Raw genomic sequence first — 57,671 nt, forward strand, 5'->3', positions numbered from 1 at the left:
AAACCAAATGATTTGATAATTAGAAACTGTGGAATAATGTTGATCACTCCGGGAATCATCATGGTCAGAAGAAACATTCGGAATAGAAACTCTTTGCCCGGAAACGTAAATCTGGCAAACCCGTAGGCGGTTAAACAGCCGAGAAACAAACTTCCTGTCATAGACACGATGGTAACGAGCGAGCTGTTCAGGAAATACCTTGCAAAATTATTTTTGCTCCATACTAGCTGGTAATTATATAGGTTTGGGATGACAGAGAATACTTCCTTAGGCCGCGGCAGCGAGTATGCCCCTTTTATGAAGCTCGTCATAATCATATATACGAAGGGAAATAGAAAAGCCAACGCTCCAAGCACGATAATGCTGTAAACTAGAAGCTGAATATGCCATTTAGTTTTCATTTCTTCTCCCTCCTACAAAAACCGCTGATTGCCGAATTTTTTCATCTGAGAATAGGTGAGTAAAAACACTGCAATCCCCATCATGACGGCTACCGCAGATGCATAACCAAAGTTAAAGTTCTTAAATGCTTGCATGTACATAAGGCTTGGCAGCGTCTGTGTCTGATCCATCGGGCCGCCGCGGGTAATAAAGTACACTTGTGGAAAGAAGTTGAATGCTCCGTTAATTAGGTTAATAAGAACGAATGCGGTGACAGGACCTAACATCGGAACCGTAATGCTCCAGAACTGCTTTGTTCCGTTAGCGCCGTCAATTTGCGCCGCTTCATAATATTCCTTCGAAATGCCCTGCAAGGCCGCCAAATAAATGACTACGCCCCAACCAACCGTTTTCCAAATATGAAACAACCAGATGACAATCATAGCCGTCCAATAATTTGATAAAAAATTAATCGGTTCATGGAATATGCCAAGCTGCTTATAAAAGATATAGTTGATCAAGCCATATTCACCGCCAGCGAACAAGAACCGGAACAAGAACGCGACCACGATCCAAGATGTGATGATGGGCAAATAATAAATCGTGCGGAACACAATCTTATGCCTAACGAAGTGGATATTAATTAAGACCGCAAACACGATGGCAAGAAACCAGTTAATGGGTACCGTTACCGCGACGTTCAGAAACGTATTTCGGATTGCCATTAACACTTTATTGTTCGGATCCGTAAATGCGGATACGTAGTTTGCAAAGCCAATGAATGGATTTTCTGCATTAGGCATAATGCTGTATTCCTGGAAGCTTATAATTATGTTTTTGATCATCGGATAAATAACGAATACGGCCGTTCCTAAAACACCAAGAAAGATATAAGGCATAACCTTTATCCACTGCTGAATGCCCTTTTTCAACTTTACGCCTGCCGGAATTCGCTGCTCTTGTTTCGGCTGCCCCGTCACTGGTATAGACATATTGATGCTCCTTCCCTATCCTTCATCTCACTAGAGCCTTCATCTACCTTTGAAGTTGATGAAGGCTCTAGCATTTCACTTATTTCTTCAAAATAGCTTCAATGTTTTTCGCTGCCTCATCGAGCGCTTCTTTTGGTTTAAGCTCTCCACGGACCGCTTTCTCAAAAGCAAGATTAACGATTCCTTCCATTTCGCCGTATTGTGGAATCGGTGTGCGCGGCAGTGCAGTTTCAAGCTGCTTCACGTATTCTGTAACGAATGGCTGCTCAAGAAATGCCGGATCGTTTGCTGCCGTTTTGTTTGTAGGGATAAGACCAAGCTTGCTCATGATCTTTTGCGGCTCGTCGCCAAGCATCCATTTTGCAAATGTCCACGCCTCTTGCGGATGCTTTGAGTTTGCAAAGATAACAAGATCCTCGCCGCCTACAACAGATCGGCTGCCGCCTGCACCAGCAGGAATCAAGCCGCGAACCGTTTGCTCCAGCGGTTTGAATTTCGATTCTGCTTCGTTCATCAGAATGCTGTAAAACCAAGGGCCGTCATCAATCATCATATAATCATTGTTTTTCATACCGTCCCATGCGCCTGGCTCGCCGCCAAGAATCGTAGGCGTTACGAGTCCGTCTTTATTCCACTGTACAATCGTTTCGAGCGCTTTTACGCTCTCCGGGCTATTCAAGTAGCCATCAACCTTTGTATAGTCCTCGTTCGTCAATGAACCGCCAAGGCTCCAGAAGTAAGGCGATGCTGCCCATACGTTCGCTCCGCCGATGCCAATACCGCCCGGTTTGCCTTTTGCGACCGCAAGCTTGGCTGCTGCAACGAACTCATCCATTGTCGCAGGAGCTTCTTTTACGCCGATTTCATCCAAAACCGCTTTATTGTAGATAGCAATTTTTGTATTTGTGTTTACTGGAACGCCATAGTAGCCGCCGTTATAGGCATTCGTTTCCATAGGCGCTTCGAACGTATTTGCTTTTAATGCATCAAAACCCTCATTCTTGCTTATATCTTGCAGCGCTCCCATCTTGGCAAATTCAGGAACCCAAATAATATCCATTCGCATGAGGTCAGGTGCTGCATCGCCCGCTACTCCGGCAATAACCTGCTCTTTCAAGCCCTCGTATGGCATTCTTGTCAGCTTGAGCTCGATACCCGGGTTTTCTTTCTCAAAGAGCGGCTTAATATTTTCCGTGAGCACCTTCTCTTCTTGATCGCTATAGGTATGCCAGTATTCAATAGTAACTTTTTTGCCACCCGCTGCCGGAGCGTTACCGCTTTCATTTTTCGGAGCATTTCCTCCGCTATTGGCAGGTGCGTTATTTCCGTTTCCACACGCCGTAATCGTAAAAGCCATTACCGCCGCTAGTACCCCGTACGAAATTGTTTTGTACCATTTCATAGGATTGACCCTCCTCATATTTATGCTTCTCCTTCATTATGCTTAGATCATTCTTCGCTAGAAACCGTTTTCATTGCGGAAAAGGTGTCGTATTTCACTCCGTTTTAAATGCCGCTTTTTTAGAAAAATAAAGAAGGTGTCTTATCTTTCTGTCTAAACAGAAAGATAAGACACCTTCACCATTTACTTTCCAATTGGCTCGAGCGGAGCAACACGTCCTAACGATATGCTTGCGCCTTGAACAGGAGCCGCCCATCGTACGCCATTCGCAATGACTCTCAGCACATCTGGATGATGGTAGATCGGGAATGTTTCATGTCCAGGCCGGAAATAAAACAACTTGCCTTTTCCTCTTCGGTAGCAGCAGCCGCTTCGAAATACCTCTCCCCCCTCGAACCAGGAAATAAATACGAGCTCATCCGGTGCGGGTATGTCAAAGCGCTCCCCGTACATTTCTTCCTTCGGAATTTCAATATAATCATTTAAGCCGTCCGCAATCGGATGGCCGTGCTCGATAACCCAAACCCGCTCTTTCTCGCCATCATCGCGCCATTTGAGATCTCCTGTTTTAGTGCCTAACAAACGCTCAAATATTTTGGAGCCATGGCCAGAATGAAGAACGATTAACCCCATGCCCTCCATGACGCGTGCGCGCACCTTCTCGACAATATCATCCCGCACCTCAGCATGAGCGAGATGTCCCCACCAGATGAGCACATCCGTATGATACAGCACATCATCGCTTAGCCCATGTTCAGGCTCATCGAGAACCGCTGTCTTTACTTCAAAGCCATCCACTGTTTTCAAGTAGCCGCCAATTGCGTTATGAATCCCTTCGGGATAGATGCTTGCTACCTGTTCATTTTGCTTCTCATGCCGATATTCATTCCAGACTGTTACTTTTATATTAGCCATTGTTAGAAGCCTCCTGTGTTATCGTAATCCAGCGCTCTTCCTGAGTGGATAGGAGAATAGAATCCAGAGTCAGCTGATTGATATAACCATCCTCGATTGTTGCGTCGAGACCATCTTGCTTGCCGTTCAGCAAATTAAAGAAGGACTGCATTTGATTTGCTGCGAACGAATTTGGAATATCGATTTTACGGAATTGCTTATCCTCTCCAAGCTTGATTTCAAGGCTATCCTCTTCTTCAAGGTTGTAGATGAGCGCTCCTTGCGTACCGTAAATCTCGATCCGTTGGTAATTGCCACGGCCAAAAGCGAAACGAGATATGTTCATCGTAGAGGAGCCGCCATCTTCGAAACGGGCAAGCACATGACAGAAATCATCAACATCCACCTCACCTTTGCCCTCTCCATTTAGGTTGTCCCGCTCTTTTACAATCGTTCCTGCATCAGCAATAACCTTCACGGTTTCTCCGATAAGGAAGCGCTTAAGATCGAGAATATGAGAACCTAAATCACCGAGCGCACCCGATCCTGACAGATCCTTGCGGAATCGCCAGAGCAGTGGAATTTCCTCATTAATACCCCAGCTTTGCAAATACTGGCTGTATACGTGATTGATCTTGCCAAGCGTGCCTTGCTCAAGCAGCTGCTTCGCATATCGAATCGCGGTTTTATAACGATACGTGAAACACACCATATGAGGGATGGGATGATTCGCTAATTCCTGTCTAAGAATCGCTGCTTCCCTTGCATCAAGGGCAATTGGCTTCTCAAGCGCAAATGGCTTGCGATGAATAATGGCGTCATACGCGATCTGAAAATGATTGCTGTTTGGTGTGCCTATGGTCACAGCGTCCAGCTCTGATTGCTTTAACATATCCAAATGATTTACATACTGCCGCTCAAGCGGAATCCCCAGTTCATTGCCTTTGGCCAAAAGCGCTTCCTCATTACAATCACATATCGACCATATTTCAGCATGTTCACTTGCCAAGATGCCTTCAATATGAAAGTTAGCAATGCCGCCAAGCCCAATAACGCCTATTTTCAGCTTCTTCATATGCCTCATCCCGTCCTTATAGTGGCTTCAATTACAAACCCAGTATAGTTTGTGTTAAAATGAACGGGAATGTCCGATCTAGACTCTTTTTGTACAAAAGCGACTTTTACGGAGTGAAGGAGGTCATAACTATTGCTGTCCATGAACATGGATTTAGTGCCTCGCATAAAAATTATGGGGTTTATTGCTTACAAAAGCCCGTGGATTCATTTCAAACGAAATATAAATGAGTATGTGCTCTATTTCATCAGAAGTGGAGAACTCCATATTAAAGAGGAGAAAAATCATTATGTTCTGCGTAAAGGTGACTTGCTTATTCTTGAGCCCAATTTGAATCATGAAGGAACGGCAAAGCATGTTTGCGATTACTATTACATTCACTTTGAGCATTCAGATATTAAAGCTGTGTATAGGGATGATATGCTGGCTTTAGCCAATTACTTTATTGTTGAGCATGACCAGTCTCCGTTTATTGAGCATAAGCCTACCGTTAATGGAATCCATCCAAATCACTGCTACTTCCCCAAATACCATACGATTTCTGATAAAACCAGATTTAATCTCATCCTGAGTGCATTAAATGAAATGCAGAAGCTCTACATGCGCAGGTATTACAATAGAAGCCTAACTGCTTTTCAATTTATGCAATGGCTCGTTGAGCTCTCACGTGAGTATTTTATGGATGAGCTGAAGCGCAAAGACCGAATTCATTCGAAGTCGGTTGTTAAGGTTAACGCGCTGCTCGATTATATCCATCAAAACTATCAGAGCAAAATAACCGGCAAAGACATTGAGCTTACATTTGAAGGCAACTATGATTACTTAAACCGTGCCTTTAAGCTCGTTACCGGCCAATCGATCATTCGGTACATCAATGCGGTTCGAGTAAACCAAGCGAAACAATTGATTGAAACGACGCCGCTCAGCATAGGAGAAATCGGTTATCTAGTCGGGATCAACGATCCCTATCATTTCAGCAAAGTATTCAAAAAATATGTCGGCCTCTCACCTACTCAATATTTTAAGCAAGTATGGAAGAGCGACTAAAAACCCTCCAAACGACCATCGTTAGGAGGGTTTTTTTGGGCTTTAATCCATAGAAGCTATCTATCATTATGGGGCAAATATCTTCAATTGATACTAGCAGATTTTGATAGAGATAGGGATATTGACCAGTACGAACACTCTATCATGTACGTATACTTACACTACATAGATACAAAATAAATAAGAGAAAGGAGGATCTCTAGCTTTGCTAGAATGCTAGTTTTCCAAGTAGCCTAAGGTTCAATCTAGAAAAGGAGTGCTGCACAATAAAGCAAAAAAAAGGGTTCAAAACTGAAAAGAGGTTAAAGCATGCATGACTTAATGATCATTATGACCATTTCCGCGTTCCTTCTAACAATCAGCTTCATCTTCTGGCGACCGCAGGTCAATGAAGCGATACCCGCAACAATCGGAGCTGCAGTCGTTCTTCTTAGCGGAAGCGTCTCGCTTTCCGATCTCGGTCAAATAACCGAAACGATAAGCGGGGCTGCGGTCACCATTATTGCTACCATCGTTATGGCCATTGTTTTAGAAAGCTTCGGTTTTTTCTACTGGGCAGCCGAGCTGCTCACCAAAAAAGCTCGCGGTTCCGGCATTCGTTTGTTTTGGCTAACAAACTTATTTTGTTTTCTCATGACGCTTTTTGTAAACAATGACGGAAGCATCTTAATTACAACGCCCATATTGCTGCTCTTGCTGCAAAATATGGGACTAAAAAAACATCAAAAAATACCTTATCTATTATCTGGCGCATTAATCGCAACGGCATCTAGTGCCCCTATCGGCGTAAGCAATATCGTCAATTTAATTGCGTTAAAAATTGTTCATATGGACCTCTACATGCATACCGCAATGATGTTCGTACCCGCTTCGCTTGGACTTGTCCTCTTGTCGCTCCTGCTGTTTGCCGTCTTCTATCGCACACTTCCAAAAACACTCCCTCCCGCTTCCAGGTGGAATCTTATGCCCGGCGGCCATCCGTTAAAGGAAACCTTGCCTAAAGAGAACCGCAACCGCTTCATGCGCAATATTCTTATTTTTGTATTCTGTGTTCGTATCAGCCTCTTTGTCGCATCCTACATCCACTTCCCCGTCGCTGCAATGGCTGTTATCGGATCTGCTCTTCTGCTAGGCTGGCGTTGGTACCACTTAAAAATTTCACCGGCGGACATGCTCAAAAAAACACCTTGGTATATACTCATATTCGCTTTCAGCATGTATGTGATCATTTATGGCCTTAACAATATCGGTTTAACGGATTGGCTTATTCATCTTATGCAGCCTCTCATCTCAGGAAGCCTGGTTCACGCCAGCGTTCTCATGGGCGGACTTTTAAGCGTACTCTCCAATTTATTCAACAACCATCCCGCACTTATGGTCGGTACGATTACACTAATGAATATGGGCCTTGATCCTCTAACGTTAAAAATTGCTTATCTCGCTAGTGTCATCGGCAGTGACATCGGTTCTCTCCTATTGCCAATTGGTACATTGGCAACGCTTATGTGGATGCATATCGTACGTAAAGGCGGGGTTCCAATTAGCTGGGTTCAGTATTTGAAGGTAACTTCAATCGTCATTCCGATTACCGTTGTATTCACGTTAATTCTATTATCGTATTGGGTATACTGGGTGTTCTAATTTGCAAAGAAAGAGACCTTCCGCAAGGAAGGTCTCTACTATAAATAACAGGATAAACATTTCATCTGGTTAATAGCTTTATTTTATACTCGAAATAATCCATAACCGTTCAAAGGCAAGACAGGCGACCTATCTATCTTGAGTCCCTGTGATTGTCCATGGAAAGCAACATCAACCAGCCACTGTGTAAAGCTGGCAACATCCATTGATTCCAGCTCCTGCAAGGTGAAGAAACCGGCAGCATCAACCTCCACAAAATCCGGGGTAGGCTCTCCGCTCACATATTCCATCTCAAATGCGACGTACAGATTATGTATATTTCTCGGCTGATCACGCAGTGCTACGACGTTTTTTACGATTGCTTGCACGCCGCACTCTTCCATAACCTCTCGCTCAATCGTGTCTTGAATGGCTTCCAGCTGCTCAATATAGCCGCCAGGATTCGTCCATTTACCTTTTCCAGGCTCTTGCGCTCGGCGAACGAGCAAAATTTTCTCATCCTTAACGACCAGTGCCCCGACACCAATGCTATAATTTCCCCAATGAACGAAGCTGCAGCTCGTACAAGCCCGCCTCATCGTACCGTCAACGTCACGGGTTTCGAGCTCATGACCGCATGACATACAAAATTTCGCTTCCATTTGATTCACCTCTGCATCAAGCTTGTTTTCTCATTCGATTATACGAATTATTTCAGCTTATGCATAGGTTGTACCCATTAAGTACGAACCTTTCATTTGATAAGGAACAGGACGTACAGGTATAATGCCAATATGAGCTACAGCATAGGAGGACAAAAATCATGCGTTTTGTAAGCAATAATGGCATCACCGATCCAACGCTTAATTTGGCATTAGAGGAATATATATTGCGTTCATTGCCTGACAACGATGACTACTTGCTTTTCTACATAAATGAGCCATCCATCATCATTGGCAAAAACCAAAATACCGTCGAGGAAGTTAATGCAGATTACGTCGAAAGCAGTGGGCTTCACGTCGTCCGCAGACTATCTGGAGGGGGAGCCGTCTACCACGATCTCGGCAACTTGAATTTCAGCTTTATTATGAAGGATGACGGCAAGTCCTTTCACAATTTCAAGAAGTTCACCGAACCTGTTGTACGTGCGCTTCAAGAGCTGGGAGTAGACGCCGAAATGACCGGCCGAAATGATCTACAGGTTGGCGAGCGAAAAATATCCGGCAATGCGCAATTTTCGACGAAGGGCAAAATGTTCAGCCATGGAACGCTGCTGTTTAATTCTGAAATCGAAAATGTTGTATCTGCGCTGAAGGCAAATGCTGAAAAATATGTATCGAAATCAACGAAGTCGATCCGCAGCCGCGTGGCTAATATTACAGAGTTTTTGAAGGAGCCTATGACAATAGAGCAGTTTAGGCAAAGACTGCTTCAGTCCATCTTTGAGCAATCTGCTGAAATTCCGTTCTACGAGTTATCTGAACAGGACTGGCAAAATGTACACAAGCTGGCGGCAGAGCGCTACCGCAGCTGGGAATGGAACTATGGCCGTTCTCCATCCTTTAATGTGCAGCAGAAGAAACGAATCGAAGGAGTTGGCACCTTTGATGTTCGCCTTCAGGTTGAAGAAGGATTAATTGTGAACGCTGCTATTTACGGAGACTTTTTTGGCCGTGGCGACAGCAATGAAGTTGCTCAGAAACTGATCGGCATTCGTTATGAAGCTTCCGCTCTAAAGCAGCTTACGGCTGATATTGATCTGCCCTTCTATTTCGGTCCGGTAACGAAAGAACAATGGCTTGAGTTAATTTTGTAAGCAGCATGCAAACAGCCCCTTGCGATATGCGAGGGGCTGTTTACGTAATCATTGAAGGAGAGATTATGTTCACCCTTCATCCCCGCTCTCTTTATCCATTGAAACGTCGATATAACCGATTTACTGCTGCTGACATCTTCTCATTTTCCTTCCCCTTGCGCTCCATGCTTTCCTGATCTGCCCTCTCAAGCGAAAGCAGGATTAATCCATAACCAAGGGCTGAAAGCGATGCTGAAAGCTTGGCCAGTTCTTCAGACTTAATCTCTTTTTTATCTGCCATCAACTTTTCTCCTTTATATTGAAATTTTTAGGAAACTTTTATGTGACAAGCTGAATCATCATGGTCAAAGGTTTAAAGCAGCTCTTCCTTTTCCTCTTTTGCTTTTATGACGGCAAACAATCCAAATAAATCGCCAATGACTAATATAACTGCAGCCCATATAGCAAGATCATCAGACGATAATTCGGTTATCTCCGGTTTTGTTGTCGTTTTTGGCATTCGGATTAAGCTCCTTGATTTAATGTGATGATAACAGCCTATGCCAAGGAGCTGATTTGGGTTTGGGCGTATGCCGCTGTGTCCAGAAATAAAAAGGACGACAACAAGAAACCCCAAGCGGTTCGCTCGGGGCTTTCAACCAGTTATTCCATTCTGAACTTAGAGACATGGCTTTGCAAATCACCGGCTGCGGCATGAAGCGTTGTTGCAGATGCTGTTATTTCCTCCATGTACGCTAGCTGCTCTTCGGTTGCTGCAGATACGCTTTGCGTCAATGCTGATGATTCATTAGCCTGCTTCGCGCTGGCTGAAGTGGATGCAGCAATGTTTTGCGAGCCTGAAGATATTTGTATGGATGACGCAGCAATCTCTTGAATTTGGCTTGCTACCTCACTCACTGAACTTCGGATAAGCTGGAATTGGCTGCTTGTCTCGATCAATGAACGCTTTCCCTTTTTCACTTCGTTTTTCCCTTTATCCATCATAGAAACAGCCTGCATTGTATTGTTGCGTACAGTGCCGAGCAGCTTAGACGCTTTTTTTGACGCTTCTTCTGATTGTTTCGCTAAGTTTCTAACCTCTTCCGCTACTATAGCAAACCCTAAGCCATGTTCCCCTGCCCTTGCTGCTTCAATGGTTGCATTTAATGCAAGCAGCCGAGTCTGAGCCGAAATGGATGCAATTAATGCTACGATGTTCTCGATGTGCTGCACGCTTTCCTTCACATTTTCCATCGCATTCGCAGTTTCATCGACGATTTGATCAATGCTGATCATGTCTTGGGTGGCAAGCTCCATGTAAGAATGTCCGCCATCTACGATAAGAATGGCTTGCTCTGACGTTTCCGAAATCACCGTTACCGCGGATGTTATGCTTCTAATTGCTTCGACAATGTCCGCCATCGCTGTTGAAATTGTTTCTGAGCCTTGCAGCTGCTCCTCTGCTGATGCAGCAACCTGCTGTGTTGATTCAACGATGTAATGCGTAGCTGCTGAAGTTTGTTTGGCGCCTTCACGCATCTCCTCCGAGCTTGCTGCCAGCTGCTTCGCAGCCTGATTGACCTGCTCTATCATCTCCTGCAAACCGCTTCTCATACTATCAAACGAGTCTGCTAATGAACCGATTTCATCTTTATTTCGAATGTGAAGAGGCGTGCTGCGCAAATCACCGCTGGCTACGGCCACAGCTAATCCAGACAAACGTCTAATGGGAATGGAAATATTTCTAGAAAGCAGTGTACCCAGCAGCAGCGTCACCGCAATAAGGAGGATACTTCCGATAAGCATAGAAATATTTGACTGATTAACTTCCCTATCGTTTGCCAATACCTTGTCCGCCATAACGTCCTTTTGTTTTTGAGCGAGTTTAATCGCATTGGTGCGAATTAACTTGGCCAGAGGGAAAACCCGTGTGTTGGCATAAGAAGTGGCTTTTAACTGCTCCACATCGTTAATTTCTGCTATCCGTTCCATGTATTGATTGTTCCAGCCCAGAAGGGCGTCAAGCGCTTTATTATCTTCCTCATTTTGTATCAAAGCTTGTGCTGCCTTTGCTTGTCTAACAATATCCGCACTTACCGCATCCATTTCTTTTAACATGTCTTTATTTTTATTCAATAAGTAATCGCTAAAGCTGCTATTGAGCTGAACGGCATTTCTTTGAATAGACTCCATATTCATAAGGACGGCTACATTATTGTTAATAAGCTCATTATAGGATCTATTAAGGTTATTGAGATTATAAAAAATAAAGCATAATAGAAGCATAATAAAAACAATTGCAGCAAAAAAACTGCCGTAAATCTTATTGGCTATCGTTAATTTACGTTTGCTCCCAATATTCAATTTCATCTATGCCGTCCTCCTTACGTTTTCTGTGAGGCAATATGTACTTCATAAAAAAGCTTTAAATAAAAGGGCTGCCGCTGGCAGCCCTTTTATTTATTGCTATAATTTAATTTTTCTTAAGAAGCTTGCTAATGATAACGGCTGCTTGTGCTCTATTAGCTATGCCTTTTGGAGCATAGGAGCCGTCCGTCATGCCGTTGATCACACCTTGCTCTGTCAGAAGGGCAATTGCTTCTTTCGCATACGATGCCATTTTAGCTTGGTCGCTAAATTTACTTAAGGCACCCTCTACGTCACTTGCTGCTGCATCCTTATTGATGAGCTTCAAGGCGTTCGCAGCCATAATAGCCATTTCCTCACGTGTAATTGGTCGGTTAGGATCGAATTTGCCCTCTCCTACACCTTGAGCCAGTCCTGCTTTCACCGCTGCAGCTACTGAAGCGTAGTACCAATCCGACGTTTTCACATCACTGAAGTCTGCCGTGGCACTCTCATCCGCTAGTTGATAAGCGCGAACAAGCATCGTCAAAAACTCAGCTCGCGTTACTTGTTTAAGCGGTGCAAATGATGTGCTGCTAATACCTGTAATAATGCCTTTTCCAGCCAACTCCTTAATTGCGTCTCCAGCCCATGCCTCAACAGCTCCTAAATCTTTAAACTCAGGAACGTCAACTGGCGTTGGCGTCGGTTTAGGAGTCGGTGTTGGCGTTGGTGTTACAACTGGACCTGGTCCGCCGGTGCCTGGGTCCGGTGTCACAACAGGTCCCGTCTCCTCAGCAGATGCCGCAGCGAATATTGCATTGGCTACTACTCTGAATTGCTTTTGCGGATGTGCTCTGTTCAGTAAATCATTCGCAAATAACGTGACATTAATTTTGCCTTTTTTGTAGGTGAAGCCAATTGTTTTACCTTTTACTTTATCATTTCCAGGCCACCAGCCTGCTTTAAAGAAGTCAGCATCCGTACTTGCCGTTGCCAACACCTTCGCATTTGCAGGAGTAGAAGTGATCCATGAACCCGATGCAGTGTAGAAGTATTCTTTTGCATCGTACGCAGCCGTAATCAAATGCGTCTGATCCAGCTCTGTTTTGAACAAGCCTTCATGAGAGCTTCCTGTCGTTGCGAAATCGAATCCTGGCAACAGCGTTGAACCCTTCATCGTGTTCATTGCCGATCTTCCGAATCCAACATAAGGCTTGCCCTCACCGATCAGGTTCGTGCTTGCTTGTCCGCTTGTGTTAATAAGCACATCGCTTGCCGCCATATCCGTTGTCACAGGGAAACCCAAATCTTTTAGAACAAAAGCAGGGACTCCTGTTGCGGATACTGTCGTTAATTTCAGCAGCGGCCCTTCCTTGCTGTTCTTATTGTCAAAAGCGATAACATCGAGCAAATACTTTTTGGAAATAGACTGGAGATCCGCTTTGGAAACGAGGAAATCTCCTAATTCATAACCTGCAGCACCTTTGCTCAGCATCGTTACTGCTTTCTTAGCTGCAAGCAATTCATTTACTGCTTTAATGGCCGCATTGCTTGTATTTCTAATGACATATTGTTCTGCGTCGCCTGGAATGGTCGTCTCTGGGATTACGACTCCAGTAACGCTCGTCGTTTTACCGGAGAAGGCTCCATCCTGACGTACCACATAACGATCAAAACCTCTCATATCAGCAAAGCTTTGAACGATTTCCGCATACATTTCAGAGAAATCCGATACATCAAAGCCATCGTACAAGACGAGGTTAGCGTACCCCCTCTTCGCTTGCTTCATGTTGACAACGTAAGAGCCAATTGGATAAACAACCCCGCCAATCGTCACAGGTGTCGTGGTTTGTTCGACTTTGACGCCATTGCTCAGCAAGTACTGAACCATTTCATACGTTGCTAGGCGGTTTTTTTGCAATTCGCTTGCTACAGGAAGAACATAATAGTCTGGGAAGAAATTAGTTTCTGCACCGCGTGGCCTGCCAATGACTTGATCAGCAGCATTCGTCAAATATTTATCAACGGTACGGCTGTCTGTATTCTCAACTCCGCGTTTATAAACTTCAAGCTGGTTCAAAAACAATTTTTCTTTGTTTTCTACTACATACTTGGTTGCTGCAACGCTCGCATAGAAGAGTGCAGTCGTTGAATCCTCGTTAAGCTCTGGTATTTCCAGCGTGTGACCTAATGCACCATGGTGCATCGCATAAACAGCTGTGTAAGCAGGGGATGCATCGTCCCAGCCTGATTTATTAGGTCCGTTGTTGTTTTGATGAGATTCATACGGAATTTCGTAGCTTGTATATTTGGTATTAGCAATACCTGCTTTACCCATCGCATTCGCTTGCTCGAGCATGCTTCCAATCAATAGATCGTACTCGAAGTTCGGATCATGCGGCGGCGTACACGGCTCGATCAGGAAGCTGCCTACGAAACCGTGCATATCCAAGAAGGAAAGCGGCGACCATTTGGCAATTTCTTTCGTTACGATTTTTGTTTCGGGCTGTGTTTGATAGGAATTATCGCGGTTCAAGTCAAACGAGTTGGCATTTGCTCGCGTATTCAATGAACGTCCATCTGGATTTTCCGTAAAATTCATTAGGAAAATAGCATTTTCAAGCGCATCATTTACGTTTAACGTAACAGGCAGCGGATTAGCAGCATCCTCGTTCGTATTAAACGTAATGTTATCCTTCATCCCCATTTCCCGGAAGAAGTTAAGAATAACGTCAACGCCAGGCGCTTCATCCGGATGGATGTTGTTAAGCCATACTGGAACTTTATAGTCGGTGAACGTGCCATTTTTGATTTTATCCTGCAAGCCTTTCGGATCATTCATCATAGCAGGCATCGTTTCATTTAAGTATTTGTCTACAGACGCTTTGTCCTTTGCCAAAATCGTAAAATAAATGTTTCTGCCCTGCACGGATTGGCCAAGAACCTGCGTTTCGACATAGCGATTATTCTTCGCATTAATTTCTGCTGTAATCGCGTCAATCTCTGGTTTAATTTCATCATACGAATGATAGCTGTCATAAACATTAAGCTTAATAGGTGCTGTCGCAATGGTGCGGCCTTTCTGATCTAGAACAGCAAAATCACGAGTACCAAGCATTGCCGGGTATCTGGAACGGTGAGCACCAGACAAGTTTGTTGTGTTGTAAATAAGGTCGAACGTAACTTGCGCTTTAACCGTCGTTCCATCCAGCACTGGCGTCCCTTCCAAATAGATGAATGGGTCTCCCGAATAAGAGTTCGTGCCCCACTTCTTCCATTCGGTTAGAGGTTTCTCGCCATAGCTCCATTTCAGATCTGCAAGCGCTACGCCTGCCGGCAATTCGAATGAAACGTCAATCGTTCTTTTTTCTGTTATGGATGCTTTATCTTTGCTTAGTTGAAGCTCTTGTACTTCAAGAAGAATGCCTGTGAGCACTTTAGTAAATGTCGTTAAATGCTCTTGGATTCTTCCCGGATAAGCAGACTCGATATAATCAAGAGTATCTTTTGCTGTGTGCCATATTTCTCCATCCAGTGTAGTCTGCGTATAACCATCCTTGTCGCCAAGGCTCCAGTTCGTCGCTTCCAAGTAGGCGTAAGGAATGCCTGCTTTCGAGAATGGCGCATGATCACTCCAGTCTCCTGTTGTACCAGCTGGATACTTAGGATTTTCACCTGGATTAGTTATAAGGGAAAGACCTAGACGGTCAGCAATACTAAGGCCTAGGTCACGAACGAAACCTTTTGAACCGCTGCTGCCATAAATGTACATATTATCGCCGACAGCCACACTGTCGAGGTTAATCATCGCAACTGTGTTTTTCTTATCTTGAGCAGTCATTTGAGACACATAATATTGAGAGCCTCTAAGTCCTTGCTCTTCCGCGCCAAACGCAATGAATTTAATCGTATACGGCGTAGCTAGCTCGGACACTGCTTTCGCTGATTCCAGCATAACCGCTACACCTGATGCATTATCATCAGCGCCTTTGCCTGCATTGACAGAGTCATAATGCGCGCCTACGATTATAACCTTTGGCGAGGTTCCTACTTTAGTCGCTACGATGTTATTTGAATTAACCGTTGTCCCACCGCGAGTATAGCTGAACGGCTGTACCGCAGTATTAAAGCCTAATTTTTCAAATTCAGCCTTTACATAATTTCCGGCTTCAACCTCTTTCGCTGTACCCGCAACACGAGCACCGATTGTGGTCGCCATATAATTAAGATAATCATAAGCACTTTTACCTACCGAATCTTCCGGCTCAGCAAGTGCAGAGACGATCAGCGGCTCCGTATCCGAAGTTTCTTCCAGCCCCGTTGTTTCTGGAGCAACTGCAGTCTCCTCAGCAGGAACCGAACCAGTATCGGCACCTTCCCGCGCATATGCAGCACCAGGAGCAATGATAGAGAAAATGAGCATTAAGGAAAGCATGAGTGCGAGAAGCTTTTGAGAGATAATCTTCTTAGACATGTTCTTCCTCCTTTTTTGTCTAGCAATTAATCCAATAAACAGAGTGCAGCCAAACGACAGATTGACAATGCTATACTCATCACTCCCATTCCGCTTTTGCGTTAATCAATTTTGACTTAATCTAGGATGCGCCTTATGTATATGTGGGTAAAGCGTCAAAATTTGTATACAATATACTTCTATACGTGAGATAGTGTAACATCAACATTCCATATAGACAATGATATTTTCAGATATTCGATCGAAATTCGATAAAAATCAATCTTTTATGTTACTTTAATTAACACAAAACTCGTATAATCGCGACTATTATTCATTCATAGTTTAATAGACGTAAGTTTAGCTTGTGTGAACAATAGCATATAATCATGTCCGCCAGCCTTTGAATCTGTACCTGACATATTAAATCCTCCAAAAGGATGAACGCCTACTAACGCCCCTGTGCATTTACGGTTAATATATAGATTGCCGCAATGCATATCCTGCAGCGCCGCTTGGATTCGATCCTCTTCTGCCGAGAAAAAAGCTCCTGTCAGGCCAAACTCCGTATCATTGTAAATATGAATAGCCTCCTGCCAATCCTTCGCCTTAGCAATCGCTAATACAGGCCCGAAGATCTCTTCTTGCATTAACGAATCTTTTGGAGCAACATCAGCAAATACCGTTGGCTCTATGAAATAGCCGCTCTCTATTCCTTTTCCGCCGCCTGCTATTAATCTACCTTCACTCTTGCCTCTCTCAATGGCATTCAAAATCTTGTCAAAAGAAGCTTTATCAATAACAGGCCCGATTGCCGCATTCTCTTCCGGGGAACCCATAACAAGCTTGCTCGTTCTTTCTTTCACTTTTTCAATTAGCTCATCATACACATCCGCTACAACAATGGCTCTTGAGCCTGCCGAGCATTTCTGTCCTTGAAACCCAAAAGCAGAAGCTACAATAGCATCAGCAGCAGCATCGATATTGGCCGTTTCATCAACGACAATACCGTCTTTCCCGCCCATTTCCGCTACAACTCGCTTCATCCATATTTGTCCCGGCGCTTGTTCAGCAGCCAGCCGATTAATACGCAGCCCTATTTCCTTCGAGCCTGTGAAGCTAATGAATCTGGTCTTTGGATGGCTAGTCAAGTAGTCGCCGATTTCTGCACCGCTTCCCGGTAAATACTGAATAACATCAGCAGGCATCCCCGCCTCCACCATCAGCTCATAGAACTTGTATGCAATAATCGGAGTTGTAGATGCAGGTTTCATAATAATCGTGTTGCCTGCAACGATAGAAGCACTAGCCATCCCAGCGCATATTGCCAGCGGGAAATTCCAAGGCGGAATAACAATCCCGACGCCCAGCGGAATATAAGTCAGTCGATTGTCTTCACCTGCTAGCTTAACCAGTGGTTTAATCTCATTGGTTTCCGCTAATTTCAACATTTCACGTGCATAATAATCCATAAAATCAATCGCTTCTGCCGTATCTGCATCGGCTTCTGCCCAGTTTTTACCCGACTCAATTACGAGCCACGCCGAAAAATAATGCTTCCGCTCCCGCATGAGCGCTGCGGCTTTCATCAAGCAGGTCGCCCGTGTCCATACCGATGTATGTTTCCACGTTTCAAAAGCAGCAAGCGCTGATTTCATCGCCTGTTCAGCTAATTCTTGGCTTGCTTTTGCCACTTCACCTACTACTTCATCCGACTTTGCCGGGTTGCGTGATACGATATAATCAGAGGTATGAACGGCATGACCTCCAATATGCAGCGGGTATTGCTTGCCTAATTCCGTTCTCACATAAGCAATTGCTTCCAGAAAGGCAGCACGGTTCTCAGCATTGCCAAAATCAGTCATCGGTTCAGTAACAAATGGCGTTACATTCCATTCTCTCATTGTCATTCCCCTCTACTTCCACATATTTTTCAATACAAACCAAACATTATCAGGTCGTTCTGCCAGTCTTCGCATGAAATAACCAAACCAATCTTCACCGTAAGGGACATAGATTCTTACTCTATAACCATCACGAACGAGTTCATCCTGCAGCTCCTCGCAAATGCCATAAAGCATTTGGAACTCGAATTGCTCCACTGGAATTCCCTGTTCTTTGATGAACCTTTTTGCGGTATCAATGATGGCGCGATCATGGGTCGCTATCGCCGTGTAGCTGCCGCTCTGCAAATGCATCTTTATTAATCTCTCAAATGATTGATCGACATCCGTTTTCTGCGGATAGGCAACCTCTTCAGCTTCTTTATAAGCGCCCTTCACCAGCCTTAGGTTGGCACGATTAAGTCCTAGCTCATGAACATCCTGCTCCGAACGAAACAAATAAGCTTGAATAACGATACCAACATGTTCATATGACTCTCGCAGCCTCTTATATAGATCAAGAGCAGGCTGGCAGTGAGAGTAATCTTCCATATCGATTCGAACAAAAATGTTCATTTTCGCTGCGGCATCCAATATCGTTCTCATATGCTCCTCGCACAGCTTGCTATCCAGATCCAGTCCTAAGCTTGTAAGCTTTAAGGATAAGTTCGCATTTGCATTAGAAGCAGCAATTGCTTTAAGCGTGCGCAAGCACATATTTGCGGAATGAGCAGCTTCTTCCTTGCCTCGAATAAATTCACCTAAATGATCTAAAGTTGCCATTTTCCCTTGTTTATTAAGCTTCTTGACCGCTTCAATGGCGCTGCTTATCTCAACCCCAGCTACAAATCGGCTAGCTCCCAGCTTGAGCCCATATTTACGCGCCAAACTCCCAATCCGACTGCTTTTGCCGAGAGTCAGAAAAAAGCTCCTCATCATTTTTTCCATAGCGAACCCTCGTCCCCTAACCGCCTAGATTCTATATAATTCGTTTGCCAAGCAGAGAGGTCGCCATTTCAACCGCAAGCCGAGAAGTACGCATGCCTACATCCAGCAGAGGATTTACTTCCACAATATCCATAGAGGTTACGCGGCCTGTTTCAGCTAGCAGCTCCAGCGCTAAATGCGCTTCGCGATAGCTTATTCCGCCTGGAACCGGCGTTCCTACACCGATAGCCTCCGCCGGGTCCATACAATCCATATCAAAGCTTACATGCACACCATCCGTACCGCTGCTCACAATCTCAATCGCCTTCTCCATAACTGCCTTCATGCCCATTCGGTCAATGTCATGCATTGTGAAGCAAGCGATTCCTTCTGATCGAATAAGCTCCTTCTCGTAATGATCTAAATCACGCGCTCCGATAATCACTACATTTTCTTTCTTAATGAGCGGTCCAGCTCCCGGTATATCGGAAAGCTTAAATTTCCCTAGACCCATCGCTACCGCAAGCGGCATACCGTGCATATTTCCGGAAGGAGTGGTCTCCTCCGTATTCAAGTCGCCATGCGCATCAAACCAGATAATGCCCAAATTATTGTAATGACCAGTCAAACCAGCTAGCGAGCCAATCGCAACACTGTGGTCCCCGCCTAATACGAGAGGAAAAGAGTCCGCAAGCACTGCGCGATAGACCTGTTCCCCTACTAGCCCGCTCATCTCTATCACTTCGGGAAAATATTTCATCTTGGGCTGCTTCGGATCAAGCACGCCATGCCTCGGGCAGCTGACCTCGTAGTTGCCAACTAAATCAAATCCCATACTTCTGATTTGACGCGCAAGCCCTGATTGAATAATGCTTTCCGGTCCAAGCTCCGATCCTGCGCGGCTTCCGCCCATCCAGAACGGAACGCTTATGAGTCTCACTTTTTTGCTCGCCATAGAATCCGTCCTCCCCGTCTTGTTAAGATTCGCTTCACCAATGCTTCCCATAGTGAACATCCCCTTCCTTAAGCTGTCTCCGTCCGCAAATTCATCCCTTATTCGGATTGAAGCACAAACGCAATCCTTTCTATCGCCCAATCGATCTCTTCTTTCGTAATAATGAGCGGCGGCGCGAACCTTATGGTCGTGTCATGTGTTTCTTTGCACAATAGCCCTTTCCCCATCAGACGTTCACAGTATGGCCTCGCTGCTGTATCAAGCTCCAAACCGATAAACAAGCCCTTACCGCGAATTTCCACAATATGCGGTGAACTAATTTCAGCTAATTGTTCTCGAAAATATTTCCCCAGTTCATCCGAACGCTCTGCCAGCTTCTCCTCCTCGATGACATCAATCGCTGCTGCAGAGACGGCACAAGCCAGCGGGTTGCCGCCAAACGTAGATCCATGCGAACCAGGCTCAAAAACATTTAAAATCGTATCGTTTGCGGCGATTGCCGAAATGGGCATCACCCCGCCGCCCAGCGCTTTGCCCATAATATAAACATCTGGCGTTACATTTTCCCAATCGCATGCAAAGCGTCTGCCTGTACGTCCAAAACCGGTTTGAATTTCATCGGCCACGAACAGCACATCATTTTGTTTGCACAATGCATAAGCTCCTGACAAATATCCTTCCGGCGGAATAATGATGCCCGCCTCCCCTTGAATCGGCTCAACGAGAAAAGCAGCTGTATTTGGTGTAATCGCCTGTTCAAGAGCAGCCAAATCGCCATAAGGAACTAGCTTGAAGCCTGGCGTAAATGGCCCAAAATCCTTTTTGTATTCCTCCGTTGATGAGAAGGAAGTGACCGTTATTGTCCGACCATGAAAATTGCCTATACAAACGATAATTTCCGCTTGGTCGTGCTCCACGCCTTTCTCACGATATGCCCAGCGACGAACCGCCTTAATGGCGGTTTCCACTGCTTCTGCCCCCGTGTTCATTGCCAAAATTTTATTTTTACCCGTGTAATTAACTAGTTTTTCATAAAACTCGCCCAGCTTATCATTGTGAAAAGCTCGTGAAGTGAGCGTTACTTTATCCGCTTGATCTTTAAGTGCATGAATAATCTTTGGATGCCTATGACCATGATTAAGAGCGCTGTACGCACTGAGCATATCCATATACCGATTGCCTTCAGGGTCGTTCACCCAGACACCTTCAGCCTCCGAAATGACGATAGGCAGCGGATGGTAATTGTGTGCGCCGTATCGATCCGACTGCTCCATGACAACCGCTGTAGATTTGGTAGATGTCATATCGATGAAATCACTCCCCGCAAATTTGTATACAATATTCAATTACTGTTATAAAAAAACCTGGATTGATTATTAACCACCAGGAATTTACAAACTAAACGACCTTGCTGCTATAAAACCTTTGCCAAAAAATCTTGCGTTCGCGGGTGCTGAGGATTTTGGAATACCTTCAGCGGCACTCCCTCTTCAACAATGCAGCCGCCATCCATAAACAGGAGCCTATCGCCAACCTCGCGGGCAAAACCCATTTCATGCGTTACAATAACCATCGTCATTCCGTTTTGAGCAAGCTTCCGCATGACTTCAAGCACCTCACCAACCATCTCAGGATCGAGTGCTGACGTTGGTTCATCAAACAGCATCACGCTAGGCTGCATGGCAAGCGCTCTCGCTATCGCAACACGCTGTTTCTGTCCGCCTGAGAGACGATCTGGATAGGCATCTTTCTTGTCTTCGAGCCCCACTAAGCGCAGCAGTTCCACAGCTTCTACATTCGCCTGCTCTTTGCTCAGCTTCTTTAGCTTACACGGAGCAAGGGTCAAATTTTCCAAGACGGTCATATGCGGAAATAAATTAAAATGCTGAAACACCATGCCCATTTCTTGACGAATGCGATTTAACTCCGACTGTTTATTCGTAATCTCACGATCATTCAGCTGAATATGACCTGCCGACGGCTCCTCCAATCGATTCAAACAACGAAGAAAGGTACTTTTCCCCGATCCGCTTGGTCCAATAACAACGACGACCTCGCCTTTGCGAATTACCGTGTCTATCCCCTTCAATATTTCGTTTTTTCCATAAGATTTGCGCAGCCCTTTTACGACTATCATCAGCTTCTCAACTTCCTCTCTAGCACAGCAAGCAGCCTGGATAATGTAAATGTCATGATAAAATATAAAGCGCAGGCAATTAATAACGGCTCCATCGGCGAGAAGGTGACGCTCTGAACCGTCCGAGCATTGTACATCAGCTCCGCAATGCCTATGACGGATATAAGCGAGGAATCTTTTATAATAATAATGAATTCATTGCCTATTGCCGGCAGCATGTTGCGGAAAGCTTGCGGCAGCACGATGTACCGAAGCGCCATACCTCTGCTCAGACCCAATGATCGAGCCGCCTCCGTCTGACCCCTGTCGATTGCTTCGATTCCCGCTCGAAATACCTCTGCCATATAGGCAGAACTATTAATTGTGAGCGCTACCACTCCTGAAATGAAAGGCGGAAGATTTATACCAAATCCAGTCAGTCCATAATGAATAATGAAGATTTGCACGAGCATTGGGGTGCCTCGTATAATCTCGATATAAGTAGAGGCCAAAAACTTAACCGGCCAGAAGCGCGAGATTCGCATTAATGCAAAGAGTACCCCGAGCACTGTGCCGAGCGCCACGCCGAAGAAAGACAACTCCAGCGTGACCAAGGCTCCTCTCAAAAAAATCGGCCAATACTCAGCCATGAAACCGAAGTTTAAATCCATATCCAACTACTCCGTCCGCTCTTTATTCTCCAACCAGCTCATTGGCCTCAACGACATAACGATCAATTTCGCCGCTTTCCTTCAAACGAGCAATCGTTCCATCAATTTTATTAAGCAAATCTTGATTGCCCTTCTTAACAGCTATGGATACGCCAGCCTCTTCTACGGGCTGCTCAATCTTCACTTCAGACACTGCAATATCCGTTTGGGCCACTGCGTATTGATCCGCTACCGGTTTTTCTAGAATAATGGCATCTACACGACCGCTCTTCAGCTCCAAAATCAATTCAGGAATTTTAGCTAAAGCCGTTAGCTTCGCATCGGCGATTTCCTGTGCAATGCCTTCTTGAATCGAACCTTTTTGAATACCGATTTTTTTGCCTTTCAAATCATCCAATGACTTGAATTGCTCAGCTTGATCCTTTTTCACCAAAACGCCTTGGCTAGTCAGGTAATAGATTTCAGAGAAATCAACGTTCTTTTTACGTTCTTCCGTAGGCGTCAGACCTGAAATAACCATATCTACTTTTCCTGTATCGAGTGCGAGCAGCAAACCATCAAAGTCCATATCTTGAATTTGGAGCTCAGCATTCATATCTTTTGCAATCTCTCTAGCAATTTCAATATCAAAACCTACGATCGTATCTTTACCGTCTATCATCTTATGGAACTCAAAGGGGGCGTAATCTGCACTTGTACCCAGGGTAAGCGTTGTTTTCTCTACTGCTGGAGGATCTGTTGCCGCGTTATTGTTCGTTGCAGCTGGCGTATTTTCCTTATTGTTTTGACCACATGCCGAAAGGACGACCATAACCGAAATAAGCAGCAATGATAATTTCTTTTTCATTTCCATCTCTCCCAATTCATTATCTGATTTAGTCTAAAATCCCCCGAATTGAATACGGAGTTAAATCTGTATACAATATACATATATGATGGTAGTAATTATAACATCGGTTTCCACTATCTACAATGTTTTTTTATGATTCTATTAAAAATTGTTATTTCAATGTGAGTTATTATGACACCTTTCGACATATTCACACACTTGTCTAATATCTGGATCAGATGATAAAATAGTGAAATCATCTACTGTACGAATGCATGATCATTCACCTAAGCCATTTATCTATCCCATATAAAAGTTATACAGCAAACAACTTCACCTCATTAAAGTAAGTTAGAACAGGGGAACCTACATGCAATCACCTAAATACCAATCGTTAAAAGACCATGTTTACGAGTATATCGCTCAAAAAATCCAAGATGGCACATTACTGCCGAATCAAAAAGTTAATGAAGCTGAAATTTGCAAAAAACTAGATATAAGCCGTACGCCTACCAGAGAAGCATTATTTCAACTATCCTCCGACAATCTCCTAGATTATTTACCTAGACGCGGCTTCACTGTCAAAGCCTTCGATTCCAAGAAAAAACTCGATTTTTCCCGAATTATTGGAGTGTTGGATGCACTCGCTGCTACCTTGTGCATTGATTTACTTCAGCAGCCTGACTTCATCGAAATGGAAAGGCTTGTCGACAAAATTGATCTTGATATTAGCAAGCTGTATTTCTCCGATTATCATATGGACCAATACAACTTCCATGATATTTATATAAAAAAATGCGATAATCCAGTATTAATTGAAACGTTGAATTCATTAAAAAACAGCTTTATTCGTCAATCCTATGCAAGTGAAGACAAACCAAAGCTCGCAAACGTGCTAAAGCAAGTAAATGCGGAGCATCGAAAAATTCTTAACTTGTTCAAAGAGAAGGATAAAGAAGCCTTGGAAGCTACACTTAAGCATCACTGGCGCATTATTGATACCGAGATGCTCTAATGCCATACAAAAAAAAGGCTGCCAGCTTGAAGCTGGCAGCCTTCGTTTATGTACTTCCGAACCTATCACCTAGCGATTAATAGTTTATTAAACTCTAGCAATGGGAGCGGCTTATGATAGTAATAACCCTGCGCTTTGTCACAGCCAAGCTGCTTTAGCTGTTCATATTGATCCAATGTTTCTACGCCCTCGGCAACCACCTGCTTCTGCAGGTCATGCCCCATCGACACAATCGTCTTCACGATGGATAAGCCGCCTTGATAGGCATCCATGTCTGTAATAAAGGAGCGGTCAATTTTGATAATAGCAATCGGCAGCTGCCTTAGCACACTTAATGAGGAATAGCCTGTCCCAAAATCATCAATGGCGATATGTATACCTAAAGCAACAAGCTCATCGAGCATTTTTCTAGCTACATTTAAATTATTAACGACCATACTCTCCGTAATCTCCAAGCATAACCGATCAGGCTCCAAGCCACTGCTGCGCAAAATCTCCTGAACCTTGTTTACGAAATCAGGCTGCATAAATTGTCTCGACGAAACGTTCACCGATAGCATAAAATCATTCCAGCCTTGCTCCTGCCACAGTTTACCCTGCTGACAAGCCTCCGAAATAACCCATTGTCCAATTTCATTAATTAATCCCGTTTGCTCTGCCAGCGTGATAAATTCTCCTGGATGCACCATGCCAAGCTCTACCGATTGCCAGCGAATAAGCGCCTCTGCCCCTATCAGCTGTCCGCTCGCCAAATTAATCTGCGGCTGATAATGGAGAACAAATTCCTTGCGTTTCAGTGCTTTGCGAAGATGCTTCTCCAGCTTGACGTCTCGCTGTACTAGAGCAATCATCTCATTCGTATATAACCGATACTGATTGCCTCCGCTATGTTTCGCATTGTACATGGCAATGTCTGCCCTCTTGATAAGCCCATCAGAACTGTCATCATCAAATGGATGGACACTAATTCCAATGCTGCCGCCTAGGTAGAAATCTTGCCCTTGAAGCGTAATCGGCAGCTGAAAGGCTAGATGAATGTTTTCGGCAAGCGACACGATCTCATCATATTCTTCCGCTTCTTTAATTAAAATAATAAATTCATCTCCGCCCAGACGGGCAAGCAAATGCCGATGGTCTACATTTTGACGCAGGCGCTGAGCAACGTCAATTAAAGCCTGATCACCAAACTGATGTCCAAGCGTATCGTTTATCAGCTTAAAGCGATCCAAATCGATAAGCATGACTCCGAGCAGCGCTTTTGATGATTTCACAGCTTTTAACGAAGCTTCCAGCTCACGATTAAAATGATAGCGGTTAGGCAGCTTAGTCAATGTATCGTGATGTGCCAAAAAATGTATGAGACGCGACTCTTCCTGCTGCTGCGTAATATCCCGAATGACCATTAACAAAAACCAATCCTTGCCCTCAGCCATCATTTCCGTATCAGCCAAAATCGCACGTTTCTGGCCTTTTCGATTCACTATGGTCAGCTCGCGGTTTCTCCATGCATCCTTCGGAAAGGAAGCAGCAAAGGCTTCCTCCATGTCTTTGCGTTCGTTCATAACGATGAATTCAGATAAAGAGCGATTTTCCAGCTCCTCTTCCTTCTCAAATCCAAGTATACGAAGCGCACCTGGATTTACTTCCTTCATGATCATATTTTTGTCGATCATAATGATGGCGGTTGGGGAAAACTGATAAAGCAGCTCATATTTTTTGGATGTAGAAGGCAAGAAATCATTTTTCATATAGACACGAAGGGAAATACTCCATATTATAGTTGTCAAAAAAATGACTGAATCTGAAATATAAACATAGGGTGAGAAAGCAGTATATACAATTAAGACCCCGATCGTCGCCAGCTGGTAAAATAGATTGGCTTTAAACAGCACCATAAATCGTTTACGATCAACGTTGTTATTCGCTTTATAATGGGCTATTAAACAAATAGCTACATTAAGCAATGAATACATGACCAAAAAACCATAAATAACAGTCATGGCCGGAGCAGCTTCGATTTGCTTCCAAAAACCTTCTACCCGAACCCCTTCAAGCAAATACTCTCTTCCTCTTATGGCTAGAAGCAGAAAATACAATATAAATGGTATAAAAGCTATGCCTATAGTGCTCCATCGAGAAAGCCGATGATAACTGTTTGTTGCCGTAAGATGAAGCAAAACGCTCATGCTTACCGCGGCTATAGAAGCTGGGTAAACCATATAAGCAGAAATATTCAGCGCATACTCGGCAGATAACAGCTGCTCGAGGTATTGAAAAAAAATCATACTCGCCAGCAAACAAATGGTAAGAAAGGCAAGACGATTCTCAATATGCTTAGCGTTTCGTCTTATAATAACTAAAGCGGTGTCAATCATATACATGACGGGAAAGATAAAGAAGAGCAGAAGCATTATGGATTGATAGTCACTCATATGATGAAGCCACCTCGCTGAACATTATTCAAAAATACAATTCACATTTTTATCCAAGCAATAGTACCATTATAAAACTTAAATATCGGCAGGACAACGAGAAAAAGACGGCTAAACAGAGAGCTTCCCTGTCTAACCGTCTTTCGTTTCATAAGAGCGCCATGGCTCACGCGCAGGCTGCTCTTTGTTATTTCTATTTTCTGCCCTTAGCCGCGCTTCCACCTTTAAATGCGGTACTGCCTTTAGTCATGTTAGCGCTTTTAGCATTAGGCGTATTTTTATCGTCCGTTTTACCTTTTTCACCTTCAGCGCCTTTAGCACCTTGGTTTCTGCCAAATACCTTTTTCGCTAACTTCTTCTTTTCCCCTGCTTGCCAACGATTCCAGCCTTTTTTGTCCGTTCCTCTGCCGGTCCCGCCTTTACCCTTTGTACTACTCATATTATCACTCCATCATGTCTTCTATGCCGAGTTAAACCTCATAAAATGCAGCTAAAGCATCTATCAGAATCTTGTTCCTCGTTATCATTACTTATCAGTATACCATTAATCCTGCACTTGGATTCTTATGATGGCTTTTAAATTTTAAATTTCGTTATGCTCTTCGTTTGTTATTCTTAATAAACATGAACCTTATCGCTCATGATTTTCCGAAGAATATTTTTATGGCGCTCAGCTCTAAGGACCAAAGCCTTTAGCGCAGCTAACGCTTCACCAGCTTGTTCGAGGTAATACTCGTCGCCAAAAAGCGTGTATAATCTCATATAATCATTATATTCATCCAGCCATTCATTGAAGTAAGAAGAGATCATTCCCATCACTCCCTTAATTCGATTATAGAGCAAGAACATTAAGATTTTATGAAAAAAATAGGAGGAAAAACATAAAATCATTCTAGCTGTTTCTGTTCTTATCGTTTATAGTATATTTTAAAGTTTTCTGAATATTCCCAAAAATGTTTACGCACCATTAACAAATGCTGCCCCAATCTATTTATCCTTCTCTATACTATTAAATAGGAAATAACAGAAAAGTTAAATAGAAACTTCAGTTATAATTGTTTCTTATTTTATGGAAGAAAAAAACAGCTGCTTATTGACCAGAGAATGGAATCCTTTGTATTATGAATTTGCTGACAAATAGAAAGCGCTCACAGCTATCCCGCTTCAAGACATGTTTTATCTTATGAAGACTAGTATTTGAACTCATTGGAGGCCTAAAAAATGACATTAATCGATCAAAACGCAATTGTTCTATTTCAAGGCGACAGCATCACGGATGCTGGCCGCAACCGAAATGACTGGGCAAATCTAGGATCGGGTTATGCAAATCTTGTAACGTCTTTGTTTACGAGTAAATATCCTGAGAAACAAGCTACGTTTCTGAACCGCGGGATATCGGGTGACCGTGTCATTGATTTGGAGCGGAGATGGGAAGTGGATTGCCTTGATTTGAAACCAAGCCTGTTGTCTGTTTATGTAGGCATTAATGATACTTGGCGCCGCTATGACAATAACGATCCACTTAGCACGGAGGAATACTATACCACTTACCGCCGCTTGCTGAGCAGAGCAAAGGAGCAGTTGAACGTTAAGCTTGTTCTAGTCGAGCCTTTCGTGCTTCCAGTAAATGATAGCCAGAAGCAATGGCGTGAAGATCTTGATCCAAAAATTCAAGCTGTCCGCGAGCTCGCTGGAGAATTTAAAGCCATTTATGTTCCGCTTGATGGTTTGTTCGCACAGGCTGCAACACAGACAGGACCGGCTTATTGGGCTCCCGACGGTGTTCACCCGTCTCCTGCTGGTGCCGCACTCATTGCTGAAGCATGGCTTCAAGCGGTCAAAGCATAAGCGATTTAGAAGGCTTCTGCTTAGAGACAGCGATACTGATAAAGAAAGGAGTAGGCGAATACGCAGCCTACTCCTTTCTTTTAGTAATTATTCATCAGTAGGGTAACGAAGACCCCACTGCTTCCTGATCGTATCCAGCGTCTCCATGATTGCTAGCGTCTCATCCAGCGGAATGATTGAACTTTCGAGCCTTCCCTCACGGAGCGCATTCATCGCTTCCTCAGCTTCAAATGAATAACCCTCTGCTTCACGGTCGTCCTCGATCGACTCTGCAGCACCCTGTTTCGGGTGCAAATATGCTGATTTACCGAACAAGAAGTTTGGCACATGAATATGCCCCTTCGTTCCATAAATATAAGCATCATTAACCATTTCCAGCTGTACCGCTCCATTCAGCGATGCAGTACGTCCACCTTCATATTCAAACAACAATGAAAACTGCTCGTCTACTCCCGTCTCGCCAAGACGAGCACTGCTCAGAATTTTGGATGGCGCCCCGCCGAAAATTAATGATGCGAAGGAAACGGGATAAATACCAGCATCCAGCAGTGCCCCGCCGCCCAGCGCAGGATCAAGCAGACGGCTTTCCGGCGCCCAGCCGATATCAAAGCCAAAGTCAGCTTTAAGCATTCGCACTTCTCCGATTTTACCATCCGCAATCCATTCCATAACCTTAAGGATTGGCGGTAAAAACCGTGTCCACATCGCTTCCATAAGAAATACTCGTTTTTCTCTGGCTAATGTAATGATTTCTCTTGCTTCCGCCGCATTCATTGTGAATGGCTTCTCGCAAATGACAGCTTTGCCAGCACGCAATAGGGCGAGCACATTTTCTTTATGGATGGGATGCAGCGTGCCCACATAAACAATATCGATCTCGGAATCTTGCGTCAGCTCTTCAATGCTGCCATAAGCGCGTGGGATATTATACTCTTTGGCAAAACGCTCTGCCTTCTCCAGGTTTCTCCCACCAACAGCGACTAGCTCCGCGCCCTCTGCAAATGCTAAATCTTTAACAAACTTTGAGGAAATCCAGCCCGGACCCAAGATGCCCCATTTCATTGTTTGTACCGACATATCCTTATTCACTCCTCTGAATAAAAAATGCACATTTGTTGTTTGCTCCCTATTATTGGTCGCTTCCACCACACCATCTCAAAGCCTGTTTTATCGTTGCTTGATACTCTTCCATCTGCAGCACGGATAAGAGATGCCCTGGTGTAAGCACGCAAACTCTTCCTTCACCTTGCTCCCTTATCCAGCCCGCTGGCTGCGTGCCGTGCTCTGACTCCGAAGTCATCAACACTTGAATGCGCTCGTCGATAACCTCCATAAAATAATGCTCGTCATGTACCGTAAAGTCCTGTGCATGCGCCTTGTCCCATGGCGTTTCGTCCTTATGAACGATCGTAACGGAACAAGCGGCCGGATGATGCTGGAATACCCCGCCTACAAGCTCAAAGAAAACAGACTCATCACGATAGCCCACCGTTCCTGCATGCAGCACCAGCAATCCTTTTCCTTGCTCAACATAGCTCTGGAATTGCAGCTGAATCTCCTCAGTGAGCCAAGGCGTTGTATCTGTTGACGACACTTGGTTCGACTTGGCAAGCACAACCACATCCTGCTGATCCATCCACCCTCGCGACCATTCTGATGCATGCTGGGTATAATCGAGCTGAAAACCTTGCTTGCCGAGCGGCTCCAAGCCTTCCTTGATCAGCTTGCCCGGGTGCCAATAATCGTCGCAAATGATGCCGATTTTCATCTCTATCATCCTCTCGCTTCTATATTAGCACTGCTCCTATAGAAATTGTTTTAAATTGTTAAAGCTAATAGCCAAGCTCTCAAACGGATCACGTCTGCATACATCCTGCTCGACTACATACCACTCTACTCCAATCTCTCTGCATGCTTCAATAATCGCTTTGAAATTTAAGTTTCCTTCGCCAATTTCAGCGAACACTTGCTTATAATCAACGATTTCCAAATCTTTGAGATGAACAACACCCATCCGGCCTTTAACCTGATGAATCGCATCCACCGGATTTACTCCGCCAACATGTACCCAATAGGTGTCGAGCTCGAATCCAACTGCAGACGGGTCACTTTCTTGCTGCAAAATATCCATTCCTGTTCTGCCTGCAAACTTCTGGTACTCAAACTGATGATTATGATAAATAAACTGCAAGTCATGCTCCTTCAGTTTTCTTCCAATTTCTGTCGCTTGCTTCGCAAAAGTGGAATAGCCCTCCCCGCTAGTGCGGTATTCATCCGGAATAGAGCCTAACCCAACATACTTACAGTTCCACAGCTTATGCATTTGCACGGTATTGTCAAAGTCATTGACCATAGAATCCAGACTTACATGCGTTGCACAAATACGAAGCCCTTCAGCATCTGCTAATTGCTTCACTCTTTCTGGAGCAATAGGGCCTATTCCCGATACTTGAACCGCTTCATAACCTATTTCCCTTACCTTGCGCAGCGTCTGCTCCAAATCCGCTTCATTCTGGCAATAGTCACGCAAAGTATACAACTGTACTGCAATATTTGATAAATTCATTTCTTCGCCGCCTTTATCATAGATTTGGGTTAGCTTACATGGTTATAGATTAATTGTAGCATTATTAATGAAAGCGCTACTTTACTGAGGTTAACCAAGCATACCCCGCCAATTGATTATAATTGACCAAAAGGACGCTTTTCTTTTAAAGGTGTTGAAAAAAGCGCAACAGGAGCCCCGCACTTTCGTGCTTGGAAACCCCTATTGCGCTTCGCAAACTATCTATTCGTTAACCTTCGATCAGCTTCTTGTAAGCATCCATTTGGCGCTGCAATTCTGCAAGCACCTTGTCGTAGCCAGCTGTTTTCAGCTTGCTGCGGAATTGCTCTACGGCTTGAGCCGGGTCTCCTGCTTTACCATACGTAATCGCTGGCCCCATCTCGCCCGAAACCTGTGTAATCGCCGTTAATTCAGCTTCTACCGGCGTTTTATCAAATACAAATTGGCCGTAAGGGTAAGGCTTTTTGATTTTGTCATATTCCGCATACAACGTTTCTTCGAGCTGATCCCAAGTTGTTACGCTCGGAATTTCGAATTTGTCGACACGTCCACCCCAGAAATCCGAATAAAAGGAATCCTTTGCTTCGTTGTAGGCTGCTGGCTGTTGGCGTTTGCCGTCTTTCACTTCGTATTGAACGCCTTCCAAACCGTAGTTGATCAAATGATAAATTTGCTCGTCATTGCGAATTAAATCATAAGCCATTAGAGCACGCTCAGGGTTTTTGCTGTGCGCTCCAAGCGATGTTCCTCCGTGCGTGATGGAGAGCTCCGTCAAGTTATTGCCGCCTGTACGAGCAAATGGGAACATTTGCAGCTCAGAACCTGGTTGATCCTTATCCATATTAACGCGCAGCCCGCCAAACGTTTGTGTATGATGCTGATCTAGTCCCGACAATCCAGCGCGCAGTGCGGAGCGGTTGTCGTTTTTGTTGTTCAGCACATCCTCGCGCCAGTAGCCTTTATCTGCCCATTCCTTCATTAACGTTGCGAAATTAAGGAATGTGTCTTCGAATACAGGACTCACTACTGTATACTTCTCCTCAAATGATTTGGTCGTGTACACTGGCAAATAGCCTGTTGAAATTGGAAGCTCTAATTGATCCGTGTAGGACGCTGCATATCCGCCAAATGTGCTTGTTGCTGCAACAGCATCCCAAGGAATGACGCCTTCTTTGTTATCTTTAATATATTGCAGGTATTTGCCAATGCCTTCCCAGTCTTTAATTGGATCCGTTATGCCTGCTTCCTTCGCCCAATCTCCACGGTAGAAGAAGCCATGGTTTACCCACTGTGTGTAATCATTTTCTGGAATCAGAACGATATTCCCTTTATATTTGCTCTCCGACCAGTCCTCTTCAGGAATTGAATTCCAGGTTTGCGGCGCATATTGAGGCAATAAATCATTCAAATTCATAAACGCGCCACGCTGTGCATTGCCCCATGTATCAAGCCAATCCGTACCAATCGTAATCAAATCCACCGCTTCGCCGGATGCCAGCAGCAGATTGTATTTCGTCTGCCAATCTGCCCACTCGACCCATTTCCACTCCAGCTCGGCGTTGATTTTTTCCTTCATCAGTTTATTAACCTCAGCCAGCACCTTCTCGAACTGACCGTTTTTCGGCTTATCGCCAAGTACGACATAGCTGATTTTTACGAATTTGGACGTATCAGCTGCTTTATTGCCATCTTCCGTGTTCGTGCTCCCCTTATTGCCGTTTTCCGTGTTCGTACTCCCTTTATTGCCGCTTTCCTTTTTATCTCCGTTGCTGCCGGAACAGGCCGCAAGGCTGATGATCATCATTACAGCGATTAGCAGAGCGGAAATCTTCTTGACGTTCGACATCTCACTTCTCCCCTTTGTTTTCATGATTCGGGCTTCGCCCTTTATGTGAAGAGACCCTTGCAGGCCTGCGGCACATCAGCCTTTTACAGCACCTACTGTAATTCCCTTAATGAAATACCGTTGCACGAATGGGTAGAACAAAATGACAGGGCCGGTCGCAACCACCGCGGTAGCCATCTTCATCGATTCCAGCGGCATATCACGAAGCTGCACATTAGATGCAGCGGACGAATTGCGGATAAAGTCAGCGCTGGTTACCACATTGTACAAAAACAGCTGAAGCGGCCTGTACTTCATGTCCGCAGAGAGGAACAGCATCGAGTTGTACCACTCATTCCAGTAGCCAAGGGCGATAAACAACCCGATGGTTGCTAACGCCGGCGTCGTCATTGGCAAAATCAGCTTTAGAAAAATGGTAAAGTCGCCTGCTCCATCGATCTTCGCTGATTCGGTAATGGCATGCGGGATTGAACGAACGAAGCTTTTCATCATGATGATGAGAAAGGGACTAAGCAGTCCCGGAAGAAGGATAGCAAGATAATTGTCCTTCAGCGTCAAATATTGCGTCATCAGCAAGTAAAAGGGCACAAGACCGCCGGAGAACAGCGTCGTGAAATAAATGAAAAACGAAATGCCATTTCGATAGCCGAAGTCTGGGCGCTGCAGTGCATAACCCGTCATCGCCACGAGGAAGAGACCAAAGACCGTTCCAACAATGGTGATTCCCATCGTGACAAGGTAGGAGCCAATAATGAGATCGGGGTTTTCGAACACGATTTTGTAGGCAAAGGTGCTAAAATCGCGCGGCCACAAGTTGAAGCCGTACTTCTTAATCGTGCCTTCTGCTGTCAGTGAGGTGCCAAGCACTAGCAAGAAGGGTAATAAACAGCATATCGAAAAACATGTAATGAAAAGATAACCAAAACCTTTGACGATGATGCCACTTATATCTGTCCGAATGCTGCGTGATTCATCCCTATTTTCCATATGTGACACCTCCTAAAATAACGAGTTTTCAGGCGAGGCCTTCTTCACAAGCCAGTTGGCTGTTAAGACGACTACAAAACCGAACAAGGATTGATATAAGCTTACTGCGCTGCCAAGTGAGAAGTTGAAGTTTGTCATCAGGGCACGGAATACGTAAGTCTCGATAATATCCGTTGTTGGATATAAGGCTGTGTTATTTGCGCCTACTAAGTTGAAAAACAAACCGAAGTTGCCTTTAAGAATGCCGCCGAGCGAGAACAGCATCAAGATGATGAAGGTTGGCTTTAGCCAAGGAAGCACGATGTAAATAATGCGTTGAAAGGCATTGGCGCCGTCAATTTCGGATGCTTCGATAATTTCGTTGTCCAGCCCCATGATGGCTGCAAAATAAATGATCGAACCGTATCCAGTGGACTGCCATAGGTAGGTGAGTACGATGATAAACGGCCATATTTTCGGATCAGAATAGGTTTTGACAGGCTCCATGCCTAACGATTCCAGCAAGCTGTTCAATAAGCCGTAGTCATAGCTCAAGATGTTGTAGGCGATAAGCCCGATTAGAACGGCTGATATAAAGTGAGGTAAAAACATAAGCGTTTGCGTGATCTTCTTGAACCATTTGCGCCGAATCTCATTCAGTAGAATAGCTACAAAAATTTGCATGACATTTCCCAGCACGATGAATACCAAATTGTAAGCTACCGTATTAAATGAGAGCCGCCATAGATCACCATTCATGACGAGAAAGCGAAAGTTGTCAAATGCAACAAACGGGCTTTTGAAGATGCCATCGGAGTAGTTGTAATTAATAAAAGCTAGATACAAGCCGGGCATCGGCAAGTAAGCGAATATAAGAAAGAAAGCGATGGCCGGCAAACACATGATTAATAACGTTTTGTTGTTCCAAAATCGTCTAAGCTTGCCGCTGCTCATTCGCTTCTGCTTCCTTTGGGGAGCCCGCTCGACTATGGTCGTTTCCATCCTTCTTCCCCCTTGTCGTCATTGCTAGACGGATATGAATTGAATTGCTTCCAAACGCCCTTGCTTCTCTTGATCAACCGCTTCCAGCAGTATCGTTAAGCTTCCTTCTCCACCCTCATACCAAGCTCCCGGCAAGTAAAAGGAATCCGGGCTTCCGCCTGACATGACAGGCCTGCTCGCTTGGCTTGGCAGCCATAGTCGTCCAACGATCCTTCCTTCCAGAAACACTGTCATTTTAAGGCTAGTGCCGGAAACCTTCGCTCTCCAGCCTTTGCCTGCTTCCGAATTCACGGTAGTCGCATACAGCCATGCGGTTTCTCCTGGCTCCAATGAGATGGGGAATTCAGTTGTTCCGCTTTGCGACCGCAAGCTTACCGCATGCTCCAGAAGCTCTTCCTCCTCTGCCGCATAAACTGCAAAGTTGTCGGCCTCTTGGCCTTCATACAAGTAAACCTGCCCGGATGGTAAACCAAGCACTCTTTCAACGAATACAGTAAGCTCTACGAATTGCCCTGCCGTCACATGCTCAGAGATATTAAAGTATGGATCAAACGGATGCACCTCGCCTATTTCCTTTCCGTTTACAAAGAGCCGAGCAAGCGATTGAATGCCTTGGAAATGCAGCGTCCACGAGTCCGCTGATTCCGATGCACGAAATGTTTTTCGGTAATATTCGAAAGCCGGATGATCAGGAGACATCCAGCCGCCAAAGTTAACGATCGGCCACATGCTGCTATCAGGCGACTCGATCAGCTCCTTGCGCAAAATCCGATCCGCAGCCCGGTAAACACTCCAGTTACGGCTAAGGTCTCTAACCTCTGTAATGGCTGACAGTCCTTTAATCCCCTTCATCGCATGCAATCGAAGCCCGGGAAGCCTAGCATCGTCAAAGTTCGAATGTCCCCATATCTCCACTCTGGCAAGCAGCTTTCCATCTTGTAGGCCATTGCTTAAATGAAGATAAGAACTGCCTCCCCCAGCCACTGCCGTTCCCGCGTATTCTCCTCCCGCATACAGCGACACAACATCACTGCCTGAGCGAATAAGAATACCTTTTACCGCTTTGTCTTCAGGCAGTCGAACCATCGCTTCATACCAAGCATACCCTCGGTAAATTTCATGCTGTTCTAAGTAATCTGCTTTTCTTGAAGCGGATGGGCCTCTCTTATCCTTTTTATTCATAGGTGATGCCGCATCAAAAAGATTTAGGCGCCACTCAGCAGCAGCCATTTCAGTGCGATCCGAGTAATGGAGCGGCTTGCCATGATTAATGGTGTCATCAGCATCGTTTAACCCTTCTGAATAAAGCGCTTTCATTCTGTCTGTAATAAATAGCTTCAACGTATGCCCATCCGAAGTAATAATGGAACAGACGCTATCTTCTTTACCTTCAAAGGCGATCCTAACCTTGCCTCCCTCTATCGTTTCCACAGTTGCATTCAGAGCTTTCATATCCACCGCTGCATCTAGCAGCAATACAATTTCACCATAACCTTCTGTATGAAAAGCGAGACTTGCACCTGTATCATTTGTTTCTGCCATATATAGCTCCGCTGTCGAGCTCTCTAGTGATCCTTCTACTCCCCAATGCTGTAGAGGAACTTGAGAAGGCAGCGCCAGCGACCTGCCCGATTTGAGCTTAAAGCTGCTCGCAGCTTTTGTATTCGTATCATTCTCCATCACGATGGCTAGTTCTTTATCTTGATCATCTAAATTCGTAACAAATAGGAGTTTTCCGCCGCCCTTTAACTGCAGGGCATAGGGGCCAACAACTCTAACGCTTTGTCCAATCAGCTTCCAATCCGTGCTTAAGCCTTGGCTTTCTGCCTCAGCAAGCGGAGTACCGTAAGCTGCAATCATCCGCCCAAGCAGCCTGCCTTCATACGCTTCCCCGCGGATATGCCCTTCAGGAGAAATCATGCCGCCAAAATCATAGTCCGACGTCATAAACGCTAGCGGCTTGCCCCAATTGTTCGTCGCATTCGTGAAGCCAAAATCCGTTCCCGATACCTGCAAATACGGACCGAGCAGCTTGGCGCCGCAGGAGAGCAATCTACGTAGGAGGTAATGTGCCCGGTTCGTCTCCGTTACGAGCAGCGGATAACCTAGTTTAGCTAAGGTTCCACTGTAGTGAAGCACCTTGTCTTCAAATTCAGCCTCCCGATTATCTGGATAGAAATTACAGGTCGGCACCACATCCTCTGCGAGCCCCGATGCTTGCAGCAAGCCGCCCTGACCAGCACAAGCGAACAGCGGCACGGTTATTCCGTGATCAAGCACCATATCGCGCAGTGCACTAATATATCCTTTGGGGTCATGACAATCATAGAAATCGAGCTCATTATCCAGTTGAACACCGATTACCGTTCCGCCCTCACCTGCTTGGTTCTGCTTTAGCAAAGGCAGGATGTGATCAAACCATTTGGAAACATAGCCGAGGAATTCAGCATCGTTATCGCGAAGCTTCAGTCCCTTCGTAAGCAGATAAGCCGGAAGTGCCCCTCCATCCCACTCCGAGCAAATGTAGGGGCCAGGTCTTGCGACGACGTATAGTCCTACTTCGGCAGCCGTTGTCAGGAATGCGGCAATGTCACGCTCTCCGCTAAAATCCCATTCTCCTTCAGCTGTTTCATGATAGTTCCATGGAAAATACACATCGATGCTGTTATACCCAAATGCCTTCAGCTGCTCCATCCTCTCCTTCCAAAGCGCGCTTGGAATACGGAAGTAAAACAGCGAGGCACATAGCAAAATATGAGGGGTTTCCTGAATCTTCACGGCATCCGCATCAAATCGCACGGCTGCTTTCGCTCCAATGTCCATGACCATGTCAAAACCTCCAACGAATTAGACTAAAAACCCGAAATGTGTAACCCGTTTCATGTAACCCGTTACATTTTTAGATAAAAATAAATACACGTCATGACCGGGATAAACAGAACGCAATTCTGTACGGTTCGCTGATGTGTATTTATGTGTTAGCTTCTGGAAAGAAGCGATCTCGCTGTAAATGTAACGGGTTACATTATTGTAGGTGACACCTTGTTATCTTTTCACATTTTGATTGTATTCAACATTGTAAGCGTTGTCAATAATTATTTAAAAGCGCAATTCTAAGCATTATTTTGCTTTGAAGGTGGAGCTGTAGACTCCCTTACAACGAGCTCCGGCCTTAATTTGGTGCTCTTATTCACTTTGTTTTTCGTAATCATTAGGTGGAGCAGCTCCGCTGCGTTCCGGCCTACCTCATAACATTTTAGAGAAATCGTCGTTAATTCTGGAATGCTGTTCGAGGCATAAGGAATATCGTCAAACCCAATCAGCGATAGGTCCTGCGGTACGCGAAGCCCTGCTTTGTGAGCAACTTTCATAACGCCGATAGCTACTAAATCGTTCGCGCAAAATATAGCAGTTGGTCGCTCGGGCAGCTCCAGCAGTTGATGCATTAGCTTCTTACCCGCTTCAACGGAAAAACCGCCATCGCGTATCCATTCCTTGCGAGTTTGGACTCCGTTTTTCTCCATCGTTTTCACAAAACCGCGAGTACGCTGAATCGTGTTGGACATGTTTTTGTACCCGCCAACAAATGCAATATCCGTATGTCCTAAGTCAATCAAATGCTGTGTCGCAAGCTCTGCGCCCTCCAGCTCATCGGCATACACACGAGTCATCCCTTCACCGGGGAGATTGCCGTTAATGAGCAGCAGCGGCACGCGTTTACTAGCTTCAACCACTTCGCTTACAAGATCTTTGCTTGGCTTAGCAAGGTTAATTCGACCGCCTATCATCACAATGCCGTCTACTTGCTTCTCCATCAGAATACTCAAATATTGCGACTCCCGCACATATTGCTCTGCTGAATCTCCGTTCGTTGATACCGTATCGCATAGAAAAAAAGTGTAGCCTTTGCTGCGCGCTTCTTGATCCAAGCCTGACAAAACCTCTGGAAAAAAAGGGTTCGTAATATCTGGCAAAATAACGCCAATCATTCCCGTTTCCTTCTTAAACAGGCTTCTTGCAATGGCATTCGGCTGAAACTGATGTTTCGCAATTAACTCCATAACTCGCTCTCTGGTTGACTTTTTTACCGGAGCCGTATTATTAATGACGCGCGACACAGTGGCTACTGAGACGTTCGCTTCCCTAGCAATATCATATACAGTAACCGGCTTGATAGCAGCTCACTCCTCAGTCCAAAGTTCTATTCTTCAGTAGAATAACAGACTTTTGTTTAAATAGAAACGAACATTTCCTATTATTTACAACGAAAGCCAAGAGGAACTAGAGCGCTTTCCCCTAGACTCCGCCTGGCTTGTGCTGCCTATTTATTCACTCTTCTCCGAGTTACGCTCGATAGGCTATCTTCGTTTTCACCATCTCATGTCTCCGCTTTATCCATACGCTTACGCCGGCTGCAGCCATAATCATCCCCGTGGCGACAAAGATCCAGTGGATGCCTACGGCCAGGCCTAACAAACCTCCGATGAGCGGACCAAGCATCGCACCGAACTGATTCGCGCTTGTTGTTAGCCCAAATGATCTGCCTCTAAACTGCTCATCTGTGCTTTGGACAACCAGCGTATTGACGATAGGCGCTATGCCAGCCATAAATAAACCGAATACGAATTGCACGATAGCGAAAAGCCATAATTGTTGTACAAAAAACTGCATGCTAATGATCGATCCCGCGCAGAACAGGCATACGACGAGAATCCGGTAGAAACCCTTCTTCTCACCAAGCCTTCCCCAAACTGGCGATGCCAAAATGCCTGCTATTCCAATAAGCGAGAGCACAAAACCAGCTGACAGCTCCGCTCCTTGCAGCCCCCCTTGCAGCTTGGCAATATGAAGGGTAATGAGCGGCTGTATCATATTAATCGATAGCTGAACGATAACGAGCAGCAGCAGCATACTCATGAGTGCACGATTGCGAAAAGCCATCCGATAAGTGATTGGCTTTTCTTTTTTGGTTCCGGTCGCTGCCCCTTCAGATGTGTCCGCTTTTCCTTCCCTCACCCATACAATAACCGCCACTGTCGCAGCTAAAATAATAAACGCAGCGACAACAAAGGATCTGCGAAGTCCAAATGCTTCAGCCAACAGCCCGCCGAATAATGGTCCGAGAATACCGCCAGTCATCGTACCCGCTTGCATCATGCCAAGGCTCCAGCCAAGCTTCTCCTTCGGTGCAACTGATGCTACGATCGACATCGATGCTGGAACAAATCCACCCACAAAACCATGCAGCATTCGCACACCGACGAGCTGCCATGGCGTTTGCACAAAAGCGATCAGCGCATAAATAATAGCTAGGCTGAGTCCTGCTCGTATGACCATTTTCCGCTTCCCATACTTGTCTGCAAGCATCCCCCATAAGGGAGCCATCACTGCTCCGACGAGGAAAGCTGAGGAATGCACAATTCCAGCCCATAGGTTGACGGAGCTTTCCGGCACCCCCAAATCGAACAGAAATAGCGGCAGGAACGGTACGGACATCGTATAGCTTGAGCTGCAAAAAAGAACGCCGAACCATAAAATCCACATGGTACGCTTCCATGGTTCCATACTCGGCAACCTCCAGTCTGCCTTGCTTTGCAATTTCCGTGTCATTTACACTATTAACCACTATACGCCTCCTTTACCATTTGTTCAAAAACCACTATAAGGTGCAAAAACAAGAAAACCCGAGACAAACCACGTCAAATGATGGTTAACGAGGTTATTTGCGCTTAGAGGGGCAGTCTGGAAAATGGCATCTAAATACCTAGAGGGCAGCCTCTCTATAATCAGCTGCCGCCATTTTATCCCCAAATAACAGAAGGGGCTGTCCCAAAAGTTAGAATCTATGTGTGCTTACTGCTCCATTTCCACCTCGAACAAACGCTGCCGTAACTCTGTAAGCGCATATTTGTTCTTACAGACAACAAACCTAGCCTTTTCTCTCGCTGTAAGAACCTATGCGTGCTTACAGCTCCGTTTCCACCTCGAACAAACACTGCCGCAACTCTGTAAGCACATATTTGTTCTTACAGACAACAAACCTAGTCTTTTCTATCGCTGTAAGAACCTATGCGTGCTTACTGCTCCATTTCCACCTCGAACAAACGCTGCCGTAACTCTGTAAGCGCATATTTGTTCTTACAGACAACAAACCTAACCTTTTCTTCAGCTTTAAGAACCTATGTGTGCTTACAGCTCCATTTCCACCTCGAACAAACGCTGCCGCAACTCTGTAAGCGCATATTTGTTCTTACAGACAACAAACCTAGCCTTTTCTCTCGCTTTAAGAACCTATGCATGCTTACAGAGAGATTTCCACCTCGAACAAACGCTGCCGTAACTCTGTAAGCGCATATTTGTTCTTACAGACAACAAACCTAACCTTTTCTCTCGCTGTAAGAACCTATGTGTGCTTACAGCGAGAGTTCCTACCTCGAACAAACGCTGCCGTAACTCTGTAAGCACATATTTGTTCTTACAGACAACAAACCTAGCCTTTTCTCTCGCTGTAAGAACCTATACGTGCTTACTGCTCCATTCCCACCTCGAACAAACGCTGCCGTAACTCTGTAAGCGCATATTTGTTCTTACAGACAACAAACCTAACCTTTTCTCTCGCTGTAAGAACCTATGTGTGCTTACAGCGAGAGTTCCTACCTCGAACAAACGCTGCCGTAACTCTGTAAGCGCATATTTGTTCTTACAGACAACAAACCTAGCCTTTTCTCTCGCTGTAAGAACCTATGTGTGCTTACTGCTCCATTCCTACCTCGAACAAACGCTGCCGTAACTCTGTAAGCACATATTTGTTCTTACAGACAACAAACCTAGCCTTTTCTCTCGCTGTAAGAACCTATACGTGCTTACAGCGAGATTTCCACCTCGAACAAACGCTGCCGTAACTCTGTAAGCGCATATTTGTTCTTACAGATAACAAACCTATCGTTTTCTCTCGCTGTAAGAACCTATGCGTGCTTACTGCTCCATTTCCACCTCGAACAAACGCTGCCGCAAGTCTGTAAGCGCATATTTGTTCTTAAAGACAACAAACCTAACCTTTTCTCTCGCTGTAAGAACCTATGCGTGCTTACAGCACCATTTCCCACCTCAAGCAGACGCAGAAATTCGCTCGCCTACCATTTATTTAAACAAACATACATAGACCAAAAAAGAAAAATGGCGGCACTGGAATAAGTTCCTGTGACGCCATTTTTTCAATATTTTTATGGTTTTTAATTAAATCGAAATATCTCTTCAGCGAGTTTAACTCTTTTTGGACACCCTCTCTCTGCTACTTAACCGACGCCGCTAAAATATCGCCATAAGCCCAATGATTGCTAGCAACATCCTTCCACGGGGATGAGGTTACGCCGACTAGATTGCCTCTGCCGAGTACTTTGTTGATCATGCTGACTGCTTCTGCACGCGTCAGCGCGTTATTTGGCTTAAAGCTTCCATCCGCATAACCATTAGTGATTCCAGCGGCTTGCACATTTAGAATAGCTGCCTTCGCCCAATGAGTCGAAATATCGGTAAAACCTGCTCCAGCCTTTGGTGCAACACCGATAAGCGTGGATATAAGCTTCGCCATTTCAGCGCGTGTCATTGCTTTTTCAGCACCAAACGTTCCATCTTCATACCCTTGCATTAAGCCCATTTTTGTTACTTTCGAAATCGCATCCTTCGCCCAATTGCCTGCGAGAACATCATTATAAGGAATGTCCGCCTCAGTTGCTACCTGCTTAACGATTCTTGACAGAATAACCGCCATCTCAGCACGGGTAATCTTGTTTTCCGGCCTAAATGTACCATCCTTATAACCATTCATATAAGCGGTACCCAAGCTAGAATCGGCTAAGCCCTCCACATGGACGAGTGAAAAAAGACTGAATTTGTCGACTGTGAATTGAAGGCCCATCTCGCCCTTGTCGTTAAACGGTACGATAATGCCCTTCAGCAGCTGCTTCGTTCCGTCGCTGTGCTCGATATATACAGCCAGGTCCTTCCGGTCTGCTTCGCTCAGCTTCACATCCTTCAAAGGCAAAATGAGGGTTACATTGCCTTTTGGCAAATTCGTTTCAATGTTCATCGGACGGCCTATTATAGATGCCTCTTTATTTCCTGCAACGATCCTTAACATCGCTTCTTTATTCGCTCGACCCGCAATTTCCTGCTTCTTCGCTTCCTCCTTAACCGGTGTAAAACGAATGAACAGATCCTCCAGTGATGACTGAAGCAAACCGCTAGCCACCATTATCTTAACGTTTTCTGTCGATATGCCTAAATCAATTTTTGCATCTGCGAACACTTTTTTTGCTTCCTTCGGCAGAGTGACAGAAGTTAGCGTTACTTCATCCTTCGTATCAGGAATCGTGATCGTAACCAATTTGTGTCCCGCTGCTGTGACGCTGTTTACAGCTTTTTGCGCTTGATCAACTGTAATAGGTACATCATCCGTTTTCTTGCCATCCGCTTGTGTCGTACGCGTGATTACAACCCTAGCAGCATTTTCAACATCAATCGTGATGAGCTCCTTAGCTGGAGCATTCGTGGTTACGGGTGCCGATGTTGGTGTTATCGTTGGTGTTGCCGACGGCGTCGGCGCTATTGTTTCTTCCGGCGTTGCCGTTGGTGTTGCTGACGGTGATGCTGTTGACGTTGGCGTTGCTGACGGTGTTGCCGATGGCACTGTCGCCGCATTCACCTCAAACTTCACACCATCCACCAACATATACTCGCCGGATTTTTTAACCGCCTTAATCGTATGAGCGCCATTTGCTAACCCAGATATGCTGTATACCGCTTGCTGGGTCAGTCTGCTCGCATGATGCGCGCTTACCGTTTCTTTAAATACATCGTCAACATAGATGTCTATGTCACCTTGAGAAGCTGACATCGGCGCAATTAATGTTATGCCGGTTCCAGTAAACGAATATTCAACATAGTCGCCATCCGTCTCCGTAGCGTGCAGGTCATTTTGATAATCGCCTTTATAGGAAATGGCTAAGCTCAACGCTCCATCCGGCTGTGCGGCAAGATATTCTTTTTTAACTGTAATCACACTACCGGATATTGTGTAATCACTGCCCGCTGCAAGCGTTGCAGCACCATTCGCAATACCAAGCAGATTGCTACCATCAATACTAAGCGTTGTCGTTACATCGACTTGTACCGTCTTGTCAAAGCTTGCAGCATCCGGACTAATCATATCTGCAATTCTAAACTGTAATTGGTCTAACAGCATATAATACCCGGATTTCTTAACGACCTTAATCTTATGTGTTCCTTCAGACAATCCCTCAATACTATAAACCGTCTGCCTAATTTGCCGGCTAGTATTGTACGTGCTGATCGTTTGCTTAAACACGTCATCCACATAAACATCGATATCCCCTTGCGAGGAATCCTTCTCCGTTACGATCTCAATGCCTGTTCCCTCAAACCGATATTCAAAATAATCGTTGTTCGCCTCCGTGTAATGGACATCATCCTTGTAATCGCCTAATCCACGGTTTCTGCCATGCTGCCATGCACCCTTATAAGAGATTCCGCTATCATCATTATTAATAGATACATAGCGGCCTCTAGACGTATCGCTTACTGCGATAGCCAGTATTTGCGCGGCTCCACCGCTAAAAGACAACGTCAGATTGGTCATTCCATTTGGCTTGGCCGCAAGGAATTCCTTCTTAATCGTAAGCTGGTCGCCCGACAACTGAAAATCGACGCCTGCCTGCAAAGCCGCCGCACCATCAGCAATACCGCTCAAGCTGTTTCCGTTAAAGGTGAGCTTCGTCCAAATATCTGCTTGTGCATTCGCTCTTTTGTCGAAGCTTAATGCGCTTGGGACCATTGTGCTGTTCTGACCTGTCGTATCACTTACGACAATCGATAGGTTCTGTGCCATTCCGTGATCAAAGCTAAAGCTTAGATTCACCATGCCGAGCGGCAATGATGCCAGATACGCTTTATTAATCGTGACTGTATCGTCCAAAACGATATAATCGCTGCCTGCCGCCAACGTCGTTGTGCCATTCGAAATACCGGCAAGCGTATTTCCATTCAGCGTTAACGTTGTTGCGATATCTGCTTGCATATCTGCCTTCTTATTAAAGCTGGCTGTGACTGGGTTAATTGTGCTGTTAGCAGCAGATGAATCACTTACAGCAATCGCCAGCGTCTGTGTCGCTCCGCCATCAAAGGTAAAGATCAAGCTCGCAGTCCCAAGAGGCTGTGCCGCCAAATATTCCTTTTTAAACGTCACCACATTGCCAACAACCGTATAATCCGTGCCCGCTATCAAGGCTCCTGAACCGCCTGCAATACTGCTTAGGCTGCTTCCATCGACTGTTGTCGAAAGAGTAAAATCAGCCTGCTGCCCATCAGCCTTATCAAACATTCCACTGCTCGCGCTAATTAAATCCGGCACACTAATTCTCAGCTTATCAAGCAGCAGGAAGTAACCGGACTTCTTCACCGCTTTAAGCGTGTGGGTTCCGTTAGTGAATCCTGTTATGTTGAATACTGGCTGCTGTGCCAGCCTTCCGATGTTGTAGGTACTGATCGTTCGCTGGAATACGTTGTCCATATAGATGTCTATTTCGCCTTGTGAAGGATCCAGCTCGGTAATGAATTCAATGCCCGTTCCCGTAAACGTATACTCAAAATAATCGTTGTTGTTCGCCTCCGCATAATGCACATCATCCATATAATCGCCAAGTCCGCGGTTATAGCTGCGGTTCCAGCCGCCTGTATAGACAATAGACGGATGGTCATCATTGATGGAAATCGACCCGCCTTCAGATGTATCCCTTACGACTAAGGAAACATGCTGCTCCGCTCCTGCACTGAATGAGAAGGTTAAAGCCGTCGTTCCCATAGGAAGCCCCGCTAGATACTCCTTCTTAATCGTCAGCTGGCTTCCCGAAACAGTATAGTCCGTGCCGATTGCCAAAGCGTTTCCTTCATGCGCAGCGCCCGTTAATTCATTGCCGTTTAACGAGGTCGTCAGCGTAATATCAGCTTGAGAGGACAGCTTCTTATCAAAACTCACTGTTGCAGGAGTAACCCTACTATCCCTTATTGTCGTGTCGGTTACGGTTATGGCAAAGGTCTGTGATGCCCCGCCGCTAAACGCAAACGTTAAATTCGTAATGCCTGCCTGTCTTGCTGCTAGATACTCTTTTTTAATCGTAACGGTATCACCTGATACGGTGTAATCCGTACCAGACACCAGTACCGTTCCATTGTTAGTGATACTATTCAGTGTATTTCCGTTCAGCGTCATCACCGTCGCAGCATCAGACTGCTCCGAAGCCTTCTTATTGAAGCTTGCCGCAGATGGGCTAATACTGCTGTTTAGCGCTGTGTTATCCCTTACATCAATAATGAGATTTTGCTTGTCTCCGACTAGCTCCTGCCCGCCGTTGCGAACCCAATGGCCCGAATATTTCATTCCGGTATCGTCGTCATTAGCAGCTGCTGTTCCATCCTGTGCCACTACCTTGAACAACCTCGAAGCATGCGAAGCCAAATTTTCATCACTGTATCCAGTCGCAAATGAGCCCAAATCCTCATGGCTCCACAGATCACGGACAGTGGCTGGACCGGTGATGCCAATATCACTCCAATTCACGTTAACCGTCGCAGCAGAGCTTCCGAGATTAAAGAATCCCACCGTATAGCTTCCGTCACCATTATTCGCATACCACACCTGCTGCTCCGTCGCTGTCGATACAGGATGCCCCGGCCTGCCAGCCTGATTGACCGCGATTACTTCTTCATTCGTCAACAGCTCGATGCCGTAATCGTCCAACTTTGTCATGTCATTGCCGATGTATAATTGCGCCGATGAAATCGCCCAGAACGACATCGCCGACATCCGCTCGTCCTTCGTGATGCCATCCATTGTTCCATTTCCGATATTCAATGAATCAAAATCATTCCAGCCGCCTGGACCTGCATGACGCCAGAACTGCTCTGCTTTCGGGAATAATCTAGCGATATTAGGCCAAGCCGTTAAACCCCCGTTGCTGCAGTAGCATTCGATGTCCCAGTCCACACGCCATCCGTTTGCATACTGCTTCCAGTAATCGATGTATTTGATATCAAGCGCCCAGGAAAGCTCCAGCCAAATTTGGTGGGGAGCCAGCGCCTGCGACCAAGCCTTTACATCGTCACGCGCATCCAGCGAAAGGTCAGAAATACCTGAGCCTGGCGTCACGCTGTCAAATTTCAAAAAGTCGATTCCCCATTCTCCATAAAGGTCGGCAATTGAATTTATGTAGCTCTGCGCGCATGGCTGGCTGAAATCTATTTTGTAGCCAAGCCCCCAATAATCCGACTCCTGAATCGGCTGAGCCGCGATGTCCTTCATCGAGCAGCCCGGAGCGCCATAGATCGGCAGATCCTGATCATACGCTTGCGGCGATAAACCTGGAATGCCATACAAGCCGATCTTTTGCCCATTCGCATGGACGTAATCAATCACCTCTTGAAAGCCATTTGGATATAAAGTTGTACTCGGAATTGGCCGCCCATACTCGTCCATTCCGCCATTCCATGCCGCATCGATATTAATATACTCGTAGCCATAAGGCTGAAGTTTCTCATGCATTGCATCCGATTGTGCCTTAATATTGTCTGCGTTAATCCACTGCCCATTGCCCGTATAAACCTGCAAGCTGTAGCTGCTCCAGCCCATATATGGCTTCGCAGCTAATCCATTATTCGCCGCCTCCGCAACATCTGTTTTTGGTATCACGATTCCCAGCTGCGCTGTAATCATCACAACGATTAGCAGCCACAAACGTGATTTCTTCATTATTTGCGTCATTATTTAGCTCCTTTGTTTATGAAATAGGATCAGGCTTTTATCTCGCAATAAAGAACCTGATCCTTTGAAATCACTATTATTTAAATGATTGGTCGTATGCTTTTTGCAAAATTTCAAGATAACGATCGATTTTCAGATCCTTGAGTCCCTTCACGTAACCGTCCCAATCCTTCTCAAGCGATTTATTTCCGGTAATGAATTGAAGCGCATTTTGCTCAATAAACGACTTAATGTTTGTTTGCAAAATGCTTGCCTCATCGATTTCCGCTGAATCAATCCAAATCGCCCACAATGGGAAAAGCTCCTTCGGCTCATGGCCTTGGTACAGCAGCGTCGCTTGATACAGTCTGCGCTCATAGTTGGCGGAATCATAAATATCCGTACCTTGAACCCAGCTGTCTCGGTATTCCCTTGGCATGTAGAAGTGAGCCGTTCCGCTCCAGCCTGCATTACGAGGGGCTTCGCCTTCAACCGCAGGAATCGTTGCTACCTTCGGTGTAACGCCTTCTCCAAGCGCTACTTCGCCTTCCTTCGGCTTTCTCCAGTCGATGCCTTCCATGCCGGAAGCGCCATTCGTTTGTCCTTCTTCTGTAAACATGTAATCCACCAATTTAATAAGCGCAATTTTTTGTTCTTCAGATGCTTTATTTGTGATTACAAATTTTGCTCCCGGCGCAACGCCGCCGCCATCATGAGTCGCGAACGAGCCATGTGGTCCTGTAAGCGGAGGTACGGGGTTATAATCAGCTGAGTTTTTGTTGCCTACATCGATGTTTACGAATATAGCAGGATGCATGCCGGCGCCAGCGCCCAAAATTTGAGCATCGCCATTTTCGCCAATCTTTTTGAAAGCTTCCGCATTTTGTGCAAAGGCACCCGGATCGATTAAGCCTTCATCGTATAACGATTTAATATACGTTAAGCCTTCTCTCCATTCCGGCTTAAGCGCAGCCGACTCTACTTTGCCATTGGTTAGATTCAAGTAATTCCGGTCATCGTCATAGACAAAACCATTCATGAGGAATGGAATGACGCGTACGCCAAAATCCTCAATTGAACCGCTGAGCGGCACTTCATCAGCAATGCCATTGCCGTTTGGATCTTGTGTTTTGAATGCTTTCAATACAGTTTTAAACTCTTCAGGCGTTTTGGGCATTTCCAGCTGCAATTTATCCAGCCATTTCGTATTCAACCACATTTTGTTCGGATACGAGCAGTGGAAGCACTGGCTGTAAGCGACAAGTCCGTAAATATTTCCATCGGGTGCCGTGTTGAACGCTCTTAAGTCAGAGTTATTTTCCATGGCTGCTTTGATGTTTGGCGCATATTGCTCGATCAGATCGTTCAGAGGCACCAGCACCCCTTGTTTTCCATACTTCACAACATCAGCCTGTGTGAATTGATCAATGTAGCCAGGAAGCATATACGCATCCGGGTAATCTCCGCTCGCTAATGAAATTTGACGTTTTTCCTTCGCGCCATCCGGAGGTGTCGTTTCAAATTTAAGTTTGATGTTGAATTTCTCTTCTACAAATTTGGTAAATTTATTCGTTGCCATATCGATATTCGGCTCTTGTACCGCAAATATCGTAATTTCAACCGGTGCGGTTGCTCCCGTCTCTTCCGATTGTTCCTTTGGCGTATTTGTTGCCTTATTAGTGTTGGAAGTTCCTTTATTATTCGAGCACGCGGCAAGCACCAAGCTGATCATCAGCATGATTGCGAGCAAACTTACGAGTCTCTTTTTCAAATGTATCGCTCCCTTTTTCGATTTGTGCCATACTTTTGTATTGCAATTACACTACAAATGAACCACCTCCTCTCATCCAAACCGGTGTAGTCTCTGCCTCTTTCCGGTTAGCCTTTGACTGAGCCAACAAGCATCCCTTGTACGAAATAGCGCTGTACGAAAGGATAAATAATAAGAACCGGCAGCGTAGCTACTACGATCAGCGAATATTTAAGCAGCTCTGACAGCTGCTGCCTTTCCACTTGCTTCAAGGCATCCGTTACGCTTGCGCTGTTGTTCATAATGATGATGCTCCTCAGAACGAGTTGAAGCGGAAACAACTTCGCTGATTTGAGATAGATTAAGGCATCGAAGTAGGCATTCCATTGACCTACGCCGTACATTAGGAAAAGCACCGCAAGAATGGGCTTGGATAACGGAATAACCACGCTTCGCATAAATCTGATGTCGCTGCAGCCATCGATCTCGCTTGCTTCAAACAATTCATCTGGAATGGACGACTGGAAGAAGGAGCGTGCAATAATGACCTGCCATACCCAAACGGCATTCGGAATGAGCAGCGCCCACCGCGAATCGATCATGCCAAACTCCTTCACCACCATGTACGTCGGAATCAAACCGCCGCTGAAGAGCATGGTGAACGTAATGAGCATCATAATGACGCTGCGGCCAAAAAAGGATTTGCGCGACATCGGATACGCAATCATGACCGTAAGCGTTACGCTGATTAACGTTCCTGCTGCGGTATAGAATAGCGAGTTCCCGTACCCTCTCATAATTTCAGGCGTATCGAACAGAACCTTAAAGCCCTTAAAGGAAATATCAACAGGCCACAGCCAGACACGGCCTGAAGTAACGGCTGCCGGGCTGCTGATCGAGCTGCTGATAATATAAATGAGCGGATAAATAACCGCGATCAACACAACCGCCAATATGGCATAAATAATGAACAAAAAAATCTTATCGCCTGTTGAATCCTTAATCGTTTGTCTGATTGGTGCCTGCGATGCTATCTTCGTTGATGCCATAGGCGCACTCCCCTTTTACCAAATGCTTGATTTCATAAACCGTTTGGCCAAACCGTTAACCGTGAACAGCAGCAAGAGATTGATGAATGAATTAAACAAGCCTACCGCTGTAGCGAAGCTGTAATTGGCATTTAAGAGCCCAATTTTGTACACGTATGTGGCGATTATTTCGGAATTAACGATATTGAGCTGATTTTGCAGCAAATAAATTTTCTCGAAGCCAATCGCCATTACGCTGCCTACATTTAAAATGAGAATGATCGTAATCGTCGGCAAAATGCCCGGCAAATCAACGTGGACGATTTTCTGAAATCGCGAAGCGCCATCCACTTTGGCAGCCTCATAAAGCGTAGGATCGATGCCCGCAAGCGCCGCTAAATAAATGACCGCGGAATAACCAGCCGTCTGCCAAATATCCGACCAGACAAAGATCGATCGGAACATGCTGGCTTCACCAAGGAAGTTGACTGAATCCATGCCGAAGTAGTGGAGCGCCACATTCACAAAGCCAAGCCGCGGCGCCAGAAACATCATAATGATCGAAACCATAACGACTGTAGATATGAAATAAGGAGCGAAGGTGACCAGCTGTACAAGCCGTTTGAAACGGCCATTTCGCACTTCATTAAGCATCAATGCCAAAATAATTGGAATCGGAAACCCCGCGAGCAATAAATAACCGCTGACGTATATGGTGTTCTTGACCAGAGTCCAGAACATCGGATTTTCAAAAAAAAGCCTGAAGTTTTTGAGCCCGACCCATTCGCTGCCCCAAATGCCTTTGATGACGTTGTAATCCTTAAAGGCAAGCACCGCATTCAGCATCGGGTAATATTTAAAAATAAGAAAAAACAATACAGGCGGTATAATGATAAGGTACAGCTGCCAATGCTTCTTGAAGCTTCTGCTCGCTTCATCCGCAAGGCTGCGCTTGCTCTTTTGCTTCAACAGCTTGTTATTCAATACAATCTCTTTTTCCAGAACAATCCCCCCTAGGTAGCTAATGGCCGATGAAATGACAGCGCTTTCTATACGATGATCATAGTAGAAATCCACATTATCCAAACAGGTACATTTGCGTCTTTTAACGTACAATAACCCCTGTTTTCAGGGGGCAAATCGCCGCAGCGGCGTACAATTTTCAGGATTGCTGCTAATAAACGCCAAAAAAACCCGACTGCTTGGGCAGTCGGGTTCTTTCTTATGCATTTCTAGTGCATAGGTTTGTTTTGGTCATATGCTTTTTGCATGATTTCAATAAAACGATCAACCTGCATATTCTCCAGTCCGCTCACATAGGTATCCCAATCCCTATCCAAATCCAAGTTCCCGGTAATAAATTGAAGCATGCTTTGATCAATGTAATTCATCAAATTTGTGCTCAGCATCCCCACTTCATCCGCTTGTGCCGAATCAAGCCAAATGTTCCACACCGGAAACATTTCGTCAGGCTCATGTCCCTCATACAGCAGAGTCGCTTCAATAAGCCTTCGCTCATAGCCGTCGGGCGCGTATATGTCTTTGCTTGCGACCCAGCTGTCTCGATAATCTCTTGGCATATAGAAATGCGCCATCCCGCTCCAGCCGGTGTTCTTTTGCTCAGTGCTTTCGATGGGGATCAGCGTTGCAAATTTGGGCTCCAGCCCTTCACCAAGCGCAGCCTCACCAGCTGTCGGCTTTCGCCAGCCTACGCCTTCAAGACCCGATTGCGCTAGCGTTTGTCCTTCCGGCGTGTACATGTAGTCAACCATTCGAATTAAGGCAATTTGCGCTTCCTTGCTCGCCTTATTCGTAATGACAAATTTAGCTCCCGGTGATATGCCGCCGCTGGCAAAGGTAGCATAGGAAGCATACGGCCCCGCAAGCGGCGGCAGCGGTGCATAATCCTTCGTTCGCTCACTCACGAAGATAGCAGGATGCATGGCTGCAGCTGCGCCGAGAATATCAGCATTTGCATTGTCTCCAGCTTTTTTTAGCGCCTCGGCATTTTGAATAAAGGCTCCCGGATCAATTAAGCCCTCATCATAAAGTGACTTAATATAAGCAATCCCTTCCTTCCATTGCGGCTTATTGGCCGCTGTATCCACCTTCCCATTATTCATATACAAATAATTGCGGTCGTCATCATAAATGAAGCCATTCATCAAATAAGGAACAATATGAACGCCAAAATCTTCCGTCGAGCCGCTCAGCGGAACTTCATCCAATAAACCATTTCCGTTCGGGTCGTTTTGCTTGAACGCTCTCAGCATCTCTTTAAATTCGGCTGTCGTTTTTGGCATATCAAGCCCTAATCGCTGAAGCCACTTCGTGTTTACCCACATTTTGTTTGGATAGGAGCAGTGGAAGCATTCACTATAAGCAACAAGCCCATAAATATTGCCATCAGGAGCTGTATTCAAAGCTTTAAGCTTCGGATCTTTCTCCATCGCGGCTTTAATGTTCGGCGCATATTGCTCTATAAGCTCATTTAACGGCAGAAACACGCTTTGCTTGCCATACTTCAACAAGTCGGATTGTGTGAACTGGTCAATGTAGGCCGTTAAAATATAAGCATCAGGAAAATCGCCGCTTGCAAGTGAAATTTGCCGTTTCTCCTTCGCGCCGTCCATCGAAATAATGTCCCAATTAAATTTGACATTAAATTTATGTTCAAGCAGCCTCGTAAAATCATTTGTTTTCAAATCGATGCTGGTATCCTGCTGAGCGAAAACATTAATCTCGACCGGCTTGTCTAAGGAAGTAAGCGGTGCAGCATCCGTATGAGCTGGCTCATTGCTTTGCGAGCACGCGGCAAGCAGTAAAACTACAAGAAGTATAAGCGCAGATAGGCCTGCGATTCTTTTCTTCATTCAAACCCTCTCCTTATCGGTAACTGCGCTGAACGCTTACACTTCGATCGATTGTCGATATGAGCTTGGCGCAACGCCCATGACTCGCTTAAAGGCTCTTCGGAACGAATGAGAGCTGTTGTACCCGACGCGAGCAGCGATTTCATCAACAGTATAAGCGTTCGTCCGTAATAAGGAGGAAGCCTGCTCTATACGAATCATCTCCAAATAGTCAGAGACATTTATATCCGTAACCTCTTTGAACAATTGTGAAATGTATTTCTCCGGCCGCTCCACCCGCTCTGCAATGCGGTATAAGGTCATCTCAGAGTCGCCATAAGCCTCAGCAATAAACTGCTTAATTTCCTCGACGGTTTGAATATGAACATGATTTTTTTTACTGTTGATGACGCTGCATAATGCTTCTACAATACCGATGATCTCCTCCTGAATAGCCGCCATTGGATTAGAAGCTTGAATGCCGATGATTTGATTTTTCAACGCATGCAGCATATCGGATTCCATGAACGTTTTCTGGTCCAGCAGCTTAAGCAGCGTACCCTTCAGTTCGCCGATCAGCTGCTGCTTCATCTCGATAGATAGCTGCTTATTCTCCATATTAATATTCATAACCGAATGAACCATCCGCTTTGCCTCATCCGAATCTCCCGCACGAATGGTGCTAATCAAGCGCTGCTCAATGTCCATTGGATAATAATATGTCGCTGTTTCAAGCCTGGAGTCCGTAAACCATACGAAGCTCTTTTTGCTGTTAAACTCGGCATACTCGATCGTTTGTTTCGCTTGCTCATAGGAGTGGCTAACGTCAAGAATAGTCGTGAACGCATCTCCGAATGCTGCAGTGACCGAAATCTTATACTCCCTATAAGCGATATCGGACAGCTTCTCAAGAATATGACTCATTCGCAGCTTAGCTGCTTCGACTCCATACTCCCCTTCCATGGTCGTTATAATCGTCACAATTCGATCCGAGCCAAGATCCGTCATATGCAGCTGGCTGTCCAGATCGATTAACGCCTTTTTCAAAATGAGTCTTGCTGCATACAGCTCGTTCAGTATTTCTACGTTGTCCATGCCGGAGTATCCATTTATCTGCAAAATACCGACATAACCCTCATTCGTATCAAACCTCGTATCCGCCTGTACAGCCGCTGCCGTAATTTCCTCAGTAGTGTGAAATTCCCCAGCAATTAACCGTTTCAAGAAACCATCTCTAACTAAAGGAAGCTGCCGTTTTAATTCCGTCTCCAGGTGGCGATTGCTCGTAATGATGCTCGATATGTTGCCTTGCAAAAAATCATATTCGTTTCGGCCCGTGATGCCATCCTTGCCGAACTGCTCCTTCATAACCGTAAGCAGCCTATTCATTGGTGCGCTGTTTCGGTAGGACAGGAGCAGACCAGCCAGCAGGCCGAGAAGTAAAGCGATGCCTGTCACCAGCCAAGTAATATGTTTAATTTGATTTGCGTTTTCCATCAGCACCTGCTTTGGAATTCCCGCTCGATAGGTCCAACCATTTTTTTCGGAATGGATCGTAATGACGAGATCGTTATTATAAAATTGACTAACTTTGTCTTGGATGAGGCGTGAATCCGAAGACAGCAGCTTGGCATTTTCCTCGCTAATTCCGCGCAGTCCAACTGTATTCCCTTGCGCATCGCTAATATGAGCCCAGCCGCCGTAACGATCCTCTACTCCCGCGAGCAGGCTAGATATGTTTTCTTCATCAATCATGACGACCACAGTGGCAGGCGATGAGCCGCTAAAGCTGTCCAAAGGGAGCGACTGCATATACGTAACGACGGAGGATTGTTTGGCATTGCTAGTAAAGGAGCGAAGAGGCATAATTTCACTTCGGTGAGTTTTATCCAGTACTGTTTCCTTCCATTCCGCGAGCGTAAGATCGTTATAATGAAAGTTCTGATAATAATGTTCGGGACGGAAATAGGCGGAGCCCTGTGTAAAGATCACATCATAGTTATTTAAGTAGATAAAATAGTTTTGCAAAAAATCATTTGTCTGGCTAAACGGCGTTACCTGTCTCACCATGCTCCAAATGCCATAGACGTTGACGATGTCGCCTTTTTTCTGCTCATTCATTAATTTATTTAAATCAGGATTCAAAGCGAGCTGCCTTGTGAAGCCCTCAACCTCAACCATCCTTCTCTCCAAAATATCCTGGCTCCGCTGCAGCAATGTGACGCTATTCTCAATGGAAATGGATTGTGTCACCGAGATTGAAGTACGATAGGAAACGTAGCCCGCTATGCTTGGAATGACCAAAATAATAAGATATGAAATGAGAAATTTCCGAAAAATGGTTGAGTACTTTGGCACGGTCAACCCACCTCCTTTGATTGTTAGCGCTTACATAACATAGGCAGTACAGAAGCCTGGAAGCAACGAAAGAGCTTCGCTCATTTATAATAACTTACTGACGCGAAAAGACAACTACTATTAAAAACAAGTAGTTGTCTTATTCATTAACTAGGCACACATTCCGTTTAAGCTTCTTGCTGTACTTGAGCTTTCAAGTCTTTATCGAATCGATAGACGCGGCCGGGAATCAGAGTAATTTGCACTTCCTGCTCACCGAATCTTACGACCGTTTCCCCTATAGAGAAAGCTTGAATCGTTGCTTCAGTCAGCACGCCATTTTCCCACGACACGTCAACCTCTACATTTCCTTTGGCACGCAGTCCTTTGTATGACCCTTTGTTCCAGACAGCGGGAAGCGCTGGAAGCAGGTGAATTTCGCCCGGCTGGCTTTGAAGGAGCAGATCCGCTACCGCTGCGGTTCCGCCATAATTGCCGTCGATGACAAAAATATTCGTCTCCGCTCCGGCTACACCCGCCTTGGAATAGGTCAGCATATTATCGAAGCACAGCTCTCCAATTAAATGAGTGATATGCTTTAGCGCACGATCACCTTCGTACAATCTGGAGAAGCCGGTGGAGAACAGTACCGCTGTAAATTCAATATCCTCCAGCTCATCGGTCTGCATTCGGCCAATCAACGTTTGCTTAGCGGCAGCACTCAGCTCCGGCGTCTTCCGCGGTGTAATTTGATTGCTCGGGTATAAGCCAAATAGATGAGCAAGGTGGCGATGCTCCGGCTGCGCCTCCTCATAATCCTCGAGCCACTCCTGCAGCTGTCCTTTTTTTCCGATCATGAGAGGCGGCATCAGCAATAATGCTTGCTCCAGCTTCTCTTGGAACTCAGAATCCATTTGCAGCAGCTTCGCCGACTCTAGGCAAAAAGTGAACAAATCCCATATCAGCTGCTGGTCCATCGTTGAGCCCATCGACAGCTGCTGAGCTTCATCCTTGCTGCCGCTCGGATAAAAGCTGTTCTCAGGCGAATTGGACGGTCCGGTTACGAGCCAGCCATAAGTAGGGTGCACAGTCATATAATCGAGGAAAAAGACCGCCGATTCCTTCATAACGGGATACGCCTGCTTCATTAGGAAATCGCGGTCAAGCCCATACTCATAATGCTCCTTCAAATGCATCGCAATCCATAATCCGCCTGTTACATTCAGTCCCCAGCCCGTCTCCCAGCCCGGTGCCGAGAAGCCCCAAGCATTCGAGAACACATGCGCCACCCAGCCCTCGCTTCCGTAGAAATCCTGAGCCGCTTGCCTGCCTGCGACAGATAAACGTTCAATATAGTTCATCAATGGTACATGGCATTCCGCCAAATTGCTTATTTCCGTCGGGTAATAGTTCATTTCCGTGTTGATATCCAAGTGGTAGTCGCAGCTCCAAGCCATGCGATTCGCTTCGCCATCGTTCCACACGCCTTGCAAATGCAGCGGCAGCGGCGAATCCTCGCGCGAACCTGCAATCGTTAGATAACGGCCGTATTGGAAAAATAAAGCGACTAAATCCGGATCATCATAATGCCCGTTCCGAAGCTGCTTCATCCGCTCGTCTGTTGGCAGCTTCGCACTCGCCGTATCGCCTAAATCAAGGGTAACACGAGCGTACAAATCGCGATAATCTACAATATGATCCGCTCTTAGTCGCTCATAACCTTTGGCAATAGCATCGTTAATTTGCGCATGGCATTCCGAAGCCCAATTCTCATCCGTCCTGCCATAATCCGTATTCACCGCGAAATATATAAACGCCTCATCCGC

The 57,671-nt window shown here is 45.4% G+C and carries 40 protein-coding genes and 1 pseudogene (2 of these 41 cut by a window edge); 5 read left to right on the forward strand and 36 right to left on the reverse strand.

Going from position 1 to position 57,671, the window contains the following annotated elements; genetic code table 11:
• From MHH56_RS29520 to MHH56_RS29540, 5 genes are all read right to left on the reverse strand, one after another.
• Positions 1 to 401, reverse strand: partial view of a carbohydrate ABC transporter permease gene (locus MHH56_RS29520; protein ID WP_339205186.1) — the start only. The gene continues 433 nt to the left of window position 1, outside the view; only the first 401 of its 834 coding nucleotides appear in the window; the start codon lies at positions 399 to 401; the stop codon falls past the left edge of the window.
• 12 nt (positions 402 to 413) lie between these two features.
• Positions 414 to 1,373, reverse strand: coding sequence for a sugar ABC transporter permease (locus MHH56_RS29525; protein WP_339205187.1), 960 nt, complete (start codon positions 1,371 to 1,373; stop codon positions 414 to 416).
• A gap of 79 nt (positions 1,374 to 1,452) precedes the next feature.
• Positions 1,453 to 2,775: an extracellular solute-binding protein gene (locus MHH56_RS29530; RefSeq protein ID WP_339205188.1), complete on the reverse strand. Its 1,323-nt coding sequence runs from the start codon at positions 2,773 to 2,775 to the stop codon at positions 1,453 to 1,455.
• A 183-nt stretch (positions 2,776 to 2,958) separates the two neighbouring features.
• On the reverse strand, positions 2,959 to 3,690 hold the full coding sequence (locus MHH56_RS29535) for a ThuA domain-containing protein (protein WP_339205189.1): 732 nt from the start codon (positions 3,688 to 3,690) through the stop codon (positions 2,959 to 2,961).
• Positions 3,683 to 4,744: a Gfo/Idh/MocA family oxidoreductase gene (locus tag MHH56_RS29540; protein WP_339205190.1), complete on the reverse strand. Its 1,062-nt coding sequence runs from the start codon at positions 4,742 to 4,744 to the stop codon at positions 3,683 to 3,685. The genes MHH56_RS29535 and MHH56_RS29540 overlap by 8 nt, the downstream gene beginning before the upstream one ends.
• Before the next feature lie 141 nt (positions 4,745 to 4,885).
• Between MHH56_RS29540 and MHH56_RS29545 the strand changes: the two genes are divergently transcribed.
• Positions 4,886 to 5,791: a helix-turn-helix domain-containing protein gene (locus tag MHH56_RS29545; protein WP_339209767.1), complete on the forward strand. Its 906-nt coding sequence runs from the start codon at positions 4,886 to 4,888 to the stop codon at positions 5,789 to 5,791.
• A gap of 309 nt (positions 5,792 to 6,100) precedes the next feature.
• Positions 6,101 to 7,432 carry an ArsB/NhaD family transporter gene (locus tag MHH56_RS29550; RefSeq protein ID WP_339205191.1) on the forward strand — a complete coding sequence of 444 codons (1,332 nt, stop codon included), beginning with the start codon at positions 6,101 to 6,103 and terminating at the stop codon, positions 7,430 to 7,432.
• Positions 7,433 to 7,515: 83 nt separating this feature from the next.
• Here the strand turns inward: MHH56_RS29550 and MHH56_RS29555 are convergent, their stop codons facing one another.
• Positions 7,516 to 8,073 carry an NUDIX hydrolase gene (locus tag MHH56_RS29555; protein WP_339205192.1) on the reverse strand — a complete coding sequence of 186 codons (558 nt, stop codon included), beginning with the start codon at positions 8,071 to 8,073 and terminating at the stop codon, positions 7,516 to 7,518.
• 161 nt (positions 8,074 to 8,234) lie between these two features.
• Between MHH56_RS29555 and MHH56_RS29560 the strand changes: the two genes are divergently transcribed.
• On the forward strand, positions 8,235 to 9,227 hold the full coding sequence (locus MHH56_RS29560; RefSeq protein WP_339205193.1) for a lipoate--protein ligase: 993 nt from the start codon (positions 8,235 to 8,237) through the stop codon (positions 9,225 to 9,227).
• 91 nt (positions 9,228 to 9,318) lie between these two features.
• On the opposite strand, the gene MHH56_RS29565 is transcribed toward MHH56_RS29560, so the two are convergent.
• The 11 genes from MHH56_RS29565 to MHH56_RS29615 form a co-directional block, all read right to left on the reverse strand.
• Positions 9,319 to 9,507 carry a hypothetical protein gene (locus MHH56_RS29565; RefSeq protein ID WP_339205194.1) on the reverse strand — a complete coding sequence of 63 codons (189 nt, stop codon included), beginning with the start codon at positions 9,505 to 9,507 and terminating at the stop codon, positions 9,319 to 9,321.
• A gap of 72 nt (positions 9,508 to 9,579) precedes the next feature.
• A complete protein-coding gene (locus MHH56_RS29570; RefSeq protein WP_179089894.1) occupies positions 9,580 to 9,726 on the reverse strand; it encodes a hypothetical protein in 147 nt (48 codons plus the stop codon).
• Between the two features lie 143 nt (positions 9,727 to 9,869).
• Positions 9,870 to 11,576 carry a methyl-accepting chemotaxis protein gene (locus MHH56_RS29575; protein WP_339205195.1) on the reverse strand — a complete coding sequence of 569 codons (1,707 nt, stop codon included), beginning with the start codon at positions 11,574 to 11,576 and terminating at the stop codon, positions 9,870 to 9,872.
• A gap of 103 nt (positions 11,577 to 11,679) precedes the next feature.
• Positions 11,680 to 16,029, reverse strand: coding sequence for a M20/M25/M40 family metallo-hydrolase (locus MHH56_RS29580; RefSeq protein ID WP_339205196.1), 4,350 nt, complete (start codon positions 16,027 to 16,029; stop codon positions 11,680 to 11,682).
• A 317-nt stretch (positions 16,030 to 16,346) separates the two neighbouring features.
• Positions 16,347 to 17,918, reverse strand: coding sequence for an L-glutamate gamma-semialdehyde dehydrogenase (pruA, locus tag MHH56_RS29585; RefSeq protein WP_339205197.1), 1,572 nt, complete (start codon positions 17,916 to 17,918; stop codon positions 16,347 to 16,349).
• Between the two features lie 6 nt (positions 17,919 to 17,924).
• On the reverse strand, positions 17,925 to 18,839 hold the full coding sequence (locus tag MHH56_RS29590) for a proline dehydrogenase (RefSeq protein ID WP_339205198.1): 915 nt from the start codon (positions 18,837 to 18,839) through the stop codon (positions 17,925 to 17,927).
• A gap of 31 nt (positions 18,840 to 18,870) precedes the next feature.
• Positions 18,871 to 19,824: an arginase gene (gene rocF, locus MHH56_RS29595; RefSeq protein ID WP_339205200.1), complete on the reverse strand. Its 954-nt coding sequence runs from the start codon at positions 19,822 to 19,824 to the stop codon at positions 18,871 to 18,873.
• 47 nt (positions 19,825 to 19,871) lie between these two features.
• Positions 19,872 to 21,077, reverse strand: coding sequence for an ornithine--oxo-acid transaminase (locus tag MHH56_RS29600; protein ID WP_339205201.1), 1,206 nt, complete (start codon positions 21,075 to 21,077; stop codon positions 19,872 to 19,874).
• A gap of 110 nt (positions 21,078 to 21,187) precedes the next feature.
• Positions 21,188 to 21,910 (reverse strand): amino acid ABC transporter ATP-binding protein, encoded by a 723-nt coding sequence (locus tag MHH56_RS29605; protein WP_339205202.1) that lies wholly within the window; start codon positions 21,908 to 21,910, stop codon positions 21,188 to 21,190.
• A complete protein-coding gene (locus MHH56_RS29610) occupies positions 21,910 to 22,560 on the reverse strand; it encodes an amino acid ABC transporter permease (RefSeq protein ID WP_339209768.1) in 651 nt (216 codons plus the stop codon). The genes MHH56_RS29605 and MHH56_RS29610 overlap by 1 nt, the downstream gene beginning before the upstream one ends.
• Before the next feature lie 22 nt (positions 22,561 to 22,582).
• Positions 22,583 to 23,407, reverse strand: a complete 825-nt coding sequence (locus tag MHH56_RS29615; RefSeq protein WP_339205203.1) for a transporter substrate-binding domain-containing protein — start codon at positions 23,405 to 23,407, stop codon at positions 22,583 to 22,585.
• A 352-nt stretch (positions 23,408 to 23,759) separates the two neighbouring features.
• On the opposite strand from MHH56_RS29615, the gene MHH56_RS29620 reads away from it, so the two are divergent.
• Positions 23,760 to 24,404 carry a GntR family transcriptional regulator gene (locus MHH56_RS29620; protein ID WP_339205204.1) on the forward strand — a complete coding sequence of 215 codons (645 nt, stop codon included), beginning with the start codon at positions 23,760 to 23,762 and terminating at the stop codon, positions 24,402 to 24,404.
• A 65-nt stretch (positions 24,405 to 24,469) separates the two neighbouring features.
• Here the strand turns inward: MHH56_RS29620 and MHH56_RS29625 are convergent, their stop codons facing one another.
• From MHH56_RS29625 to MHH56_RS29635, 3 genes and pseudogenes are all read right to left on the reverse strand, one after another.
• Entirely contained in the window at positions 24,470 to 26,836 is a 2,367-nt protein-coding gene (locus MHH56_RS29625) for an EAL domain-containing protein (protein WP_339205205.1), read from the reverse strand.
• Positions 26,837 to 27,185: 349 nt separating this feature from the next.
• Positions 27,186 to 27,275, reverse strand: a pseudogene (locus MHH56_RS29630) (DUF3934 family protein); the annotation flags it as partial.
• Between the two features lie 176 nt (positions 27,276 to 27,451).
• Positions 27,452 to 27,646 (reverse strand): hypothetical protein, encoded by a 195-nt coding sequence (locus MHH56_RS29635; RefSeq protein ID WP_076270361.1) that lies wholly within the window; start codon positions 27,644 to 27,646, stop codon positions 27,452 to 27,454.
• Between the two features lie 411 nt (positions 27,647 to 28,057).
• Here MHH56_RS29635 and MHH56_RS29640 point away from each other — a divergent pair, with 411 nt between their 5' ends.
• On the forward strand, positions 28,058 to 28,684 hold the full coding sequence (locus MHH56_RS29640; RefSeq protein WP_339205206.1) for an SGNH/GDSL hydrolase family protein: 627 nt from the start codon (positions 28,058 to 28,060) through the stop codon (positions 28,682 to 28,684).
• Between the two features lie 87 nt (positions 28,685 to 28,771).
• Here the strand turns inward: MHH56_RS29640 and MHH56_RS29645 are convergent, their stop codons facing one another.
• The 16 genes from MHH56_RS29645 to MHH56_RS29720 all read right to left on the reverse strand — a co-directional run.
• Complete coding sequence (locus tag MHH56_RS29645; protein ID WP_339205207.1) at positions 28,772 to 29,761, reverse strand: Gfo/Idh/MocA family oxidoreductase; 990 nt, start codon at positions 29,759 to 29,761, stop codon at positions 28,772 to 28,774.
• A gap of 52 nt (positions 29,762 to 29,813) precedes the next feature.
• On the reverse strand, positions 29,814 to 30,461 hold the full coding sequence (locus tag MHH56_RS29650; RefSeq protein ID WP_339205208.1) for a ThuA domain-containing protein: 648 nt from the start codon (positions 30,459 to 30,461) through the stop codon (positions 29,814 to 29,816).
• A 27-nt stretch (positions 30,462 to 30,488) separates the two neighbouring features.
• Entirely contained in the window at positions 30,489 to 31,250 is a 762-nt protein-coding gene (locus tag MHH56_RS29655; protein ID WP_339205209.1) for a sugar phosphate isomerase/epimerase, read from the reverse strand.
• Between the two features lie 229 nt (positions 31,251 to 31,479).
• A complete protein-coding gene (locus tag MHH56_RS29660; protein ID WP_339205210.1) occupies positions 31,480 to 33,096 on the reverse strand; it encodes an ABC transporter substrate-binding protein in 1,617 nt (538 codons plus the stop codon).
• A 75-nt stretch (positions 33,097 to 33,171) separates the two neighbouring features.
• Complete coding sequence (locus tag MHH56_RS29665; RefSeq protein ID WP_076270355.1) at positions 33,172 to 34,083, reverse strand: carbohydrate ABC transporter permease; 912 nt, start codon at positions 34,081 to 34,083, stop codon at positions 33,172 to 33,174.
• Between the two features lie 12 nt (positions 34,084 to 34,095).
• Positions 34,096 to 35,016, reverse strand: coding sequence for an ABC transporter permease subunit (locus MHH56_RS29670; RefSeq protein ID WP_076270425.1), 921 nt, complete (start codon positions 35,014 to 35,016; stop codon positions 34,096 to 34,098).
• A gap of 72 nt (positions 35,017 to 35,088) precedes the next feature.
• The gene (locus MHH56_RS29675; protein WP_339205211.1) at positions 35,089 to 37,893 is read right to left on the reverse strand and encodes a beta-galactosidase; all 2,805 of its coding nucleotides are present in this window, start codon (positions 37,891 to 37,893) and stop codon (positions 35,089 to 35,091) included.
• 284 nt (positions 37,894 to 38,177) lie between these two features.
• Positions 38,178 to 39,239: a LacI family DNA-binding transcriptional regulator gene (locus MHH56_RS29680; RefSeq protein WP_339209769.1), complete on the reverse strand. Its 1,062-nt coding sequence runs from the start codon at positions 39,237 to 39,239 to the stop codon at positions 38,178 to 38,180.
• A gap of 169 nt (positions 39,240 to 39,408) precedes the next feature.
• Positions 39,409 to 40,629 carry an MFS transporter gene (locus tag MHH56_RS29685; protein WP_339205213.1) on the reverse strand — a complete coding sequence of 407 codons (1,221 nt, stop codon included), beginning with the start codon at positions 40,627 to 40,629 and terminating at the stop codon, positions 39,409 to 39,411.
• A gap of 1,726 nt (positions 40,630 to 42,355) precedes the next feature.
• The gene (locus tag MHH56_RS29690; RefSeq protein ID WP_339205214.1) at positions 42,356 to 47,899 is read right to left on the reverse strand and encodes a X2-like carbohydrate binding domain-containing protein; all 5,544 of its coding nucleotides are present in this window, start codon (positions 47,897 to 47,899) and stop codon (positions 42,356 to 42,358) included.
• A 76-nt stretch (positions 47,900 to 47,975) separates the two neighbouring features.
• Positions 47,976 to 49,616 (reverse strand): extracellular solute-binding protein, encoded by a 1,641-nt coding sequence (locus MHH56_RS29695; RefSeq protein ID WP_339209770.1) that lies wholly within the window; start codon positions 49,614 to 49,616, stop codon positions 47,976 to 47,978.
• Positions 49,617 to 49,756: 140 nt separating this feature from the next.
• A complete protein-coding gene (locus MHH56_RS29700; protein WP_339205215.1) occupies positions 49,757 to 50,677 on the reverse strand; it encodes a carbohydrate ABC transporter permease in 921 nt (306 codons plus the stop codon).
• A gap of 15 nt (positions 50,678 to 50,692) precedes the next feature.
• On the reverse strand, positions 50,693 to 51,628 hold the full coding sequence (locus MHH56_RS29705; RefSeq protein ID WP_339209771.1) for an ABC transporter permease subunit: 936 nt from the start codon (positions 51,626 to 51,628) through the stop codon (positions 50,693 to 50,695).
• A gap of 260 nt (positions 51,629 to 51,888) precedes the next feature.
• Positions 51,889 to 53,529 (reverse strand): extracellular solute-binding protein, encoded by a 1,641-nt coding sequence (locus MHH56_RS29710; protein ID WP_339205216.1) that lies wholly within the window; start codon positions 53,527 to 53,529, stop codon positions 51,889 to 51,891.
• 36 nt (positions 53,530 to 53,565) lie between these two features.
• Positions 53,566 to 55,866 carry an AraC family transcriptional regulator gene (locus MHH56_RS29715; protein WP_339205217.1) on the reverse strand — a complete coding sequence of 767 codons (2,301 nt, stop codon included), beginning with the start codon at positions 55,864 to 55,866 and terminating at the stop codon, positions 53,566 to 53,568.
• A 167-nt stretch (positions 55,867 to 56,033) separates the two neighbouring features.
• Positions 56,034 to 57,671, reverse strand: partial view of a glycoside hydrolase family 95 protein gene (locus tag MHH56_RS29720; protein WP_339205219.1) — the 3' portion only. It continues 684 nt past the right edge of the window; 1,638 of the gene's 2,322 nt are visible here — the last part of the coding sequence; the start codon falls outside the window, past its right edge — the gene reads right to left on this strand; the stop codon is at positions 56,034 to 56,036.

Origin of the sequence: Paenibacillus sp. FSL K6-3182 (genome assembly GCF_037976325.1) — a bacterium.
GTDB lineage: Bacteria > Bacillota > Bacilli > Paenibacillales > Paenibacillaceae > Pristimantibacillus.

What these genes read in the sequence shown, in the direction of transcription:
- MHH56_RS29525 (WP_339205187.1), bottom strand. Translation starts at nt 1,373, where the DNA reads ATGTCTATACCAGTGACGGGGCAGCCGAAACAAGAGCAGCGAATTCCG.
- MHH56_RS29530 (WP_339205188.1), bottom strand. Translation starts at nt 2,775, where the DNA reads ATGAAATGGTACAAAACAATTTCGTACGGGGTACTAGCGGCGGTAATG.
- MHH56_RS29535 (WP_339205189.1), bottom strand. Translation starts at nt 3,690, where the DNA reads ATGGCTAATATAAAAGTAACAGTCTGGAATGAATATCGGCATGAGAAG.
- MHH56_RS29540 (WP_339205190.1), bottom strand. Translation starts at nt 4,744, where the DNA reads ATGAAGAAGCTGAAAATAGGCGTTATTGGGCTTGGCGGCATTGCTAAC.
- MHH56_RS29545 (WP_339209767.1), top strand. Translation starts at nt 4,886, where the DNA reads ATGAACATGGATTTAGTGCCTCGCATAAAAATTATGGGGTTTATTGCT.
- MHH56_RS29550 (WP_339205191.1), top strand. Translation starts at nt 6,101, where the DNA reads ATGCATGACTTAATGATCATTATGACCATTTCCGCGTTCCTTCTAACA.
- MHH56_RS29555 (WP_339205192.1), bottom strand. Translation starts at nt 8,073, where the DNA reads ATGGAAGCGAAATTTTGTATGTCATGCGGTCATGAGCTCGAAACCCGT.
- MHH56_RS29560 (WP_339205193.1), top strand. Translation starts at nt 8,235, where the DNA reads ATGCGTTTTGTAAGCAATAATGGCATCACCGATCCAACGCTTAATTTG.
- MHH56_RS29565 (WP_339205194.1), bottom strand. Translation starts at nt 9,507, where the DNA reads ATGGCAGATAAAAAAGAGATTAAGTCTGAAGAACTGGCCAAGCTTTCA.
- MHH56_RS29570 (WP_179089894.1), bottom strand. Translation starts at nt 9,726, where the DNA reads ATGCCAAAAACGACAACAAAACCGGAGATAACCGAATTATCGTCTGAT.
- MHH56_RS29575 (WP_339205195.1), bottom strand. Translation starts at nt 11,576, where the DNA reads ATGAAATTGAATATTGGGAGCAAACGTAAATTAACGATAGCCAATAAG.
- MHH56_RS29580 (WP_339205196.1), bottom strand. Translation starts at nt 16,029, where the DNA reads ATGTCTAAGAAGATTATCTCTCAAAAGCTTCTCGCACTCATGCTTTCC.
- pruA (WP_339205197.1), bottom strand. Translation starts at nt 17,918, where the DNA reads ATGACAATGAGAGAATGGAATGTAACGCCATTTGTTACTGAACCGATG.
- MHH56_RS29590 (WP_339205198.1), bottom strand. Translation starts at nt 18,839, where the DNA reads ATGGAAAAAATGATGAGGAGCTTTTTTCTGACTCTCGGCAAAAGCAGT.
- rocF (WP_339205200.1), bottom strand. Translation starts at nt 19,824, where the DNA reads ATGGGAAGCATTGGTGAAGCGAATCTTAACAAGACGGGGAGGACGGAT.
- MHH56_RS29600 (WP_339205201.1), bottom strand. Translation starts at nt 21,077, where the DNA reads ATGACATCTACCAAATCTACAGCGGTTGTCATGGAGCAGTCGGATCGA.
- MHH56_RS29605 (WP_339205202.1), bottom strand. Translation starts at nt 21,910, where the DNA reads ATGATAGTCGTAAAAGGGCTGCGCAAATCTTATGGAAAAAACGAAATA.
- MHH56_RS29610 (WP_339209768.1), bottom strand. Translation starts at nt 22,560, where the DNA reads ATGGATTTAAACTTCGGTTTCATGGCTGAGTATTGGCCGATTTTTTTG.
- MHH56_RS29615 (WP_339205203.1), bottom strand. Translation starts at nt 23,407, where the DNA reads ATGAAAAAGAAATTATCATTGCTGCTTATTTCGGTTATGGTCGTCCTT.
- MHH56_RS29620 (WP_339205204.1), top strand. Translation starts at nt 23,760, where the DNA reads ATGCAATCACCTAAATACCAATCGTTAAAAGACCATGTTTACGAGTAT.
- MHH56_RS29625 (WP_339205205.1), bottom strand. Translation starts at nt 26,836, where the DNA reads ATGAGTGACTATCAATCCATAATGCTTCTGCTCTTCTTTATCTTTCCC.
- MHH56_RS29635 (WP_076270361.1), bottom strand. Translation starts at nt 27,646, where the DNA reads ATGATCTCTTCTTACTTCAATGAATGGCTGGATGAATATAATGATTAT.
- MHH56_RS29640 (WP_339205206.1), top strand. Translation starts at nt 28,058, where the DNA reads ATGACATTAATCGATCAAAACGCAATTGTTCTATTTCAAGGCGACAGC.
- MHH56_RS29645 (WP_339205207.1), bottom strand. Translation starts at nt 29,761, where the DNA reads ATGTCGGTACAAACAATGAAATGGGGCATCTTGGGTCCGGGCTGGATT.
- MHH56_RS29650 (WP_339205208.1), bottom strand. Translation starts at nt 30,461, where the DNA reads ATGATAGAGATGAAAATCGGCATCATTTGCGACGATTATTGGCACCCG.
- MHH56_RS29655 (WP_339205209.1), bottom strand. Translation starts at nt 31,250, where the DNA reads ATGAATTTATCAAATATTGCAGTACAGTTGTATACTTTGCGTGACTAT.
- MHH56_RS29660 (WP_339205210.1), bottom strand. Translation starts at nt 33,096, where the DNA reads ATGTCGAACGTCAAGAAGATTTCCGCTCTGCTAATCGCTGTAATGATG.
- MHH56_RS29665 (WP_076270355.1), bottom strand. Translation starts at nt 34,083, where the DNA reads ATGGAAAATAGGGATGAATCACGCAGCATTCGGACAGATATAAGTGGC.
- MHH56_RS29670 (WP_076270425.1), bottom strand. Translation starts at nt 35,016, where the DNA reads ATGAGCAGCGGCAAGCTTAGACGATTTTGGAACAACAAAACGTTATTA.
- MHH56_RS29675 (WP_339205211.1), bottom strand. Translation starts at nt 37,893, where the DNA reads ATGGTCATGGACATTGGAGCGAAAGCAGCCGTGCGATTTGATGCGGAT.
- MHH56_RS29685 (WP_339205213.1), bottom strand. Translation starts at nt 40,629, where the DNA reads ATGGAACCATGGAAGCGTACCATGTGGATTTTATGGTTCGGCGTTCTT.
- MHH56_RS29690 (WP_339205214.1), bottom strand. Translation starts at nt 47,899, where the DNA reads ATGACGCAAATAATGAAGAAATCACGTTTGTGGCTGCTAATCGTTGTG.
- MHH56_RS29695 (WP_339209770.1), bottom strand. Translation starts at nt 49,616, where the DNA reads ATGCTGATGATCAGCTTGGTGCTTGCCGCGTGCTCGAATAATAAAGGA.
- MHH56_RS29700 (WP_339205215.1), bottom strand. Translation starts at nt 50,677, where the DNA reads ATGGCATCAACGAAGATAGCATCGCAGGCACCAATCAGACAAACGATT.
- MHH56_RS29710 (WP_339205216.1), bottom strand. Translation starts at nt 53,529, where the DNA reads ATGAAGAAAAGAATCGCAGGCCTATCTGCGCTTATACTTCTTGTAGTT.